This window comes from Microvirga zambiensis WSM3693 (assembly GCF_016735695.1).
GTDB classification, from domain to species: domain Bacteria; phylum Pseudomonadota; class Alphaproteobacteria; order Rhizobiales; family Beijerinckiaceae; genus Microvirga; species Microvirga zambiensis.
This window is the reverse complement of sequence record NZ_JAERQD010000042.1, coordinates 1-55,911: the sequence shown is the minus strand read 5'-3', so window position 1 is coordinate 55,911 and position 55,911 is coordinate 1. Positions and strand designations below refer to the sequence as shown.

56 protein-coding genes and 2 pseudogenes (1 of these 58 only partly in view) are annotated in these 55,911 nt (G+C 62.6%); 37 read left to right on the top strand and 21 right to left on the bottom strand.

What is annotated here, in order from left to right:
• The 3 genes from JKL46_RS24910 to JKL46_RS24900 all read left to right on the top strand — a co-directional run.
• Positions 1-1,033 carry part of the coding region annotated (locus JKL46_RS24910) for a sensor histidine kinase (protein ID WP_246529505.1) on the top strand (this coding region is incomplete at its 5' end). The annotated region extends 232 nt beyond the left edge of the window, so 1,033 of the 1,265 annotated nt are shown.
• A gap of 78 nt (positions 1,034-1,111) precedes the next feature.
• Positions 1,112-2,341, top strand: a complete 1,230-nt coding sequence (locus tag JKL46_RS24905) for a sensor histidine kinase (RefSeq protein ID WP_201838430.1) — start codon at positions 1,112-1,114, stop codon at positions 2,339-2,341.
• 503 nt (positions 2,342-2,844) lie between these two features.
• On the top strand, positions 2,845-3,258 hold the full coding sequence (locus JKL46_RS24900; RefSeq protein WP_246529504.1) for a response regulator: 414 nt from the start codon (positions 2,845-2,847) through the stop codon (positions 3,256-3,258).
• Between the two features lie 7 nt (positions 3,259-3,265).
• Here the strand turns inward: JKL46_RS24900 and JKL46_RS24895 are convergent, their stop codons facing one another.
• The 3 genes from JKL46_RS24895 to JKL46_RS35715 all read right to left on the bottom strand — a co-directional run bounded on the left by JKL46_RS24895 (position 3,266) and on the right by JKL46_RS35715 (position 4,961).
• Positions 3,266-3,481 carry a hypothetical protein gene (locus JKL46_RS24895; protein WP_201838429.1) on the bottom strand — a complete coding sequence of 72 codons (216 nt, stop codon included), beginning with the start codon at positions 3,479-3,481 and terminating at the stop codon, positions 3,266-3,268.
• 164 nt (positions 3,482-3,645) lie between these two features.
• Positions 3,646-4,365, bottom strand: coding sequence for a helix-turn-helix domain-containing protein (locus JKL46_RS24890; RefSeq protein WP_201838428.1), 720 nt, complete (start codon positions 4,363-4,365; stop codon positions 3,646-3,648).
• A gap of 119 nt (positions 4,366-4,484) precedes the next feature.
• Positions 4,485-4,961 carry a DUF6894 family protein gene (locus tag JKL46_RS35715; RefSeq protein ID WP_246529503.1) on the bottom strand — a complete coding sequence of 159 codons (477 nt, stop codon included), beginning with the start codon at positions 4,959-4,961 and terminating at the stop codon, positions 4,485-4,487.
• Between the two features lie 278 nt (positions 4,962-5,239).
• On the opposite strand from JKL46_RS35715, the gene JKL46_RS24880 reads away from it, so the two are divergent.
• Positions 5,240-6,349, top strand: coding sequence for an IS110 family RNA-guided transposase (locus JKL46_RS24880; RefSeq protein ID WP_201838426.1), 1,110 nt, complete (start codon positions 5,240-5,242; stop codon positions 6,347-6,349).
• Between the two features lie 802 nt (positions 6,350-7,151).
• Here the strand turns inward: JKL46_RS24880 and JKL46_RS24875 are convergent.
• Positions 7,152-7,565, bottom strand: a complete 414-nt coding sequence (locus JKL46_RS24875; RefSeq protein WP_201838424.1) for a hypothetical protein — start codon at positions 7,563-7,565, stop codon at positions 7,152-7,154.
• A 106-nt stretch (positions 7,566-7,671) separates the two neighbouring features.
• Here JKL46_RS24875 and JKL46_RS24870 point away from each other — a divergent pair, with 106 nt between their 5' ends.
• Positions 7,672-8,115, top strand: coding sequence for a response regulator (locus tag JKL46_RS24870; protein WP_246529502.1), 444 nt, complete (start codon positions 7,672-7,674; stop codon positions 8,113-8,115).
• A gap of 374 nt (positions 8,116-8,489) precedes the next feature.
• Here JKL46_RS24870 and JKL46_RS24865 read toward each other — a convergent pair whose 3' ends face one another.
• Positions 8,490-8,681, bottom strand: a complete 192-nt coding sequence (locus JKL46_RS24865; protein ID WP_201838423.1) for a hypothetical protein — start codon at positions 8,679-8,681, stop codon at positions 8,490-8,492.
• Positions 8,682-8,821: 140 nt separating this feature from the next.
• Between JKL46_RS24865 and JKL46_RS24860 the strand changes: the two genes are divergently transcribed.
• A complete protein-coding gene (locus JKL46_RS24860) occupies positions 8,822-9,022 on the top strand; it encodes a hypothetical protein (RefSeq protein WP_201838422.1) in 201 nt (66 codons plus the stop codon).
• 218 nt (positions 9,023-9,240) lie between these two features.
• Positions 9,241-9,582: a helix-turn-helix transcriptional regulator gene (locus JKL46_RS24855; protein ID WP_201838421.1), complete on the top strand. Its 342-nt coding sequence runs from the start codon at positions 9,241-9,243 to the stop codon at positions 9,580-9,582.
• Between the two features lie 222 nt (positions 9,583-9,804).
• On the opposite strand, the gene JKL46_RS24850 is transcribed toward JKL46_RS24855, so the two are convergent.
• Positions 9,805-10,845 (bottom strand): AraC family transcriptional regulator, encoded by a 1,041-nt coding sequence (locus JKL46_RS24850; RefSeq protein ID WP_246529501.1) that lies wholly within the window; start codon positions 10,843-10,845, stop codon positions 9,805-9,807.
• A 608-nt stretch (positions 10,846-11,453) separates the two neighbouring features.
• Here JKL46_RS24850 and JKL46_RS24845 point away from each other — a divergent pair.
• Positions 11,454-12,743, top strand: a complete 1,290-nt coding sequence (locus tag JKL46_RS24845) for an epoxide hydrolase family protein (protein WP_201838420.1) — start codon at positions 11,454-11,456, stop codon at positions 12,741-12,743.
• 131 nt (positions 12,744-12,874) lie between these two features.
• Here JKL46_RS24845 and JKL46_RS24840 read toward each other — a convergent pair whose 3' ends face one another.
• Entirely contained in the window at positions 12,875-13,396 is a 522-nt protein-coding gene (locus JKL46_RS24840; protein ID WP_201838419.1) for a MarR family winged helix-turn-helix transcriptional regulator, read from the bottom strand.
• 146 nt (positions 13,397-13,542) lie between these two features.
• Between JKL46_RS24840 and JKL46_RS24835 the strand changes: the two genes are divergently transcribed.
• The 12 genes and pseudogenes from JKL46_RS24835 (at position 13,543) to JKL46_RS24780 (ending at position 24,900) form a co-directional block, all read left to right on the top strand.
• On the top strand, positions 13,543-13,938 hold the full coding sequence (locus JKL46_RS24835) for an Ohr family peroxiredoxin (RefSeq protein WP_201838418.1): 396 nt from the start codon (positions 13,543-13,545) through the stop codon (positions 13,936-13,938).
• A gap of 128 nt (positions 13,939-14,066) precedes the next feature.
• Positions 14,067-15,128 carry a DUF3095 family protein gene (locus JKL46_RS24830; RefSeq protein WP_201838417.1) on the top strand — a complete coding sequence of 354 codons (1,062 nt, stop codon included), beginning with the start codon at positions 14,067-14,069 and terminating at the stop codon, positions 15,126-15,128.
• 257 nt (positions 15,129-15,385) lie between these two features.
• Positions 15,386-15,895, top strand: coding sequence for a DNA-binding transcriptional response regulator (locus tag JKL46_RS24825; RefSeq protein WP_201838416.1), 510 nt, complete (start codon positions 15,386-15,388; stop codon positions 15,893-15,895).
• Positions 15,896-15,963: 68 nt separating this feature from the next.
• Positions 15,964-16,368 (top strand): hypothetical protein, encoded by a 405-nt coding sequence (locus JKL46_RS24820; protein ID WP_201838415.1) that lies wholly within the window; start codon positions 15,964-15,966, stop codon positions 16,366-16,368.
• A gap of 58 nt (positions 16,369-16,426) precedes the next feature.
• On the top strand, positions 16,427-16,879 hold the full coding sequence (gene msrB / locus JKL46_RS24815; protein WP_201838414.1) for a peptide-methionine (R)-S-oxide reductase MsrB: 453 nt from the start codon (positions 16,427-16,429) through the stop codon (positions 16,877-16,879).
• Positions 16,880-16,881: 2 nt separating this feature from the next.
• On the top strand, positions 16,882-17,397 hold the full coding sequence (msrA, locus tag JKL46_RS24810) for a peptide-methionine (S)-S-oxide reductase MsrA (protein WP_201838413.1): 516 nt from the start codon (positions 16,882-16,884) through the stop codon (positions 17,395-17,397).
• A 99-nt stretch (positions 17,398-17,496) separates the two neighbouring features.
• Positions 17,497-18,333 carry an SDR family NAD(P)-dependent oxidoreductase gene (locus JKL46_RS24805; RefSeq protein ID WP_201838411.1) on the top strand — a complete coding sequence of 279 codons (837 nt, stop codon included), beginning with the start codon at positions 17,497-17,499 and terminating at the stop codon, positions 18,331-18,333.
• A 666-nt stretch (positions 18,334-18,999) separates the two neighbouring features.
• On the top strand, positions 19,000-20,112 hold the full coding sequence (locus JKL46_RS24800) for an alpha/beta fold hydrolase (RefSeq protein ID WP_201838409.1): 1,113 nt from the start codon (positions 19,000-19,002) through the stop codon (positions 20,110-20,112).
• A gap of 230 nt (positions 20,113-20,342) precedes the next feature.
• Positions 20,343-21,320: an ABC transporter substrate-binding protein gene (locus JKL46_RS24795; protein WP_201838407.1), complete on the top strand. Its 978-nt coding sequence runs from the start codon at positions 20,343-20,345 to the stop codon at positions 21,318-21,320.
• Between the two features lie 136 nt (positions 21,321-21,456).
• Positions 21,457-21,921: a cupin domain-containing protein gene (locus tag JKL46_RS24790; protein WP_201838406.1), complete on the top strand. Its 465-nt coding sequence runs from the start codon at positions 21,457-21,459 to the stop codon at positions 21,919-21,921.
• Between the two features lie 243 nt (positions 21,922-22,164).
• Positions 22,165-22,338: pseudogene (locus JKL46_RS24785) on the top strand (DUF3597 family protein); the annotation flags it as partial.
• A 261-nt stretch (positions 22,339-22,599) separates the two neighbouring features.
• Complete coding sequence (locus tag JKL46_RS24780) at positions 22,600-24,900, top strand: rhodanese-like domain-containing protein (protein WP_343074113.1); 2,301 nt, start codon at positions 22,600-22,602, stop codon at positions 24,898-24,900.
• Between the two features lie 103 nt (positions 24,901-25,003).
• Here JKL46_RS24780 and JKL46_RS24775 read toward each other — a convergent pair whose 3' ends face one another.
• Positions 25,004-26,011 carry an ABC transporter substrate-binding protein gene (locus JKL46_RS24775; protein ID WP_246529500.1) on the bottom strand — a complete coding sequence of 336 codons (1,008 nt, stop codon included), beginning with the start codon at positions 26,009-26,011 and terminating at the stop codon, positions 25,004-25,006.
• A 465-nt stretch (positions 26,012-26,476) separates the two neighbouring features.
• On the opposite strand from JKL46_RS24775, the gene JKL46_RS24770 reads away from it, so the two are divergent.
• Entirely contained in the window at positions 26,477-27,073 is a 597-nt protein-coding gene (locus JKL46_RS24770) for an ankyrin repeat domain-containing protein (protein ID WP_201838434.1), read from the top strand.
• A gap of 72 nt (positions 27,074-27,145) precedes the next feature.
• On the top strand, positions 27,146-27,616 hold the full coding sequence (locus tag JKL46_RS24765) for a YHS domain-containing (seleno)protein (RefSeq protein WP_201838404.1): 471 nt from the start codon (positions 27,146-27,148) through the stop codon (positions 27,614-27,616).
• Between the two features lie 45 nt (positions 27,617-27,661).
• On the opposite strand, the gene JKL46_RS24760 is transcribed toward JKL46_RS24765, so the two are convergent.
• Complete coding sequence (locus JKL46_RS24760) at positions 27,662-29,875, bottom strand: adenylate/guanylate cyclase domain-containing protein (protein ID WP_343074112.1); 2,214 nt, start codon at positions 29,873-29,875, stop codon at positions 27,662-27,664.
• Between the two features lie 564 nt (positions 29,876-30,439).
• Between JKL46_RS24760 and JKL46_RS24755 the strand changes: the two genes are divergently transcribed.
• Complete coding sequence (locus tag JKL46_RS24755; RefSeq protein WP_201838402.1) at positions 30,440-31,159, top strand: alpha/beta fold hydrolase; 720 nt, start codon at positions 30,440-30,442, stop codon at positions 31,157-31,159.
• Positions 31,160-31,465: 306 nt separating this feature from the next.
• On the opposite strand, the gene JKL46_RS24750 is transcribed toward JKL46_RS24755, so the two are convergent.
• Positions 31,466-31,855: a hypothetical protein gene (locus JKL46_RS24750; RefSeq protein WP_201838401.1), complete on the bottom strand. Its 390-nt coding sequence runs from the start codon at positions 31,853-31,855 to the stop codon at positions 31,466-31,468.
• 97 nt (positions 31,856-31,952) lie between these two features.
• Positions 31,953-32,147: a hypothetical protein gene (locus JKL46_RS24745; protein WP_201838399.1), complete on the bottom strand. Its 195-nt coding sequence runs from the start codon at positions 32,145-32,147 to the stop codon at positions 31,953-31,955.
• Positions 32,148-32,365: 218 nt separating this feature from the next.
• On the opposite strand from JKL46_RS24745, the gene JKL46_RS24740 reads away from it, so the two are divergent.
• The 8 genes and pseudogenes from JKL46_RS24740 to JKL46_RS24710 all read left to right on the top strand — a co-directional run bounded on the left by JKL46_RS24740 (position 32,366) and on the right by JKL46_RS24710 (position 38,754).
• Complete coding sequence (locus JKL46_RS24740; protein ID WP_201838397.1) at positions 32,366-32,752, top strand: PepSY domain-containing protein; 387 nt, start codon at positions 32,366-32,368, stop codon at positions 32,750-32,752.
• Positions 32,749-33,015: pseudogene (locus tag JKL46_RS36630) on the top strand (hypothetical protein); the annotation flags it as partial. The gene JKL46_RS24740 and the pseudogene JKL46_RS36630, both read left to right, overlap by 4 nt.
• Positions 33,016-33,088: 73 nt before the next feature.
• A complete protein-coding gene (locus tag JKL46_RS36625; protein ID WP_343074111.1) occupies positions 33,089-33,415 on the top strand; it encodes a Chromate resistance protein ChrB in 327 nt (108 codons plus the stop codon).
• 55 nt (positions 33,416-33,470) lie between these two features.
• Entirely contained in the window at positions 33,471-33,953 is a 483-nt protein-coding gene (locus JKL46_RS24730; RefSeq protein ID WP_201838395.1) for a DUF6894 family protein, read from the top strand.
• A 312-nt stretch (positions 33,954-34,265) separates the two neighbouring features.
• A complete protein-coding gene (locus JKL46_RS24725; RefSeq protein WP_201838392.1) occupies positions 34,266-34,664 on the top strand; it encodes a HigA family addiction module antitoxin in 399 nt (132 codons plus the stop codon).
• A complete protein-coding gene (locus tag JKL46_RS24720) occupies positions 34,606-36,102 on the top strand; it encodes an ATPase domain-containing protein (protein WP_201838391.1) in 1,497 nt (498 codons plus the stop codon). Before JKL46_RS24725 ends, JKL46_RS24720 begins: the two co-directional genes overlap by 59 nt.
• Positions 36,103-36,104: 2 nt before the next feature.
• A complete protein-coding gene (locus JKL46_RS24715) occupies positions 36,105-37,193 on the top strand; it encodes a sensor histidine kinase (RefSeq protein ID WP_201838390.1) in 1,089 nt (362 codons plus the stop codon).
• Positions 37,194-37,368: 175 nt separating this feature from the next.
• On the top strand, positions 37,369-38,754 hold the full coding sequence (locus tag JKL46_RS24710; RefSeq protein ID WP_201838389.1) for an IS1182 family transposase: 1,386 nt from the start codon (positions 37,369-37,371) through the stop codon (positions 38,752-38,754).
• Positions 38,755-39,019: 265 nt separating this feature from the next.
• On the opposite strand, the gene JKL46_RS36620 is transcribed toward JKL46_RS24710, so the two are convergent.
• The 3 genes from JKL46_RS36620 to JKL46_RS24695 form a co-directional block, all read right to left on the bottom strand.
• Positions 39,020-40,762 carry an adenylate/guanylate cyclase domain-containing protein gene (locus tag JKL46_RS36620; RefSeq protein WP_343074110.1) on the bottom strand — a complete coding sequence of 581 codons (1,743 nt, stop codon included), beginning with the start codon at positions 40,760-40,762 and terminating at the stop codon, positions 39,020-39,022.
• A gap of 142 nt (positions 40,763-40,904) precedes the next feature.
• Positions 40,905-41,426, bottom strand: a complete 522-nt coding sequence (locus tag JKL46_RS24700) for a SixA phosphatase family protein (RefSeq protein WP_201838386.1) — start codon at positions 41,424-41,426, stop codon at positions 40,905-40,907.
• 321 nt (positions 41,427-41,747) lie between these two features.
• Positions 41,748-42,290 (bottom strand): methyltransferase family protein, encoded by a 543-nt coding sequence (locus JKL46_RS24695; RefSeq protein ID WP_201838384.1) that lies wholly within the window; start codon positions 42,288-42,290, stop codon positions 41,748-41,750.
• 612 nt (positions 42,291-42,902) lie between these two features.
• Between JKL46_RS24695 and JKL46_RS24690 the strand changes: the two genes are divergently transcribed.
• Positions 42,903-46,205, top strand: a complete 3,303-nt coding sequence (locus JKL46_RS24690; protein ID WP_201838382.1) for an AAA family ATPase — start codon at positions 42,903-42,905, stop codon at positions 46,203-46,205.
• 25 nt (positions 46,206-46,230) lie between these two features.
• Here JKL46_RS24690 and JKL46_RS24685 read toward each other — a convergent pair whose 3' ends face one another.
• Both JKL46_RS24685 and JKL46_RS24680 read right to left on the bottom strand, forming a co-directional pair.
• The gene (locus tag JKL46_RS24685) at positions 46,231-46,551 is read right to left on the bottom strand and encodes a PRC-barrel domain-containing protein (protein WP_201838372.1); all 321 of its coding nucleotides are present in this window, start codon (positions 46,549-46,551) and stop codon (positions 46,231-46,233) included.
• A 12-nt stretch (positions 46,552-46,563) separates the two neighbouring features.
• Positions 46,564-47,109, bottom strand: coding sequence for a dienelactone hydrolase family protein (locus tag JKL46_RS24680; protein WP_201838368.1), 546 nt, complete (start codon positions 47,107-47,109; stop codon positions 46,564-46,566).
• Positions 47,110-47,247: 138 nt separating this feature from the next.
• Between JKL46_RS24680 and JKL46_RS24675 the strand changes: the two genes are divergently transcribed.
• Positions 47,248-47,481, top strand: coding sequence for a hypothetical protein (locus JKL46_RS24675; protein ID WP_201838367.1), 234 nt, complete (start codon positions 47,248-47,250; stop codon positions 47,479-47,481).
• Between the two features lie 214 nt (positions 47,482-47,695).
• Here the strand turns inward: JKL46_RS24675 and JKL46_RS24670 are convergent, their stop codons facing one another.
• The 3 genes from JKL46_RS24670 to JKL46_RS24660 all read right to left on the bottom strand — a co-directional run bounded on the left by JKL46_RS24670 (position 47,696) and on the right by JKL46_RS24660 (position 50,118).
• Positions 47,696-48,865, bottom strand: a complete 1,170-nt coding sequence (locus JKL46_RS24670) for a sensor histidine kinase (RefSeq protein ID WP_201838366.1) — start codon at positions 48,863-48,865, stop codon at positions 47,696-47,698.
• Positions 48,866-49,419: 554 nt separating this feature from the next.
• Entirely contained in the window at positions 49,420-49,743 is a 324-nt protein-coding gene (locus JKL46_RS24665; protein WP_201838365.1) for a hypothetical protein, read from the bottom strand.
• Between the two features lie 30 nt (positions 49,744-49,773).
• On the bottom strand, positions 49,774-50,118 hold the full coding sequence (locus tag JKL46_RS24660; protein WP_246529499.1) for a response regulator: 345 nt from the start codon (positions 50,116-50,118) through the stop codon (positions 49,774-49,776).
• A gap of 459 nt (positions 50,119-50,577) precedes the next feature.
• Between JKL46_RS24660 and JKL46_RS36925 the strand changes: the two genes are divergently transcribed.
• Both JKL46_RS36925 and JKL46_RS24650 read left to right on the top strand, forming a co-directional pair.
• Positions 50,578-50,655, top strand: coding sequence for a hypothetical protein (locus tag JKL46_RS36925; protein WP_201838432.1), 78 nt, complete (start codon positions 50,578-50,580; stop codon positions 50,653-50,655).
• Complete coding sequence (locus tag JKL46_RS24650) at positions 50,648-51,196, top strand: sigma-70 family RNA polymerase sigma factor (RefSeq protein WP_210381457.1); 549 nt, start codon at positions 50,648-50,650, stop codon at positions 51,194-51,196. Before JKL46_RS36925 ends, JKL46_RS24650 begins: the two co-directional genes overlap by 8 nt.
• A 150-nt stretch (positions 51,197-51,346) precedes the next feature.
• Here JKL46_RS24650 and JKL46_RS24645 read toward each other — a convergent pair whose 3' ends face one another.
• Positions 51,347-51,985, bottom strand: coding sequence for a DUF4142 domain-containing protein (locus tag JKL46_RS24645; protein WP_201838363.1), 639 nt, complete (start codon positions 51,983-51,985; stop codon positions 51,347-51,349).
• A 539-nt stretch (positions 51,986-52,524) separates the two neighbouring features.
• Between JKL46_RS24645 and JKL46_RS24640 the strand changes: the two genes are divergently transcribed.
• Positions 52,525-54,696, top strand: coding sequence for an SDR family oxidoreductase (locus JKL46_RS24640; protein ID WP_201838361.1), 2,172 nt, complete (start codon positions 52,525-52,527; stop codon positions 54,694-54,696).
• Positions 54,697-54,744: 48 nt separating this feature from the next.
• Here the strand turns inward: JKL46_RS24640 and JKL46_RS24635 are convergent, their stop codons facing one another.
• The gene (locus JKL46_RS24635; RefSeq protein WP_201838359.1) at positions 54,745-55,023 is read right to left on the bottom strand and encodes a hypothetical protein; all 279 of its coding nucleotides are present in this window, start codon (positions 55,021-55,023) and stop codon (positions 54,745-54,747) included.
• 369 nt (positions 55,024-55,392) lie between these two features.
• Between JKL46_RS24635 and JKL46_RS24630 the strand changes: the two genes are divergently transcribed.
• Positions 55,393-55,671, top strand: a complete 279-nt coding sequence (locus tag JKL46_RS24630; protein ID WP_201838357.1) for a hypothetical protein — start codon at positions 55,393-55,395, stop codon at positions 55,669-55,671.
• Positions 55,672-55,911 lie beyond the last annotated feature (240 nt).

The following is a 55,911-nucleotide window of genomic DNA, read 5'->3' as shown; positions in this document are numbered from 1 at the left end:
GGACCTGACCGAGCGCAAGCGGGCGGAAGCGGCGCTGCGCGAGAGCGAGGAGTTCACGCGCCGCATCCTCGAGAGCTCGACCGACTGCATCAAGGTGCTCGATGCGGACGCCCGCCTGCGGTTCATGAGCCCGGGCGGCATGGAGGTCATGGAGGTGGACGACTTCGGCGCCATCGAGGGCTGCGACTGGCGCGGCTTCTGGTCAGGGCCTGACCACGACGAAGCCCATGAGGCGGTGCGGACGGCCCTTGCCGGCGGCAACGCCCGCTTCCAGGGCCATGCGCCCACGATGAAGGGGCACCCCCGCTGGTGGGACGTGGCCGTCACCCCGATCCCCGGCCATGACGGCTCGATCGACAAGCTCCTGTCGGTGTCGCGCGACATCACCGAGACCAAGCAGTTGGAGGAGCACCAGCGGTTGCTCATCAACGAGCTGAACCACCGGGTGAAGAACACGCTCGCCACCGTGCAGTCGATCGCGAGCCAGACCCTGCGTAACGCGGCGACGCTGGTCGAGGCACAGGCCGCGTTCGAGGCCCGGCTGTTTGCCCTCTCGCGCGCCCACGACGTGCTCACCCGCGAGAACTGGGAGGGGGCTAGCCTGCGCGAGATCGTGGCTGAGGCGGTCGCGCCCTACAGCAATGCCCGCGAGGATCGCCTTCACCTCAGGGGGCCTGACGTGCGGTTGTCACCCCGGATGGCGCTGGCGCTCGCGATGGCCCTCCAGGAACTGTCCACCAACGCGGTGAAGTACGGAGCGCTCTCGAACGAGACCGGGGAGATCCGGATCTCTTGGGGGCTCGATGCCACCCAGGTCCCGCCGCACCTGCACTTGCGCTGGGAGGAGAGCGACGGTCCTCCGGTGCAGGCACCGAAGCGGCAGGGCTTCGGGACACGGCTGATCGAGCGAAGCCTGGCGATGGACCTGAACGGCGACGTCGAGATCCGGTTTGCCCCCGGCGGGGTTGTCTGCACCGTCGATGCGCCGCTCGAACCCGTCGCCTCGCCATCGCCAGGGCACGCGGGAGGGTAAGGGCTTCCCCGGACTGGATTTCCGCCACCCAAGCTGCTCTAAGTCTTTCAACACAGACAAGAAAGCGGACGCGGGGCCATGAACTCGAACCTGGATGGAGCGCAGCCGATCGCACCCGAGCAGGGCGGCGATGCCGCCGACGAGCTCGCGTATCGTCTGCGCCAGCAGCAGCTCACGGCACGGTTCGGCCTGTTCGCCCTCAAGACGCACGACATCGACGCTCTTCTTCGGGAGGCAGCCCGCACCTGTGCCGAAGGCCTGCGCAGCGAGTTCTGCAAGGTCATGGAGTTCCTGCCCGCCGAGAACGAGTTCGTGGTCCGGGCCGGCGTAGGCTGGAAGCCGGGCGTCGTCGGCGTCGCCCGCACCGGTGCTGACCTGGACAGTCCCGCTGGCTTCGCCCTCAGGACGGGGCAGCCCGTGATCTCTAACCACTTGGCCGAGGAGACCCGCTTCCGCACCCCGAAGCTCCTCGCCGACCATGGCGTTAAGCGGGCGATCAACGTCATCGTCCAGGGAGATGGCGGTGGTCCCTTCGGCGTCCTCGAGGTGGACAGTCCGACCGAGGGTCGGTTCACCGAGCACGACCTCGCCTTCATGCAGGGGTTCGCCAATATGCTGGGTGTCGCCATCGAGCGGCAGCAGGCGGAGGAGGAACTGCGGGCCAACAAGGCTCTTCTCCAGCGGGCGCTGGAGGACCAGGACGTGCTGAACCGGGAGATCAGCCACCGGGTCAAGAACAGCCTCCAACTCGTGGCCGGCCTGCTGAACATGCAGGGGCGGGCATCCGGGAACGACGACCTGCGCCGGGCGCTGGCCGATGCAGAAGCGCGCGTGCACACCATCGCGCAGGTCCACGACCGCCTGTGGCGGCACAACGAGATGCGCTCCGTCAACCTGGCGGAATTCCTGGGCGAGCTGTGCGTGAAGCTGCGGGGATCGGCACCCCACTTCACGGTGGGATGCCACATCGATCCGGTCGTCGTCCCGACCGATCTCGCCGTCCCCTTGGGTCTGCTCGTCAACGAGCTCGTGACCAATGCCTTCAAGTACGCCTACCCCGGAGGCTCCGGGGAGGTCCGGATCGAACTGACGTCGGACAGCCCGGAGCGGCTCCGGCTGGAGGTGTCAGACGCGGGTGTCGGGCTGCCGGCCGACTTCAACCCTTCGCAGTCCAGGAGCCTCGGGATGCGGCTGGTCGCCAGCCTAACCCGGCAACTCGGCGGGCAACTGGAATGGCAGGATGCCCGGCCTGGGACGAGGTTCGTGCTCGAGCTGTCGGCCCAGGACAACGGCCGGACCGTGACATAGAGGGGCTGGATCCTGCTTGATGACCCTGGCTCGTGATCGGCATGGATCCTGCACGCTGGACCTCAAGGCCCGTCCTTCAATCCTGATCATCCTGTTTTGCCGTTGCGCCGACGGACACGTTGGCGCTCGACACGGGCTAAGGCGGCAGCGCCACTTCACCCGACATCGGTCCCGAAGCGGATAGTCGCAGCCTGTAGCGCAGGAGCCTCTCACGCGGCAGTACCACGGACGCCACTCGGCCGAAGGCGGCGAGCGCCCGCTGGTACTTGTGCAGGCGTTTTCGTTCGGGGCGTCGAGTGCCGTTCCTCTCGGGCATCATGTCCCCTGCTCGGATGCCCGTCGGGGCTGTCTTGCTGCAAGGCCGGAAAAGCATGCCGGCTGAGTCTCTCCGGAAGGAAGCATCGGCCAAGTTGTCTCAGCCGATCCCTCCGGGGTCGACCTCGGTCGATCTTTGCCTACTTAGGAGGCATTGTTTGAGATCTTGGCATTAGGAACAAAGACCGTTGCTTCCGCTTTCGTCGGGCATGCCTGGCCCGAACCTCCATACCCGTGCTCTCATTCTGGTCGTCGAGGACGAGGCACTCGTCCGCATGACTCTCGTGGATGTGCTGGAGGATGCGGGGTTCAAGGTGATCGAAGCCGCGCATGCGGACGAGGCGCTGCGGGTTCTCTGTGCCGTCTCGGGCATTCACGCGGTTGTCACTGACGTGGAGATGCCACGGGGCAGCATCAACGGCTTCGAACTGGCCCAGAGGGTCCGTTCGGATCGGCAGGACATCGGGATCCTGATCGCATCGGGACGGGCCGCTCCCAAGGCAGGTGACCTGCCGGAGGGAGCCCTGTTCCTCAGCAAGCCGGTTCATCCCGAGACGCTCGTGCGGCTGCTCACGAGGCTCCTGACCTCCGATCAGATGTGACGGGGGATTACGGCCTGTCCTTTTGGCCACGGGCAAAGCGCTCATGCTCGCTGCTCAGCCTGTCGATTTCCTGCGCTTGGGCATCCTCGGACTGGACCAGGGTCGGCGGGTGCGGCAGGAGCGGGTCCAGTTCAGCCTCGATCCGGGCCATTTCCTGAACCTGGTGTTGGACCTGCTCTTGCGCCTCAAGCAGGCGCTGATGGAGCTGCGCCGCCTCAGTCATAGCTTTCTCGGCACGTTGGATCAGAGGTCGTCTTTGATGCCCATGACAGAGCCTGCGCGCACGATTGACGGGGGCTCAACATCGGACCGCCGCCCGTGTTCCAGGGATGACCCTGTGCGATGGATGGGGACCACGCTGATGAACCGGGGAACGACCTGCCCCTGTCAGCGTGGTTCGCGTTCCAGGTTCAGGAACGTCGGATCGAACTCGGCGACCTCTTGCAGCCGGGGCCAATCCTCGATGGTCACCGTCGCCCCGCGCCAGGCGACCAGTTCCTCGGCCCGAAGCTGCTGGATGATCCGGTTGACGTGAACGGTCGAGAGCCCCAGCACATCCCCAAGCTCCGCCTGGGTCAGAGGCAGCTCGAAGCTCATCTCCTGGGTCAGCCCCACCGTTTGCAGGCGCAGGAACAGCTCACAGAGCAGATGGGCGATCTGGTTGAACGCCGGACGTCGGCCCATCGCCACCAGCCACTCCCGATGGGTCGCGGCATCGATCAGAGTGTGCAGCCACAGCAGCCGACCCAGGTGGAGGTGCTGGTCGGTGATCTTGCGCAGGGTGGCATGGGGAACCAGGCCAATCCGGCAGGGCGTGATGGCCATGACCCCATGATCCATCTTCTTCTGGATATAGCTGTGCAGGTCGACGAAATCGCCCGACATGTGCAGGGGCGTGATCTGGCGCTTGCCGTTCCGCAGCAACTTGTAGCGGGCGGCGAAACCGTCCAGGAGGACGATGCTCTCGGTGGGACGATCGCCCTCCCGCACCATATCCTCGTCTGCAGCAACCTCTTTGACGCGGGCGACGGCACCCGTGAGGACCTGCTTCTCCTCGTCCGAGAGGACATCGTACCGTTCCAGCCTGCGGATCAGACGGGAGATCACGGGACGCTCCTTCCACACTCCTCATCGTCCTCTGTGTAGCAGAGGTGCGGCCAAGGTCACAATCTTGGCGGTAACCCACACAGGTCGTCGGGATCGCGGTTTTCGGAGGGTGCGTGGCCTTACTCTTCGGGATCTGAAGGGTGCTCTGTGGTGAGCGCGAGGGTAACCCGCAGAACCGTTCGTCCTGCCTCATCCCGGACGCTGACCACGAAATCGCGCGGATCGCCATCAGCAAGCCCATCCTTGGCCATGTCGGCCAAAGCGGCTCGAGCCTCGGCTTTGGCCGCTGCGATGTCCGACAACTCCATTCCCACTTCGTCGACGGTCCGGAAATCGCCATCATCGGTGTCGAAGAAGAAGCAGCGCCTCAGCCCCATTGCCCCTGGGTGCAGGGGCCGAGCATCCGACTCGGTGCTCGAACGAGCGCCGGTTCCCTGAGATCGACGCTCTGCTTCCTCTGCCAGTAGCTCCCACTGCTTGGCGGTCTCAAACAGATGCTGGCGGGCGTCGCTGATCGAGATCTGCCGGGCGAGGGTTCGCGCTTCCTCAGCCAGCCGGCGGTACTCGGCTGCCTTGTCATGAGAAGGGATGTACACGGCCTGGACCCCTTGTGTGGAGCATCACTCGGTATCAACCGCCATAAGGTGATGTCGTTCACCGTTCTACAGGGTTTCTCGCACATCGGCCACGCATCGGCAGGACAGGCTGCACTTGTGCGGGCATATCGGGCGACCAAGGACGAAGGTCGGGAGTTGGCACTCCTGAGACGTAAGACCGTATGTCCGCCTGTGTTGAGTGTGTGGCTCGCCCTACTCTGCGCCTCCGAGGGTTGCTCGGGTGGGCTGAGCCGATCCTCACCGCAGGAGGACGAGCCATGGGACAGTCTACGGAGGTTTTTGTCGGAATTGATGTCGCCAAAGCGCGCAATGCTGTTGCAGTTGCTGATGGCGAGCGCGGCGGCGAGGTTCGCTACCTGGGAGAGATCGATGCTTCCGCGGAGAGCATGCGGCGCTTCGTGAAGCGCTTGGCGTCCAAGTATGACTACGTCCACTTCTGCTACGAGGCTGGCCCGACCGGCTATGGCCTGCACCGGCTCATCACCAGTCTCGGCCATCCCTGCGCAGTTGTTGCCCCCTCACTCATTCCGCGCAAGCCCGGCGATCGGGTCAAGACCAATCGGCGCGATGCAATCGCCTTGGCCAAACTTCTGCGAGCGGGCGAGCTCACGGCGGTGTGGGTCCCCGATGAAGGTCACGAAGCCATGCGCGACTTGGTTCGCGCCCGCGCTGCGGCGGTCGAGAGCTTGCGGGTGCATCGCCAGCAGGTCAGTGCCTTCATGCTCAAGCATGGGCGCGTCTACCCACGCAAGAAGGGCTGGACCATGCGCTACCTGCGCTGGCTGCAGGAGCAGACATTCGATTATCCCGCTCATCAGATCGTCCTGCAGGAGATGGTCGAAGCCGTGCGGCTTGCGAAGGAACGGGTGGAGCGGCTCGAGCAGACGATTGCAGAATTCCTGCCTCATTGGTCCCTGGCCCCGCTCGTGCGGGCCCTGCAGGCGCTGCGCGGCATCGATCTGGTTGTCGCCGTGACCTTCGTCACCGAGGTTGGGGATGTCAGCCGCTTCGAGAACCCTCGTCAGCTCATGGCCTATCTGGGCCTCGTCCCCGGCGAGCGTTCGACCGGCGAAACGGTGCGGCGCGGCGGCATCACCAAGGCCGGGAACGGTCGGGTTCGGCACATGCTGGTGGAAAGCGCCTGGACCTATCGGCACCCGCCGCGCATCGGCAAATTCAAACTCTACCGGCTGGAAGCGACGACACCGAAGGTGCGCGAGATCGCCTGGAAGGCTCAGACGCGTTTGAGCGCCCGTTATCGAGCCCTCAGTCGACGGGGCAAGAAGTCAACGGTGGTGTGCACGGCCGTCGCTCGCGAGCTCGCCGGCTTCATGTGGGCGGTCGCCCGGGAGGTTCAACCCGCCTGATCTGCCCCAGAGGCAATAGCTCCTTCTCATGCAGAGGCGGGGGCGGGATCACGGCAGGGGAAAAGCCCGTCAAACGCTTTGTGGCCGACCATCGGTCGACGCCCGCCGTAAGATAGGGCCAGCCCCGGACGCACACTCGGGAATGCAGTAGCCAATCCGCGCATCAGAGCTTGATCACCGACGTCCTTCAGGTCTCGTCCCCACCTCTGCGTGTTCATCGATACAAGCCCGCTCTCCGCAGCGGCGGGACCGTTGCGTCAAAATCGTTGACAGCGAACATCAGAGCGTCTGGTCCGCTTCGCCACTCAAGCGCGGACGTTCGTGAAGCGGCTGGAACGTGAAATTCTGACCGAGGCTGTGTGAAAACGCTGATGAGCCACTCCATGAAGAAACTTTATGTCTCGTAAGGTTTGCTAGGCCGGGGAATCCTCGGTGCAGACGCCAGAACTTGTACAAATATTTTGCCCTGATCGGTCTGGTCCGCGTTTTCACACAGGCTGGACCCAGTGCGGACCATCCGGTGGTTGGGACACATGCCAAACGGAGCGCTTAATCCCATTGACACGAAGAATAGGGCGCATTCTGCGACACCGCTCCCTTCGCCGGGTGGTGGAAGGATTTGCATTCCTTTACGGAGCCGCTTCTGGAGGAGGTGGAATGCTCCGCTCGCATCGGGCGAGGTTCCTGCGGTAGGACGTTTGGAGGCAGGGATGTTCTCTTGGTTTGGGTCTGGAGCATCGCCCCTGACTGCTGCTTGTCGAGGCGGGGAGAGGCTGGAGGAACGTGCTCATCTCAGCCTCTCTCACGCCAAGCAATTGCGGGTATTCGGGCGCCGGATGGGCACTGCTGTGGAGCCGGTTGTATTGGATGGGGCCGGCCGTTCCATGAGTCCGGGCGAAGACTTTCTGAACACCTCGAAACGCATTCCATTCTGGGCGTTATGTGAAATTTGTGGTGCTTTCGCGCGCGAGCGCGCATGCTCCTTCATGCCCAACCCGCAGTTCGAACGCGAACAGCTCGCCTTGGCCGACCGCACATCGCCGAGGGTGAGGCGCGCTTGGCCCATCAGCGTCGTCTTGTCGAGCAGATGATCCAGAGAGGGCAGGACACGGCGGAAGCCAAGAGGATTGTTCGGGGCTTCGAGGCGGTCCTGGAACAGTTTTACCTCCATCGACAGTTGATCCTGGATGCCCTCGCCCGAGGTTGAACCGCTCACCGACGTGCACGTCATGCGAAGTCCGCTGCCGCCTCGTGTCACGCGTGCGTGCAAGGTTGCTGCTGATTGGTAAACCGGGCAGTCTGGATGGAGCGGAGCAGAGCCGATGGAAACACCATTGCAGGTCTTGGCAGGCTGCTGGATTCTCATCGTCGAGGATGAATATTTCCTCGCCGACGAACTCGGGCAGCGCTTGAGTGCCCATGGCGCCACCCTGCTCGGACCCGTGGCGACCCTCGAAAAGGCACTCGCACTGGTGGAGGCTTCAGAGCGGATCGACTGCGCCGTGATCGACCTCAACCTGCGGGGCCAGTCGGCTTCCCCCGTGGCCGACGCCCTCGAGGCCCGCAACGTGCCGTTCGTTTTCGCGACAGGCTACACTGCCTCCATGATGCCAGACCGCTATCGGCACGTGCTGCGGTGGGAAAAGCCCTATCCCTTTGAGGCGCTCGTGCAGTCTCTCCCGGCTCTTATCCAGCAATCCCGAGTTGCTTGCCGAAGTGCGCCTTATGCAAAGTTCGCGGTGCCGCTTGAACAGATCCCGACCTGATCCGTTGCCCCTTATCACCAACCGACTCGAACCCGTGGGCGCTGGTGGCTGAGAGAGACGTGCGCTCCCGCCTGCAAAACTAGGAGCACCTGTCATGACCCAGAAGCCCCCAAATCCCAAGTCTGTCCCATACGATGACCCCCAGGACGTATTCCTCGTCCGCACCGCCAAGGAGGCGATCATGCGGTCGTGCGAGTTGCTGGACGAAACCAAGGCTCTCGTCGAACCCCAGCCGCATTGGCCTATGCCTCACGACAAAGGCAGACAGCCCTCTTAAGTTGGTTAGAGAGTTCCGGACTGACGATTATGCGGCATTGGGCGGCGCAATGAGCCTCAGAACGTGTATCCCACGCCCAGGGAGAGCGTGGCTCGGATCACGCCTTGTCCTGTCTCGTCGCTGATGCCCGAGCCTTGCGCTCTTCTTCCTCGGCTAAGGTCTCGAGATGCTGAGCTGTCGCAAGGAGTTGTCGTTTGGCGTCCAGCAGCGTGATCTGCTTGGCAACGTCTCGAACCTCCTGAGCCTGTCGCCGGTAGCCCTCGGCCTTGTCGAGCTTATGGAAGAACATGGCGCGTCCCGCGGCTGGACCCTCAGCAGGCTTCTTATAGCTAAAAGGAGAAGCGCGCCTTAACGGAGCAAAACGCCATTCTGTCCTGAGCGTTCCGTACTGGGTGTAATGTGAGCGGTTTCCTCGCGTACACGAGGCCGATGGAACTTTATCCAGCGCTCAAGCGTCACAGCGACATGTCGCGTCCCTCCGAACGAGATCAGCAACGCCTCAAGGTCGAAGCAGCCAACGCTCGGCTCACTCGCCATGAGCGGATGAGCCACTTCGCCCTGCTCCTGGTCCTGCTCCTGTGCGGCGGTCTGATGGGTCTGGTGATGATGCAGATTTGGGATCTCCCATAGGCAGCGTCGCACGCGCTTCCAGCCCGACCATACTGCGTGGTGTACGAAATTCGCGGCGGGAACAGCGACGTCCCGAACCGTCAATGGACTGTCCCAATCGATCAAGCACGGCACTCCGGCCGCACTAGGCTAATGCGATGGATACGCCGTTCCCTCGCGGGGTTGACCTGTCCCGACCGCGCCATGGCCGACAATCCCTCACCGAGGAGGTGCGGCGCATGCTCCGGGTCGAGCTTAACAAGGACACCTGTAAGGCTGCCATGATCGCCAGCCTCTTCGCGGTGTCCCGCCGGACCCTCTCGCGGCACCTGAAAGCCGAAGGCCGCACGTTCCGACAGGTGATCAACGAGGTCCGTTGCGAGATTGCCTGCATGCTGATCGCCAAGACGGATTTGCCGTTCAGCCAGATCGCCGAGGCTTTGCATTACACCGCACCAAGTGCCTTCACCCGTGCCTTCCGGCGCTGGACAGGCCAGTCCCCGACGGCCTGGCGCAGCAGGCCTCTCGGGCTGACAGGAGGGTCAGGACGTCGGCCACATGCACGGCTTCGCCGACCCTGATTCTGGCATCGTCGAAAAGTCGGCCATTCCAAAGTGGCCTTCTACGAAATTTCAGCCATGACCCCGGAACGTTTCAAAATACCACCTCTCGGAAGAAGCACGTTGGTCATTGGTGTGGCGGGAAGCAGACCTTCAATTCATCGGCTGTTGGTTGCTCTTTGACCCGGTGCTGACATTCTAACCGGCTTGCACAGCCTCCAGCCTCTTCTGAGAAAACGGATTTCAGCACGAGCGGGCTTCGTCGCGCATCTGGGTCGGTGTCATCCCCGTCCAGCGCCGGAAGGCATGGGTGAAGGCGCTGACCTCCTGAAAGCCGAGCATCCAGGCAATGCGCGAAATTGAAATGCTTGTATCCTTAAGATAGCAAAGGGCCAGATCCTTGCGCATCTCCTCGCGGATTCCGAGGAAGGTCAGGTTCTCTGCCGCCAGCCGGCGCGCCAGGGTCCGTTCGCTCATGCCCAGCGCTCGCGCCACTCCGCCTACCCGGCCCTCGCCATGGGGCAGGAGCGGGGCGAGGGCGTTCTCCACGCTCGCGCGGATCGGGCTGGCTATATTGGCCCGCTGGGCCAGGGCCTCCTCGCCGTAGCGGACAAGGAGCTCGTTCAGGTAAGGATCCGCCTTGACCAGCCGAAGCTGCGAAGCCCCGCGGGCGAAGGTGACGTCGTCAGCGTCCGACGCAAAGGCCACCTCACACCCGAAAAATGCATCGAGCTGACCCGAAGCGCTCCAGCGCGGATGAGCGAAGCTTATCCGGATGGGCCTGAGTTCGGTGCCGGTCAGGGTTTGACAGATCCGGACGAGCGTCCGGGTCCAGAACTCGACCTGATGGCGATCCGTGTGCCGCGGCACCCCGACATAGCTGTAGCGGAGGCTCAGGTTGCTTCCTTCCTGACATCGCAGCCGGACGCCCTCATTGGTGATGGTGCTGAACCGCTCGGCACGGGCCAACGCCTCGCCTAGTGTAGCCGAGGAGGCCAGCACGAAGTAGAGCAGGCCGGTCTCCCGCAGCTCGAAGGCCTCAGCGAGATGAAATCCCAGCAACTCATCGGAAAGGGTGCTCGCCACAAGATTCAGAAAGGTAATCTCGCTCGTCGCATTCACGCGTGCCTGCCGATCCTGGATCTGGGACGCAGTCAGACCGGCCTTGCGCAGAATCGGTCGGGGATCGAGGCCTGCCGCAGTGGCTCTCGCAAGAGCCAGGCGGGCGACAATGCCGATTGAGGTGGGATGCATCAGTAGAGGTGTTGAGGAAAGGTTTCGCATCGGGCACGCTCCTCGCTGCGACGGGTCCCACATTCCAGGCTGGAGGCTGGAGTGGGCAAGCCTCTGGCGGAAGATAGCAAGATCGGTGTGGACCGTCTCCGGTATGAGCAGCCCCTCCCAGCATGACGTATTGGCAGGCGGCAGGAGCCTCTTTCCTCCCGCAAGAAGCCAAGGTTGCGTGCGCCACTGGAGGTTCTCGTGCTAATGGAGAATGGAATGCTGCAATCGATTGACGACCATGGTGCTAGGTCCCAACTGGCGCCGCTTGCTGGGCCAGCCACCGAGGCCTATAATCTGCGTTTAATTAAAGTCCTGCGTTGGACTTGGGCTCCCCCGACGAGCCACTTTTTATCGACAGCTTTGCCGACGTCGCTCCTGAACCGAGTGGTTGCGTGAATCCGAAGGACGAGCAGCTGCTCGCAAGAGCCGCAGCTTCCATTAGTGCGCGGACCTGATCCCAAAACTGAGGCCTTCCTGGAAGTATGCAGGAGATCTAGGGCAATTGCGTTGCCGTGGCTTGTGCACACAAGGTCAGACGTTTTGCGGCCGTCCACTCGCCAACCTCGATAATCGCCACCTGTGACGATCCGAATGAATGGAGAATATCAATGTCGCAACAAACATCACTCCCGAACCAGCCTAGCCCCGCGGCAGCCTCAGCGGCTGCAACCGCGTTGAATGTGCCTCCTGCGGACCTGGCTCAAGCCGCCGGACACGATGCGATCCGCCCCTTCCGCATCAATATTCCGGAAACTGAGGTTACCGAGCTGAAGCGTCGCATCAAGGCAACCAGATGGCCGGAACAAGAAACGGTCGCGGATGAATCGCAAGGTGTCCGACTGAAAACCATTCAAGAACTGGCCCGTTACTGGGCAGACGAGTACGACTGGCGCAAGATCGAATCCAGGTTGAACTCGTATCCCAATTTCATCACCGAGATCGATGGTCTAGATTTCCACTTCATTCACGTCCGCTCCAAGCATGACAGTGCGATGCCGCTGCTTATCGCACACGGCTGGCCGGGCTCGATCGTTGAGCAAGTGAAGCTGATCGAGCCTTTAACTGACCCGACCGCGCACGGCGGTAGTGAAGCGGATGCGTTCCACGTCGTCATTCCGTCGATGCCGGGCTACGGCTTCTCGGGCAAGCCAAGCACGACCGGCTGGAACCCCCAGCGCATTGCGCGCGCCTATGCTGAGCTGATGTCCCGCCTTGGTTATAAAAAATATGTGGCGCAGGGCGGCGACTGGGGTTCGATCGTCGTCAACTACATGGGAACTCAGGAACCCAAAGGACTGCTCGGGATCCACACCAACATGCCTGAGGTGATACCGCCCGACATCGATGCGCTCATCTGGTCCGGTGCCCCTCTGCCCGATAGTCTGTCGGCCGAGGAGAGGAAGGCGTGCGAGCAGGTTCGTGAGAACAAGTTTGGCTACGCAATCGTCATGGGTACGCGACCGCAAACGCTGACTGGTCTGGTGGATTCACCTGTCGGCTTGGCAGCCTTCATGATCGACCACGACTGGAAGAGCCATGCTATGATCGCGAGGTCGTTTGCTGGGGTCAAAGAAGGCCTCTCGCCCGACGACGTCCTCGATAACATTACGCTCTTCTGGTTCACGCGCACCGCGATCTCGGCAGCCCGGCTTTACTGGGAGCAAACGGTCGCTGGAAATTCCTTCTTCGCGACCAAAGGGGTCAAGCTTCCCGTCGCCTGCAGTGTGTTCCCTGACGAAATGTATGTAGCGCCGAGAAGCTGGACAGAGAAGGCGTATCCCAATCTCATCCACTTCAACAAGCTTCCAAAAGGCGGACACTTCGCAGCCTGGGAGCAGCCGGAATCTATGATCTCCGAGATCCGCACGGGGCTCAGGCCACTCCGCAAATCGCCCTGAAGGCCTCGGCGCGCACAACGTGTGCGCCGGTTCCCCTGCGAGCGCAGCGGCTATGGGAGCGTTAGACGCCCTCATGGTCGCGGCTCCGGTATGGAGACTGCGATATCCGTCTGAAGCAGCGCAGAGCGAGACTAGCTGATTGCTTGTTCGCCTGCACCCGGTTCAACTTGCGTGGCACGCAAGAGGTTGTCGCGTATCCTCGCTACGGTCTTTTGCGCCGCGGGAAAGTTCTCTCCCAGGCCGGTAGCTTCAACCAGCATCGCTCCGGGATCCGTCTCAACCAGCTGGCGTCCGGCAGGCGTCAGGCTCACCCGCACCTGCCGTTCGTCGGCGGAGTCGCGTTGCCGATTAAGGTAGCCGATCGACTCGAGCTTCTTAAGCATCGGGGTCAGGGTGTTGGATTCCAGGAACAGCCTTTCGCCGAGTGCCCGGACGGTCTGGTCATCTTCCTCGGACAACGCCACCAGGGCGATGTACTGGGTGTACGTCAGGCCAAGCTTATCCAGGAGCGGCTTGTAGGCACGACCGAAGGCGAGGTTGGCTGAGTAGATTGCGAAGCAGAGATAGTTCGCAAGCTTTTTGCCTTCGCCAGCGGAACGCGGGGAAGCGGACCCGGTCAGGTCTGGAGTCTTGGCTGTTGGTGTCTTGGGCATGGGCTGATCCTGTGTGCTGCGGCTCGGCTTAATATAAATCGCGTCCGATTAAATCGTAAGTGCTTGACACAGCTCGTTCCTGAGCGTATTTGCATCGCATCCGAATTAATCGGATACGATTTAATTAGCCTAGAAAGGATAGTGCCATGCCTGCCAAGGTCCTCTTCACCGGAAAGACCCACAACACCGGCGGCCGCGACGGCGGCACCCACAGCAGCGACGGTCTTCTGGATCTCAAGCTATCCCAGCCGCACCCAGCCGCCGAAAACCTGTTCGGCGCCGCCTGGTCGGCCTGCTACATCGGTGCACTTGAGCTCGCCGCTGCCCAGAGGAAGGTCACCCTTCCGACATTGCCCACGGTCGATGCCGAGATCGATCTGGCCCTGGACAGCGGCTCCTATTTCCTGCAGGCGCGCCTCAACGTCACCCTGCCGGGGATCGACCGCGAGGTCGCGCAGACGCTGGTCGATGCGGCGCACGGGATCTGCCCGTACTCCAAGGCGACGCACGGCAATATCAAAGTCGAGACCAATCTGCTCTGAACTGGAGCGGCCGGGCCAGCCAAAGAAGCTGGCCCGACTCCCTTGGACGAGACGCATCGGACACCTGCACTCGATCGACAAGGCAAGACGCCCCTGTTGCTGATGAACGCCAATCTGGAGGACATGCAATGGTCAACGTTCCAGCACACCTGCCCCAGGCATACAGTGAGTTTGCGCGCGTGCTCGACCCATCCATCTACGAGCCACTGCCGGACGATTGGCTTATCGGGATTACGGATGTCGTCGACTCGACCTGTGCGATCAACGAAGGGCGTTATAAAGACGTCAACTACGCAGGCGCCTCCGTGATTGCCGCTCTTGGCAATGCGTGGGGTACGTTCGACTTCCCGTTTGTGTTTCGGGGCGACGGAGCTGCCTTCGCCTTGCCGCCCCAGGGCCTCATGATCGCAACCTCGGTGTTGCGGCAGGTTGCTGCCTTTGCCACAACCAATCTTGACCTCGATCTTCGCGTAGGACTACTGCCCGTGTGCGAGATCCGGGCTCGCGGACGTGACGTGAGAATTGCCCGCTATGCGGTCTCGGCAAACGCGACCTATGCGATGTTTGCCGGAGGAGGCCTGAAATGGGCGGAGCAGCAAATCAAGAATGGGCAGTATGTGATCAAGCCGGAGAAGCACATGACACGGCCGGACTTGACGGGGCTGACTTGTGACTGGACCCCACTTCCGAGCCAGCAGGGCGAGATCCTATCCCTTCTGGTTGAACCCCGTGATCATATCAGCCCGGAAGTCTTTGCCGGCTTAGCCAAACGTGTGCTTGCCGTTTTCGACGCGGGACCGCGCCGGTCCCACCCCGTTTCGAAGGACATCATCATTCCCGAGAGCAACGGGGCGCATCTCAGTCCGAAGGACTGGGCGGAGGTCGCCTCGAACTCGGATTTTCGTAAGTACGACGATGTCTTGCGTCTGACGCTGGACTGCACGCGCGAGCAAATCGATATGGCGGAGGCCATCCTCGTTGCGGCGAAGGCGAAGGGCGATGTGAACTTTGGGCTGCACCGACAGTCGCACGCCCTCATGACCTGTCTTGTGCCGTCAGGTCGGCCGGATTCGCATTTGCATTTTCTCGATGGCATGGGCGGTGGCTACGCCAAGGCCGCCGAGATGATGGAAGCAGGAGAGCATCGAAGGGCCCTCGGGGCCGGCGACACAACCGCGATGTTGGCTTGAGGCGGTACCCCAAGCTCCCGCCCTGAAGAGTTTGCCCTTCGACAATGATTGAGTGTCGGCGCGCCCATGCTTCCGTGTGGTGTCGTGCCGAGGTTGCGATCGAGCATGCCTCCCAGGTGGAGGGCCTCGGTTGCAGGGGCAGAACGCAAGGCTGCCTAGGATGCATGCTCGGTAGCACGGCCCTGAATAGCGCCCACCTCTGTGCGGGGCTGTGCTGCCCATTTTTAGGTGCCGAGTGCACCAACGGGAAACTCATAATGAGAACAGCACTCCATCATGCGTCCGCGAGCGGGCTGGGTAAGCCGATCGGTCTGTACCGGCCGTACATCGGCAGCTCCAATCTGATGGGAGAGGCCGCACGTCGCCCAGAGCGCATCCTGATCGTCGGGACCGATACGAGCTTTCAAGGCAGCCTCGCTCTGGCGCTCCGTGAGGCCGGCTTTGAGGTGATGACTGCCACCACAGGGGAACGGGCCTTTTGCCTGCTCCGCGACTGGCAACGCCCGATCGACTGGCTCTACACCCAGGCCACCCTTCCAGGCCTGATTGACGGCTGGATCCTTGCGGATCAGTACCGTGACAACCACCCGGGCCGGCCGGCAATCATCGGCACTCGCGAGGTAAGGTCCTCGTTGCAGGGTGACGTGGTCTTGAAGGAACCCACCGTGGAGACCGTATTGGACACGGTCCGCCACCTCACCGTGTCGGCGCGATCCCAGACCTTGGTCGAACCCGCCAGCACCGCTCCGCAGAGCCTCGCCGCATAGGCTGGGGGCACCGACGCAACTGACCCAAGCTGGATCATCGACGCAGGTCAAATTCAGTGGAGGCTCACATGACACCAAGGCAAGCAACGGCGCAGCGCGCCGCATGCGGGGATGAGAACACCCCTCCGTTTGCGTTTAGTATCGAAGAAATCGAGCAATGGATCTTACGTGCCTACATTCGCCTCGAGTTCCAGCCAAGCGGTGCCGACGGCTCGCGATCCATCGTGGTGATGCGATCGCGTGAGCTTGAGGTGCGGCTGAGCGAACTTCCACCGGGCAGTATTGCATCCGGCATTCCACCGTTCTGGCTGGAGGCCTTCTCCGTTGCAGGCCACGAATCCATCGACAGCTGCGGGTGCTTCGAATTCGACGAGTCCGAAATGGCATTAGCGGTCAACCTCGTGCTGGACGCCTTGAAAGCACTGCCATTGCGGCCGAGAGTACAGCCCGAGCTGCCAGTACATCCAATGTAAGTCGTAACCTCTCCCACCCGAAGGACTAGGGCAATTCACGACGAAAGGAACGCTGCCGATGAAAGCCTATAACAAGAACCGTGAGGCCTTGTCCTGTCTAACCCCGGAGCAATATCGGGTGACGCAGCAGGGCGGCACCGAGCGGCCTTTTTCCAATGCGTATTGGGACAACAAGGCGCCCGGGCTCTATGTCGATGTCGTGTCGGGCGAGCCGCTGTTCGCCTCGGTCGACAAGTACGACAGCGGCAGCGGCTGGCCCAGCTTCGTCAAGCCGGTCGATGCCAGCAGCGTCATTGAGCGCCCCGATGCCAGCTACGGCATGGTGCAAACAGAGGTGCGCTCAGCCTACGGCGACAGCCATCTGGGACACGTGTTCTCGGATGGGCCGCAGGAGGCCGGTGGCCTGCGCTACTGCATCAACTCGGCCGCGCTGCGGTTCGTCCACCTGGATGAGTTGGAGAGCGAAGGCTACAGCGAGTTCCGCAAGCTTTTTGCAGAAAAAGGAGAATGAACATGACTGGTGTGACTGAGCGGGCCATCCTGGCCGGCGGCTGCTTCTGGGGCATGCAGGATCTCATCCGACGCTTGCCTGGTGTTGTGTCCACCCGCGTCGGGTACTCCGGCGGGGACGTGCCGAACGCGACCTACCGCAATCACGGCACGCACGCAGAGGCAATCGAGATCATCTTCGATCCGCAGAAGACGAGCTTCCGCGACCTGCTGGAGTTCTTCTTCCAAATTCACGACCCGAGCACGAAGAACCGCCAGGGCAACGACATCGGCTTGAGCTACCGCTCGGCGATCTTCTACACCTCGGACGAGCAGCGCCAGGTGGCCGAGGACACGATTGCCGATGTGGATGCCTCGGGCCTATGGCCGAGCAAAGTCGTCACCGAACTCGCTCCGGCGGGCGACTTTTGGGAGGCGGAGCCGGAGCACCAGGACTACCTTGAGCGGCTTCCAAATGGCTACACCTGCCACTTCATCCGCCCTGGCTGGAAGCTGCCACGCCGCGAAGGCACCCGGTAATACCCGCGTTTAATTCAGTGAGGCAAACCCAGATCGGAAACGCCACTTGCCTTCTGGAGCGAGTGGTCGGGACCATCAAATTCATCGGGAGCTTCAGCAATGAACCACAGACAAGGAACAGCGCTCGTGACTGCCGCATCCGCTGGTATCGGAGCCGTCTATGCAGACCGCCTCGCCCGTCGCGGATACAATCTCGTTCTCGTTGCCCGCGACGAGGGGAAGCTGAATGCTCTTGCAGCTACTCTGCGTGAAAGGTTCGGCCGCAAGGCCGAGGTCCTTCGGGCGGATCTCACCAATGTTGACGACATCCGCAAGGTGGAGGCCCGACTGCAGGCGGACGATATCACCATGCTCGTGAACAATGCCGGTATCGCCGTGACAGGGCCAACTATCGACATGAATCCTGATTGTTTAGAGGCCATGATCCAGCTTAACGTATTGGTGGCCACGCGCCTCGCCCGAGCTGTTGCATTGGGCATGGCGCAAAGGCGGAAGGGCGACATCGTCAACATCGCTTCGGTGGTTGCGCTTCGGGGAGACCAGCCAGCCATCAGCGTCGGCTATGGCGCGAGTAAGGCTTATCTTCTCGCTTTCAGCGAAGGCCTCGACAGCGAACTGTCCTTGTGCGGTGTGCGCGTACAGGCAGTGCTGCCGGGTGCGACACACACGGGTTTATGGGAGAAAAGTGGGATCAAGCTCAGTGCGCTTCCGCAGAGCAATGTGATGCAGGCCGGCGATATTGTAGGCGCTGCGCTCGCAGGCCTTGACCAAGGGGAGCGGGTGACGATCCCAGCCCTGCCAGATGTCGCCGACTGGGATGCCTTCAAGACGGCACGCGCAGCGCTCCTCCCGAACCTATCTCGTCGCCTCCCGGCGAAGCGGTATGGTCGCGGGAGTATTGCTAAGCACCTCGCGGCGGGCCCTTCTGAACGCTGAGTCTGAGTAGGCGCAGATACACTCATCGCGGCAAATCAGGCGTAACTTACGAGACTTTGGAGACGAGCCATCATGAAACAGGGGCGCAACTGGGCCCGGCTGTGACCCTATGCGCTTAGGGGCTGCAAGCCATGCACGGGTCGCACTGAAGAAGAGAAGGCGTCTCGCTTGGCTGGCGAAAGAGAGTATGGCTTCTGCGCCCGTGACATATAGATCGACCTCGGAATGTCTCCTCATGGCACGAGGCAGACGAAAGCCGAACTTCCGCAGTCGTAGGGTCAACTGACTTTCATATGACCACGCTTAATGGCTCAGGTTGACCGAGGCTGTGTGAAAACGCTGATGAGCCACTCCATGAAGAAACTTTATGTCTCGTAAGGTTTGCTAGGCCGGGGAATCCTCGGTGCAGACGCCAGAACTTGTACAAATATTTTGCCCTGATCGGTCTGGTTCGCGTTTTCACACAGGCTGGACCCGTTCCGGACCTTCAGCATCCGGAGAAGACACTGGGGTGGACGCGTGGAACCGCTCCGGCAGCACCCTCTCATCGTAACAAATTGTCGCTTAAGAGCGGCAACCTGTCTTTGTGCAATGCAGCAACCCGACGGGATCCGATGCGTTGTTCGTCCTGGAAACCAGGTCTTGGACCCCGAACGGAGACAAAGCATGCGCAACCTGGCAACAGACGCCGGCCCGAGACTGCCTCCGGCTGTTGGTGCGGCCGGAGCCAATGGTATTGCGCAAGATCATGCGGCCGGCGAGGAGCGTGATTGGAGCCCCGCAAACCTCCGGAGACCTGGAGGAGGGAGCCGTTCTGGTTCGCGCCGATGGCTCGCACCCGTTCTGCTGGGCGCAGCCGCCGCATTGGGTGCGGCAGCCCTGTACAGCCGCAAGCAGACCCAGGATGCTGAGCGCAGGTACCCGCCCATCGGCCAGTTCCTGAGCGTGGATGGGGTGCGTCTGCATTACATCGAACGTGGCCATGGTGATGTCTTGGTGCTGATCCACGGCAACGGCACCATGATCCAGGACTTCACCGTCAGCGATCTCGTGGACAGATTGGCGAAGCGCTACCGTGTGATCGTATTTGACCGCCCTGGATATGGCTACAGTTCGCGGCCGCGCCAGGTCTGGACGCCGCGGGCTCATGCTGGTCTGTTCCGAAGGGCTCTGGAGCAGCTTGGGGTCAAGCAGGCCACGGTCTACGGCCACTCCTGGGGCACCCTGGTGGCCGTGGCCCTCGCCCTGGAGGCTCCATCGCTCGTTCGGGGCCTCGTGCTGGGTTCCGGCTACTACTATCCAACCCTGCGGGCCGACACGTTCCTGCTTTCGCCGCCAGCCATCCCGGTAATCGGCGATGCCATGCGCTACACCGTCTCCCCGCTCGTGGCGCGGGCGATCCTGCCCAGCATGATCAAGCGCGTGTTCCAGCCGGCGCCGGTGCCGGAGCGCTTCGAGCGAGAGTTCCCGAAGGCGCTGATGCTGCGGCCGTTGCAGCTTCGTGCGGCGGCGGAGGATGCGGCACTCATGACGCCGTCAGCGATGGGCCTGGAGGGGCACTACCGCGAGTTGACGATGCCGGTCACCATCATCGCTGGTGCTGACGATCAGATTGTGGATGTGGGCCGGCAGTCCGCGCGGCTACACCGGGAGATGCCGCACAGCGAGTTCATCGTCCTTCCAAGTCTCGGCCATATGATCCATCACCTCGCTCCGGACGCGGTGGCGGACGCGATTGACCGCACCGCGCAGCGATCCAGCCGGGTGTGGGCCTTATGAGCCCGGCGGATCCGTGGGGTCCGCAGGCGCACCCCCAGGAAAGTGATAACACTGAGTCGAAGAATGCCGAACGTCACCTCAAGCCACCAACACCGGACGTTCTCGAAGGGTGCGGGATTTCCTGGTCTGACCCGTTCCTGACCATCAGCTTGAACTGACGTTGGTTAGTGCATTCGAGCGTAAGCCATAATGTGATAGTCTAGCCACCTTCCTCCTCAGGAGGTGGCAGTATGAGGCGGCGCGACATCATCCTGCTCCTTGGCTCACTTTCCCTCCTGCCTCCGTTGACAGGAGCTGCACCGGCTTCCGATCGGGTGCGGCGCATTGGGTGGATCGAAGGTCTCAGAACCCCCCCGTACAACTGGGCGGATGTCGCAGAGCACCTTCAGCCGCTCGGATGGACAAGAGGCGGCAACGTCCGCGCGGACATCCATGTTCCGACGCACCTTGATCAGGTGTCGAGGATCGCCAAGGATGTCGTCACCGCCCGGCCTGATCTCATCGTCACCCACGGAACGCCGGCAACCTTGGCGGTTCTCGCAGAAACCCGCACCCTCCCAATCGTCTTCTTCGGCGTGGCGGATCCCGTGGGAAACGGCATCGTCAGCAACCTCACCCGTCCGGGCGGCAACGTCACCGGCTTTACCACCTTCGAGCCCTCCCTCGCGGGCAAGTGGGTACAGTTCCTGAAGGAACTCGATCCCCAGATCAGGCGTGTCGCAATCTTGCTCAACCCGGAGGCAACGCAGAACCGGTCCTCGCCCTTTGTCCGCGAGTTCGAAGCAGTGGCGGCCTCCCTCCAGATCGTGCCGATCCTGGCCGACGCGCGGGACTTTTCCGGGGTCGAGCCCGTTGTGGCCGCGCTCGCGTCGGAGCCGCATGGGGCCCTTGTGGTGCTGCCGGATGAGTTCAACCTGGGTTACGAAAGCAAGATCATCGATGTGGCCAATCGCCATCGGATCCCGGCGATCTACGGCACCCAGTATGCAACGGCCATAGGAGGCTTGATTGCGTATGGCCCGACCGAAGGCTACTCCCAAGCGCTTGCGGTTTACATCGACCGTATCCTCAGAGGGGCGCAGCCTCGTGATCTCCCGGTTCAGGCGCCGACAAGCTACACCCTTGCGATCAATCTTCTCACCGCCAGGTGGCTTGGCCTGTCCATCCCATCAGCGGTCCTCGCAGCAGCCGACAAGGTCGTCGAGTAAGGAACTGGTGCGGTCAACCGGTAGACCGTACGTCCTAGTTTTATAAAAGGAGTTCTGCGAATTTGGTTTTTGTTCCTGCACACGTGAGGACACGCGCTTTATGGTAGACTTGCGTCTCTCCTTAAGGAGGAGCGCAATGAAGACCCTGCTACTCTCAACAAGTCTCGTGTTGCTGGTCGGCGGTGCTATGGCGCAGGACACAAGACACACGAATGTCATAACGCCCGATGCCGTGAAGTGGACGGAAAATCCGGCCTTTCCTAAGGGTATTCAGACCGCCACGCTGGTCGGCGATCCAACCAAGGCTGGCGAGACAGTTGTCCAACGCATCAAGTTCCCGCCCAACTTCACCATGCCGCCGCACACCCATCCCTTCGCAGAGGTCGTGACCGTCTTCAGCGGCAACATCGGGACGAACAGTGGCGAGAAGCCTGAGAAGGTAGGCGGCCTGCTCCAGCCGGGCGCAATGTGGGTGTACCCGGCAAAGCATGCGCATTATGCGTGGACTGGAGATGGAGAGGCGATCCTGCAAGTTCAGTACACTGGCCCAGGAGGAATCGACTACATCAACCCAGCTGACGATCCGCGCAAGGGTCGGTAGCGCACGGCCTTGGGCTTGCCCGGCGCGCAGCACGAGATGATGCTGTCGCGGCGTCAGCGGCCTGGCGCGGTATTCTCCCGCTGGGCTGCTACCAGCCCGTTCTATAAAGCGTCATATCGGAAATCACGGCCGCGCTTCGCGCACGACAGGGGCTTCACTCGGGAGTAGAATGGCTGGAGTAGCGCTTCCCGACGCTCTGATGAGCGCTGCCTGCCCATCCTCCATGGTGAGCGGCCTATGTGACTCAAGCTTGAGCTTCTTGCAGCTAGCCTCGAGGCCCGCAAGGAACTGGCCAAGGAATTGAAATATACCGGCGACACGTCGGACTCCGCCTCGATGAACGTCTGGCTGCACAAGCAGGTCATGGCCAAGCTCGCGGCGAGCGGTGGCATGGTGCCCGAAGATCTGAGGACATAAGGGCACGCACGAAGCCGCCTCGCGAGGCATCGGGCCATCGGTCCCCCGGCGGGCGGCGGTTCCGGCGCGAGTGCATGACCGGGTTGCCGGGCGCCGGACAGGCTCCTGAATTGGATCGCATGCCAGAGGCAAGAGGTGTAGACTGTCGAACTCGCTGAGTGGTTCGCTCGCAGATCTCCGCAGAGCTATGTGGAGCATTGGCATTGCCATTGGGAAGGCAGCCATGGGGTAGACCAGGTCGAACGCCGGCTGGCGGCAATCGTGGCCGCAGACATCGTCGGCTATTCCCGTCTCGCCGAGATGGACGAGAACGGTACGCTCGCCGCCATCAAAGCCCTGCGGCGCGAAGTGATCGATCCGTTGCTCGCCGAGCATCACGGTCGCATCGTCAAGCTGATGGGCGATGGCGCGATTGCCGAGTTCGGGTCTGTCGTGGACGCTGCAACCTTCGCCGTAACCATGCAGAAGGACGTCGCCGCCTCTCAGGCGCAGGTTCCGACTGACAAACGCATCGTGTTCCGGATCGGCATCAACCTCGGCGATGTCGTCGTCGAGGACGGCGACCTTCTCGGCGACGGCGTGAATGTCGCCGCCCGCCTGGGGCAGTTGTGCGAGCCGGGCGGCATTCTCATTTCCGGTACGGCCTACGACCATCTGCATGGCAAGCTCGACCTCACCTCGGAGTTCACGGGTGAGCAGCACGTCAAGAACATCTCGCGTCCGGTGCGGACCTACCGCATCCGCATGGATGGGCGACCTGCGCGATGGCACCTCAAACGTTCCTGGCTGCGCCAATGGCATCTCCCGGCAGCCGTTGCTGCGGCAGCTTTGGCGGGCGGCGCTTTCATATGGTGGTCGCCATGGGAGCCGCAGGCCGAGTCTGCCATGGTCGAACGCGCAGCCCTGCCGCTGCCGGACAAACCCTCCATCGCCGTGCTGCCGTTCGACAGCTTCAATTCCGATCCCGAGCAGGTCCATTTCGCCGACGGAATCTCGGAGGACTTAATCACCGATCTGTCGAAGCTCTCCGGCATCTTCGTCATCGCCCGCAACTCGAGCTGGACCTACAAGGGCAAGCCCACGAAGGTACAGGAGGTGTCGGCCGAACTCGGTGTCCGCTACGTGCTGGAAGGCAGCGTCCGGCGGCAGGGCGACCAGGTGAGGATCAACGCCCAGCTCATCGATGCGGTCAACGGCCATCACCTGTGGGCGGAACGCTACGACGGCCCGTTCGGCGCCATGTTCGCATTTCAGGACAAGGTCATCGGGCAGATCGTTGCGGCCATGGCGGCGGAGCTCACGGGCGAGGAGCAGGCGCGGATTGCCCAAGCGGAGACGAAGGATCCGCGCGCCTATGATGCGCTGCTCCAGGGGTGGGCACATCTCCGCCGGGAGACGGAGCCGGACACCCTGCAGGCCATCACGCTGTTCGAGAAGGCCGTCGAGCTCGATCCCGAATATCACCGCGCCTACGCGGCGCTCGCGACCGGCCACTGGAGGGTCGCCGTATCCTCATGGAGCGCGGCCAATGTCGGCATGCAGCGCGCCTTCGAGCGGATGAACGTGAACCTCGCCAAGGCCCTGGAAGCCCCGAATGCTCCTGCCTATGCGTTGTCGGCCGAGGTGATGGCGCGGCAGGGGCGCAATGACGAAGCCCTTGCGGCGATCAAGCGGGCACTGGAGCTCGCTCCGAACGACCCGGACAACCACATCGGTCGGGCCAGGATCCTCAATGCCGTCGGGCGCGCCATGGAGGCGGAACAGGATGTGCGCTGGGCGATGCGGCTCAACCCGCAATATCCGCCAGGCTATCTCCGGGTTCTGATCCTCTCGCTCTTCCATCAAGAACGGTATGAAGAGTCGATCGACACGCTGCACCGTCTGATCAGCCTACCGTCGCCCCTTTCAGAGGAGTACGCGACGCTGGTTTCCGCCTATGGTCACGTGGGGCGACGCGAGGGCGTCGGCGCGGCCATCGAGAAGTACAATGCCCTCATGGTTCCGATCGGATTCGATCCGCTGACCGTGCAGGAATCGGGATGGTGGTGGTACGGCGACCTGTTCAACTTCCATCGTCCCTATCGAGAACAGTATCTCGACGGACTCCGCAAGGCAGGCGTGCCTGAGGGAGGCGGCACAGACCTAAGCTACGACGAGTACACCAGCATCGTGAGCAAGCGGAACGGCGAGTATTTCGTCGAGGGCGCTCCCAAGATCGACGCTATCGCCGCCAAGGAACTCCATGACCGAGGTGTCCGCTTCGTCGACGTGCGGTCTGCGGTCGCCTATGGCCGTGGGCACATTCCAGGGGCCCATCTGCGGGATGTGGTGACAAGCCTGTCCAAGGAAACTCTGTCCGAGATCGCTGCTCCAGATACGGAAGTAGTCTTCTACTGCTATGGGCGATACTGCCCGATGTCGACCTTCGCGTCTGCCAAGGCCCTGAAGTGGGGCTTTTCCAAGGTGTACTACTTCGCCGGCGGGTACCCTTCCTGGGTGGACAACGGCTATCCGGTGGAAGTCGCAGCGACCCAGCCGCAGGAAGCCGACAATCGACCCTGACACCCGCAACCCCCGAACATGCTCTTGCCACCAATGCAGTGCGTTACAATCTTCCATGGTCGAAACGGGAGAATAGTTCGTCAGTCCCAGCGCTTAAATAATATCAAGGGGAGCGGCCTCGTTCGAGCATGTCGTCGGCGAAAGCCCTAAGCGAGTCAGGGAACGTCAGACCAAGATCATCGGCTGTTTGGAGATTGAGCACGAGTTCGTAACGGCTTGGTTGCTCGAAGGGGAGTTCGCTTGGCTTGGCCCCGCCGAGCACGCGCGCGGTGTAGACCGCAAGACCTCGATCTACCGCGTTCCAGTCAATGCCGTATGACATGAGGGCGCCTGCCTCCGTCATCCGACGGAACGGGCTCATGAGCGGCAGCCGGTGGCGTCTCGCCAAACGTGCAATCCGATTGGCGTGAGGGACATGGTTGGCATCCGCGAGGACGAGAACTGCCGTTGCTCCTTCCCGCACCATGGAATCGAAGCGGGCTTCGTAGTCGCTGGAGTAGGGAAATTCCTGGATGCCGACACCGCGCTGCTTGGCTTCGCGCCAAAGCTGTCGCATGCCCCCATAGGTTCGTTCTGCGCTGAGCAATCCGACATAGGATATCATTGGCGCCGCCTCCAAAAGGAGATCGAGCTCTTTGTTGTAGAAGTCAGGTCCCAGGTCGATTGCGATGCCTGTGATGCTGCCGGATGCTCGCGTAAGGCTCGATATGACTCCCTGTTCGATCGGGCTCAGAGCTGAGACGACAATCGGGATCGTGCCGATCACGGAATTCAACAAACGCGCCCAGCCATGCGAGGTGGTTACGATGACATCCGGCGCAAGCCGACGAATGTCGTCCATCACCTCGGTCCACTCGTCCCGCGGACCGCCCCAATCCTCCACACCCTCACGCCAGCTCACGACAAGATTCACACCGGCTTCATAGCCATGACGTCGGAGTTCTTTCAGGAAGACGGCCCAACGCGGTGAGGCCGGGTCCGAGGTCACTTGATCGGACCACGAGTTCCCTATCAGCAAGAGCTGCCGGACACGATTCCTTGGTTGCGCCGAGGCTCGCCGCGCGAAGCTCACGGCGAGCAATCCACCGACTATGAGATCGCGCCGCCTCATCCGATTACCTCGTGATGGTGTCGTCGCGCGCTATTCGATAACGTGCCTCGTTCTCATGTTACTCCTAACGTCAGGCGGACGCCAGCAGGACGAGCGGCGATGTCATTCGCGCAGGATCCGTTTATGAAATTGGATTCATTGGCAACTGGCTTCCGGTACCGGAGGGAAAGCCGATTTCGCGTTCGTTCTTGGCCTATGTTCCCAGGGACGTGGGCATGCCGGCGGTACCCGACGACCCGATCCATCGACGGTCCTTCCGACCAGCTCCGGCAACGACCGGGAAGTCCGGACCCACCGGGCAAGCGGTTGCTTGCCTTCCTGGGGATCGGGCGTAAAATTCCCCATTGATGGAGCCCCAGGGTTCGGTCGCTTGCCGAGCAAACTCCGGCTCCGCCATGCCACGGCGGTGCCAGTCGCTGACCCATCGTGGCGATCTGGATCGGACGCACGTTGGAGATGGGCGTGATGCGGTCTCTATGGCTTGCTGTCCTGACCTTCGTCGTCTGCCTTGGCGCCGGCGGCCACGGGAATGCCGCGCCGCTCCATGACGCGGCCCGCACAGGCAACGTCGACCAGATCAAGCAACTCCTTGCCACCGGCAGCGACGTGAACAGCCGCGACCGGGAGCGCGAGACGCCCCTGATCGAGGCCGCACTCGCGGACCAGCCTGAAGCCGTTGCTGCGCTGATCGAGGCCGGAGCCGATCTCGAGGCGCGCAATGACCGCGGGTTCACCGCACTCCATGCCGCGGCCTACGCGGGGAGCCCACGCATCGCGATCTTGCTGTTGGACCATGGCGCCATGGTCGATGCCAGAAGCCTGCACGCCATCAGGCCGCTGCATGTCGCCGCCGAGCAGAACCAGGCCGCGGTGGCCGAGCTGCTGATCGCACGAGGAGCTGACGTCGAGGCGGTCCAGGGCGACGGCTACACGCCGTTGACCCGGGCGACCTTCTACAAGAGTGCCGCGGTGATGGCGCTGCTGAAGCGGCACGGCGCCCGATGCCAGCCGAAGGAAAAGATCGGCGCCTCGGAGGCCGCGTGTCTTGCAGCCGCGAATTGACCGCATCAGAGAAGAGGAGTGCCCGCCATGGTCTTGCGCTGCTTCCCAACCCCCGGATGGTTGCCACGTGCGGTGAAACCCCTCCCGCTGCTCCTCTGCCTGGGCATCGGCACGGCCGCTGGGGCCGACGGCGTGAACACCGGATACTTCGGCAACGTTGCCATCAAGGGCTATGACCCGGTCGCCTACTTTACCGAGGGCCGTCCGACCAAGGGCGCTCCCGAGTTCAGCTACGACTGGCTTGGCGCCACGTGGCAGTTTTCGAACGCCTGGAACCGGGGCGCCTTTGCGGCCGAGCCCATTCGTTACGCGCCGCAGTACGGCGGCTTCTGCGCCCTGGGAACGGCAAACGAGGAAGCCTCCGCCAACATCGATCCGGAAGCCTGGCGGATCGTTGACGGAAAACTCTACCTGTTCGGCGGACGCGAAGGCCTGGAGGAGGACTTCGACGCCCACGTTGGCGATGTGGTCGCGAAGGCCGACGTCAAGTGGCCGGAGATCCGGCAGAAGGAATTCCAGGCCCGGCAGGCGAGGGGTAACTGAGCGTCGGTCTCCACTCCCACTTGGGCCGCGACCCTTCGTAGGGCGTCATTGGGCGACCGAAAAATACCGGACGGTGGTGGAGTCGGGATAAACGTACTCGTCCCGGGTCTCGGCACTTCCGCCGGGATTGCGATAGACCGGACTACAGAATTTCCGGCCGAGCAAGACTCCCGCGGATTGCGTGCAGAAGAGGTCCTGTTCGGGGGTGAACCGGCCCACGGCCATCCTCGTTTGCGTACGCACCGCGAAATCCCCGTTCGAGCCGAGCTGCATGACGAATGGCGCGCCGTTCTGAAGATATCCGTTCCACGTCTTGCCCGAAGCGAGGGAGCGGATCGCCGACGCATCCAGCCGATCCTCCAGGCGGCCACTGAAACCAAAACACCACTCCGGCAGGCCTGCCTTGAGGAGGGCCGACATCCGGTGGTCCAGGTCTTCCGGTCGCCGATGGTGCCCGTACATGACGCGGAGACTAGCAACACTTTGACTGGGGATCCTCTTGAGAACGACCTCCACGGCCCCATGCGCATCCTCCATGCGGCCCAGTTGGGCGCTCGCCATGGCCAGGGTCTCGATGCCGACATCGCCCAACCCGTCAGGGCCAACGGAGCGGAGAACCTTGAGCGCCTCCTCATACCGGCGGTTCATGTACAGCACCAGGCCGTAGTAGCCGTAGACCTGCGCCTTCGGCTTCGGATCGAGTTGCAGCACCCCTTCGATGGCCGCCAAGGCCTCCGGATGCCGCCCCGCGTAGGTGAGCACGATGGCGAGGTTGAGCTTAGCGTCCGCGCCGTTCGGGTCGAGCGCGACCGCCCGTTGCACCGACTCAATCGCCCGGTCGATCTCGCCGTCGAGCATTTGCAGGATGCCGAGGACGGCATAGGACCGCGGCAGTCCTGGATTGAGCTCCAGGGACCGACCCGCCGACGCATAGGCCTGCTGGCGGGCGACCGCGCTCAGCATCAGGGGCTGAAAATCAAAGGCGAGAACATCGACGATCGCCCTCGCATGGCCCGCATAGGCTTCGGCAAACCCGGGATCGAGGGAGATCGCCTTCTCGTACATCGAGAGGGCTTCTCCCAGGGACCGCTGCCCGATCGAATAGACCTTCTGTTCGGCCCGCATGTAGAAATCATAGGCCTCAAGGTTGCGGGTGGGCAGGCGAGTGATGGCGGAGGTTTCGCTCTCAGTCAGCCGGACCGACAGGGCCTCGACGACGCGCTTAATCAACTGGTCCTGCAACTCGAAGATCCTGGTGGCGCTGCCGTCGTAGCGCTCCGCCCAGACGGTGCTTGCGGTGGCGGCATCGGCGAGCTGCACATTAACCCGGATGGTGTCGCCTGCACGACGCACGTTGCCCCCGAGCACGTACCGGACTCCCAACTGGCGGGCGATCGTCCCGATATCCTTGGGCTGGTCCTTGAACGCGAACGCCGAGTGGCGGGCGATCACCGTCAGCCCTGAGATCTTGGACAGGTCGGTGATGAGATCGTCGGTGAGTCCGTCGGCGAAATAGTCCTGCTGGGCGCTGTCGCCGGGACCGTCGAACGGGAGGACGACGAGCGAGGGCTTGCCGGCCCCCAGCCCGGCCGAGCGCAGGAGGTCCGACACCAGGGTGGCTGATCGGGGCCAAAGCGCGACACCGATCGCGGTCACAATGGCCAGCAGGACCAGCGCCGCGGTCAGGGTGAACCAGCGCGGATGCGGTCCCGGGCCTCGCGCATGCTGTTTCAGCAGGACGCGATAGACCCGGACCGGCTCGGGGATGTTCTTCAGGTGTCGGTTGCCGAGCGACTGGAACTCGACGTCAAGCTTGTTCTTGGCTTGGTCATAAGCCGGTCCGGAGATGGCGATCCCGTCAGGCTCACAGATGGCTTCCAGCCGAGCCGCGACATTGACGCCATCACCATAGACGTCGTCGCCATCGACGATGACGTCACCGAGATTGATGCCGATCCGGAGCGAGATCCGCGCATGCTCGGGAAGGGTCCCGCGCTGGGTGGCGATCGCACGCTGGATCTCCACGGCGCACGCCACGGCATCGACCACGCTGGCGAACTCGACCAGCGCGCCGTCGCCCATGAGCTTCACGATGCGGCCGTGATGGCTCGCGATCACCGGATCGACGACATCGTGGCGTAGCGCCTTGAGCCGAGTCAGGGTGCCCGTCTCGTCGAGGCTCATGAGGCGGCTATACCCCACCACGTCGGCGGCGAGGATCGCGACCAGCTTGCGTTCGACCTGCGGTGTCTCGTCCACGACCTCCATGATAGAGAAATCGGTCGGCGAGGCTACGGAAAAGGCCGCCCGCGGGGACGCCCAGGCGCGAAGCCCTCCCGGTACTATTGGTGCGACGCAACGTTGCCGACGGAGTCTTCCGAAGACGCTCGAACGCAACGCTTTCCTGATTCATCGAGCGCTTTGGTCTGCCCATAAGGCGGTGAGCGGACCTTCATTTCATTTGCTGTTCGTTACTCTTTGACCCACTCCGGACCTTGGAACCGGCGACGCGAAAGGAGGATCCCTCACTGGTTGGAGACGGCGTCCTGGCGGGGTGGTATGATCGTCAATCCGCCAGACGGTCGTGCTTGTAGATCGGCCTCCGTCCGGAAAGTCAACCGCATCAGCCGTGATACAGAGAACGTGCGTAGCGGATTTCGAGGGCTTTGAGGAACGGCCTGTTGCGGCATCCTGACATCGATCGCCGGAGCGGATGGTCCTTTTCGAGATCAATGAAATGGCTCAGGACCGGTTCTTGCCGTCGGGGCGATCCCTCGGGTCAACCAGCGCCGTATTGTTGTCATAGCCATACAGGAGCGCCCCATGTCCACGCAAACCAAACCGAGTATCGTCTTTGCTCACGGAATCTGGGCCGATGGCTCATGTTTTCAAAAGCTCATCCCGGCGCTGCGGGCGGAGGGGCACGCGGTGATGGCTGCGCAGTACGGCCTGGACACGCTGAAAGGCGATGTCGATGCAACCATCCGCACGTTCGGGCGGGTCAGTGGTCCGATCGTTCTTGTCGGCCACTCCTACGGCGGGACCGTCATCACGCACGCCGGCGTGGACCCCCGTGTCGCCGCTCTTGTCTACATGGCGGCCTTGGGTCCGGATGAGACCGAGACGTCGCAGGGCCAGCAGGACAAGTTCCCCAAGACAGACGTCTTCAAGTACGTCGAAGTCGCGGACGGCCGCGTCTGGATGCGTCCCGATGGCGTCGCATGCTTCGCCGGCGACCTGTCGCCCGAAGAGCAGGAGATCGTCTATGCGACCCACTTCGCGCCGGCCTCGGATCTGTTCAACCAACAGCACGATGGCATCGCGTGGCGGTCGAAGCCGAGTTGGTCCATTGTGGCTACCGAGGATCGCACCGTCCATCCCGACCTGGAACGCTCAGCCGCAAAGCGTATGGGCGCCACAACTGTCGAACTGAAGAGCAGCCACGTCCCGATGCTCTCCCAGCCGCGCGACGTGCTCGACGTGATCCGCAATGCCGCTGCCGCTGTAATATCATGGCAACCCAACTTCGCCGCAGCGCGATAAAGCGGCTCCTGGCAGGCGATCAGGTGCCGACGATTCCTGGGCGCGGGGAGGGAGAATGTTGCCTTCTGGCACTTCCTAGATGAAATGCTTTAGTCAGTTCATGAGGCGGTAAGCGGACTTTCAGTGAGGTGCGATTCGCAACTTTCGGGCATCGGCAGGCTCTGGTTGTGAGGGCTGAATGGCCCACAGGTGGGATGAGCCTAAACGGATTACAACACGTCACTCACGGTCAGGTCTTTGATCCGGCGGCGGCGACGAGCCGGTGTTGTCCGTCGCCATTGGGCGTCGTCTTGGAGTACCTGGACTTCAGGTCCGGCGTTTTCGGTCTCTCACAGGCACTTCGGAGCTGGTTAGCGAGGCTGGCAGGATCGCCTTGGCGGCGTCGGTGATCACGCCGGCGGTCGCACTGGCGGCGTCCTGCACCAGGTCCCGCGCAGCTGAGCCCGCTTCTTCGCTGGCCCCGAGAGCGGCCTCGCCGGCGTCGGCGACCTGCCGCATGCTTGGCCGCTCGTTCACCTGGGCTGTTGCGGCCGCTCCGGCTGCGGCGATCAGTGCGTCGGCCAGGATCTCCCGCAGCTGCGGATCGGCCAGCAGCGGATCGAGCCATCCGGACTTGCGCAGGGCCTTCGGCACCTTCACGCCAGCAACTGTCTTGGGGACCTTGGTTTTGCTTTTCGCCATGGGCAGTTCTTTCATCTGCTGCTCAACGGGGGTCGCGCCATGAGCGGCAAGCGTGCGACAAGCGTGCGACAGGACTGCGTTCGACCTGATGGCGGACGTGTGACTGGACATCCTATCCGCCGCCGATTTCCTCGATGACCACGCCGGTGCCGCCGCAGATCGGGCAGTCCTTCTCTCCGAGCTTTCCGCTGCCCTGGCATTCTCGGCAGATGTTCTCGCCTGCTCCGGGTGTGCCAGGCTCGGCTTGATCACCAGGATTGAGCTTCGGCTTGTCGGGATGAACGGTGACGGGCTTTTCGTTGGCCATGATCTTCCTCCCTAGCAAGTCTGGAGTAGAACGCGTCGGTCAGCACCCCGGTTGCCCTGGCGTATCCTTCCTGGGCTGCTACAGCTGATCTCCTCACTGGTAGCCATCGCTACAGCGGAGCCAAGCTTGGCCACGGATGTTTCACCCAGCTCATCTGGTCTGCCTCCAAGCTGGCGCCCAGACCAACGCTGAATTAACATCACACCCGGATCACCCGCATGGGGCAGGCCAGTGTGGGGTATCGGGTCCGCATCGTGACCGAGGACCATTTCGCCAATGCGTCAGTGGATCCCGCGCAGCCGGGAAGCGTGACAATCGACCAGCAAGGCATGATCGAGCGCCTGATGCAGGCATCCGAGGTGACCCGCTACTGGCGGGCGCTACGCTTCAGCCTGCCGCTGGGCGCGGCCGTGACCGAGGCGGAGAGGGAAACCGACGGCACCGCGGCTTCGGTCCGCACCGATCTCTTCGACGACGGCGAACGTCCTCGCTTCACCGTGCAGGTCATGGATGACAACGTGTCCCGCACCGTCACCATCGACGGCTGGACGGGGAGCGTGCTCGACGTGATTCCCCCCGATCCCGGCGGAAGGCGAGGGCGATGACGGGTCCCCAGGGCCGACGTCGGCCGAAACCCGGCACCCGCCGCAACGGGGCCGTGGCAGCGCAGGATCCGGCGCGCGTCGCGGCGCGAGCCGCCAGCGATCGCTCCTGGCTCCTCCTGACCTACAAGGTGCCACCCGAGCCGGCGAAACACCGGATCGCGCTCTGGCGCAAGCTCAAGGCGCTCGGAGCCGTCTATCTCCAGGGCGGCGTCTGTCTGTTGCCGCGGACCGACGAGCACGTGCGCCGCCTGAAGGTGCTTGAGAACGACATCGCCGCCATGGACGGCGAGGCCTTGCTCCTGGTAGCCGTTGGCCTCGATCATGGCCAGGAGGGTGGTGGCGCGGTCCTCGGCCGACCGCAACGAGGCCTATGCCGAGTTCATCAGCCGCTGCGACGACTTCGAGGCCGAGATCGCGCGCGAGCGCGGCAAGGGCAAGTTCACCTATGCCGAGGTCGAGGAGAACGAGGAGGATCTCGCCAAGCTGCGGGCCTGGCTCGACAAGATCGTCCGCCTCGACTTCTTCGATGCCCGCTTGCGGGCCGAGGCCGGGCAGCGCCTGGAGCGGTGCGCCGAACTGCTCGAGGACTACGCGCGCGAGGTCTTCGAGGCTCAGGAGGAAAATCACCTGGATATCCCCGCCGCCAGGCCGGGCAAGTCCTGAGATCGTCTCGGGCAGAGTTCTGTCCGTTGTCCACCAGTCAACTGTGAGAGATGCCATGCCACGCTTCTACCTTCACATTCGCTGCAAAGACGGACGTATCGGTTACGACGAGTCCGGCCTCGACTACCCGGATGCGGAGACCGCCTGGAGCGCGGTGGTAAGGTCTGCTCAAACCCTCAAACTTGTATTCGAGTCCCACGGCTACGATGCTCGGAACTATGCCATCGAGGTCGAGGACGAGCTGGGTGAGATCGTTTTCCGCCTGCCGTTCTCCGAACTGCTTGCACCATCCTGGCCGCAAACTCACGCCACCTACAAGATCGTAGGCGGCCATCTCGGCTGGCTGATTTATCGTGACGATGAGTTTGTCGGCGGCTTCGCGAAACGCTCCTCGGCCGAGACGCTGGTCTGGGAGATGGTGGAGACCCGCTGCGCCGAGCGAAAGGCGTCGCAGGTCCTGATTGAAGACGAGTTCGGCTGCGAGAAGCACCTTTGCCGCTGTTTCAAGGAAGCGTCTCCAGGAACACCGCTGTCATAGGGGTTCTGATGCTCCCGCGCCGCTTGTTCGCCGCTCTACCGCCTGGCTGCCCGCGGCAATGACAATGATCAAGGTCTGCCTCCCTGTCAGCAGCCGTGGATCGGCGTGTGGGCTGCCGTGAGCCCGGAATGTCTCCCTATGGCACACCGCGGGAGTAGGCCGAAGGTCAGGTCATGGTTGGAAACGAAGCATTCCCGATGGCAGGACCCCTCCAGAAGGTTGATCAGGGCAAATCGCTTGTTTGGTTCATCCTCTTGCTTTCAGAAGAGTGTCACCCATAACGCTACAATCAGCCACACCGAGAGCAGGATCATGGCTACAACCCGCGACACCTGCTCGCAGACCCCACTCCATCCAGGTGGCATGCTGCGGGATCAGGTTCTGCCCGGCCTCGGACTCTCCGTGAGCCAGGCGGCCCGGGAGCTTCACGTCGCCCGTCAGACCCTCCACCGCGTTCTTGCCGGTACGGCCGCGGTCAGCCCCGAGATGGCCACCCGCCTGGCTCGACTGTCGGGAACCGCTCCGCGGTTCTGGCTCGATCTCCAGCAACGCTATGATCTCTGGCATGCCGAGCAGGCCCTGGCCGGTGTATTGATGCTGATCCCAACTCACGCCCTGCCTCCGGCCATTCGGGCCGAGATCGGACTTCCGCATGACCGTTCAATCCAAGTCCCTGCCCAAAGCGCAGATCGGGGTAGAAGGGCTCGATGACATTCTCGCCGGTGGCCTCTCTCCGGGCCACGTTTATCTCCTGGAGGGCAGCCCCGGAACCGGCAAGACCACCATCGCGCTCCAGTTCCTGCTCGAAGGCGCGAAAGCGGGCGAGACGGGACTCTACATCACCCTGTCCGAGACCGAGCAGGAATTGCGCGAGGGCGCTGCCTCGCATGGGTGGGTGTTGGACGATGCCATCCACGTGTTCGAGCTCGTGCCGCCCGAAAGCCTGCTCGACGACGAGCACCAGCAGAGCCTGCTCTACTCGTCTGATCTCGAACTCGGCGAGACCACCAAGGCGGTGTTCGAGGCCATCGACCGGGCCAAGCCAGTGCGGATCGTGCTCGACAGCCTGTCCGAGATCCGGCTGCTGGCCCAAAGTTCGCTACGTTATCGCCGCCAGATCCTGGCGATGAAGCACTACTTCGCCAAGCAGGGCGCCACCGTCCTGATGCTGGACGATCTGACCACCGACACCAATGACAAGACTGTCCACAGCCTCGCCCATGGGGTCATTCGGCTCGAGGAGATGACGCCTGTCTATGGCGCCGAACGCCGCCGCCTACGGGTGATCAAGTACCGGGGCCAGCGCTTCCGCGGTGGTTTCCATGACTTCACCATCATCGAGGGTGGGGTTCAGGTGTTTCCGCGCTTGATCTCGGGCGAACACAAGACAGGCTTTGCCCGCAACGTGCTGACCAGCGGTATTGCGGAACTCGACAACCTGCTCGGCGGCGGTATTGAGCAGGGCTCCAGCACTCTGGTGATGGGACCTGCCGGCACCGGCAAGTCGCTTCTCGCACTCCAGTTCGCCGTCTCTGCCGTCGAGAGGGGCGAGAAGGCGGCGTTGTTCCTCTTCGACGAGGAACTCGGCCTCCTGCTCGACCGCACCAAACTGATGGGCCTCGACCTGGAGGCGATGTGTGCTGCCGGCAATCTGTTCATCGAGCAGGTCGATGCCGCCGAGCTCTCGCCGGGCGAGTTCACGCACCGGGTGCGGACGCGGGTCGATCGACATGGCGTCAAGACGATCGTGATCGACAGCCTCAACGGCTACCAGGCCGCCATGCGGGAAGAGGAGTTCCTGGTGCTGCACATGCATGAACTGCTGCAATACCTGAACCGGCAGGGCGCCTCGACCTTCCTGCTCGTGGCCCAGCATGGGCTCGTCGGCGACATGAAGTCTCCGGTCGATGTCACCTATCTCGCCGACACGGTGATCCTGCTTCGCTACTTCGAGGCCTTCGGTCAGGTGCGGCGGGCCTTGTCCATCGTCAAGAAGCGCTTCGGCTCGCATGAGAGCACCATCCGCGAGATCCGGATCGACAGCCGAGGCATTGCCGTCGGCGAGCCGCTCAAGGGCTTCCAGGGCGTGTTGCGCGGTGTGCCGGTGATGGCAAACGAGGAGCGCGCCTCCCTGCTCGAAGACCGCTGAGCATGAGCCCGTTGTTTCAACCGTATGCGACGCGGGCTCTGATCCTGGCACCCCGTGGGCGGGATGCCGCGGTCGCCGCTGACATTCTGCACTCCGTCGGGATCATGGCTGAAATCTGCCCGACCCTGCCGGCCCTGGCTCAGGAGCTTGAACGGGGGGCGGGCTTCGCGCTGATTACCGACGAGACTTTCCGCACCGCCGACCTGACGGATCTGTCCCGCTGGCTGGCGGACCAACCCGCCTGGTCCGACTTTGCCTTCGTGCTGCTGACCCACCGTGGGGGCGGGGTCGAGCGCAATCCCGCCTTGGCGCGTCTCACCGAGATCCTCGGTAACGTGACCTTCCTGGAGCGTCCCTTCCATGCCGGCACTCTGGTCAGCGTGGCCCGCACCGCCCTGCGTGGGCGGGAGCGGCAATACGAGGCTCGCGCCCGCCTGGCGGAAATGCATACGGCGGAGAAGCGCCTGACGGCCGCGCTCGACCAGAGCAGGCGTGCCGCCGAGCATCAGCAGTTACTCATTGGCGAACTGAACCACCGCGTGAAGAACACGCTTGCCACAGTGCAGTCGATCGTGATGCAGACCCTGCGCACGAACGTCACACCGGAGGATGCGAAAGAGGCAGTCCAGATGCGGTTGCTCGCCCTGTCACGGGCGCACGATGTGCTCACGCGCGAGAGCTGGGAGGGAGCTGACCTCATCGAGGTCGTCACCAAAGCCCTTGAGCCGTACCAGACTTCGAACGAGAACCGACTCCACATTGCTGGCCCCCATGTGCGGCTTACCCCGCGCATGTCGTTGGCGCTGGCCATGGCATTGCATGAACTGGCCACCAACGCGGTCAAGTACGGGGCATTGTCGAACAAGGTCGGCATCGTTGAGGTCTCGTGGACGGTGCAGAACGGGGCTGCGCCACCCCGGCTGAGCCTGCGCTGGACGGAAAGTGGCGGTCCGCCAGTGAAGGCGCCGCATCGGCGCGGCTTCGGCTCGCGTCTGATCGAGCGCAGCCTGGCGCAGGATCTCGATGGTCAGGTCGAGATCGCCTTTGTGCCGACAGGAGTTGTGTGTACGGTCGATGCCCCTGTGGCGTAGCGCGTAGCTCCGTTGTTATCAACAGCGTTCAGCGACATTGCATCTCTGCTGCGATGATTGTTCAGCATGTACTCGGAAGGTCGCTTATTGGCAGATATTGTTGATTTAGTCGGGCATTGATTGAGCCATGGTGGCGTGATTCCATCCTCTTGTCGGTTTTGCGGAGGGCAGGACGATGATGGGCATGCAAGTGGCTCCGGCGCGGCTCTTCTACGACTTCTGCCTCGACGACCATGTCCCAGCCGATCATTTGCTGCGCCGCATCGACCGCTTTCTTGACCTGGAGAGCGTCCGCACGGCCCTGAAGCCCTTCTACAGCTCCATCGGACTCCCGTCTGTTGATCCCGAGCTCATGATGCGCATGCTCATTGTTGGTTATTGCATGGGCCTGCGCTCTGAGCGGCGCCTGTGCGAGGAGGTCCACCTCAACCTGGCCTACCGCTGGTTCTGCCGCCTGGGCCTCGATGGCAAGGTGCCCGATCACTCCACCTTCTCACGCAATCGCCACGGCCGCTTCCGCCAAAGCGATATCCTGCGCCATCTGTTCGAGACGGTGGTCGAGCGCTGCCTGGCGGAGGGGCTAGTGGGTGGCGAAGGCTTTGCGGTGGACGCCAGCCTGATTGCGGCTGACGCCAACAAGCAACGCTCGATCCCGGGCGACGAGTGGAGGGCTCAGGACCATAGTGCCGATGCTCATCGAGCGGTCAAAGAGTATCTCGCCACCCTCGACGAAGCCGCCTGGGGTGCAGCCACCGACGTTGAGCCGAAGTTCGTCTCGCCCTCTGATCCGGCGGCGCAATGGACTGGCGCCATGCGGGGCCCGGCCTTCTTTGCCTATGCCACGAACTACCTCATCGATACCCGGCACGCGGTAATTCTCGACGTGGAGGCGACGCGTGCCATCCGGCAGGCGGAGGTCGGAGCTGCCCGCACGATGCTCGAGCGCACGGCTGAGCGCTTCGGCCTCAAGCCGCAGCATCTGGCAGCCGACAGCGCCTATGGCTCGGCTGACACCCTTGCCTGGCTGGTCAAGGAAAAGAAGATCGCGCCCCACATCCCGGTCATCGACAAGGCAGAGCGTAGTGACGGCACGTTCTCACGCGCCGACTTCGTGTTTGATCCTGACGAGGATCACTACACCTGTCCGGACGGCAAGCAGCTCGTACAGTACCGGCGCAGCTTCGCCGTTCCCCGCACTGGGATCACCAAGGCTGGTGTTCGGTTCTACCGGGCCAAGCAATCCGACTGTCAGAGCTGTGATCTGAAGGTGCGCTGCTGCCCCAACACACTCCGCCGTCGGATCCCGCGCAACCAGAATGAAGACGCCCGCGATGTGGCTCGTGCTTTGGCCGGCACGCCCGCCTTCGAGCGCTCTCGTCATGAGCGCAAGAAGATCGAGATGCTGTTTGCTCACCTCAAGCGGATCTTGAAGCTGGCACGTCTGAGGCTACGCGGCCCAAGTGGAGCCAGCGACGAGTTCCTGCTCGCAGCCACGGCTCAGAACCTGAGACGGCTCGCCAAGTTGCGGCCCATGCCCATCTTCGCCAGGGCAGGAGCATGATGATGCGCCTCCAACCAGTCCAAACCTGGCTCCAGAGCCGGAGCGACAAGGCGAGCACAGCCATCCCGCAGCTCTGAAAAGCTCGGTGCAGACCGTCATCGCTCCATCTGCCCGACTAAATCAACAAAATCGGCACTCCCGCGACATAAGCCCGAGGGCAGCAATCCTCGCCGATCCAGACCTTCCTCAACGTCCGGGGACGTCGCTGGCTGTCCCATGCGGACATTCACTACGAAAAGTGCATCCTCTCTCAAGCCATATTCCGTCAGAGCAGGCGGACGACGGTCGTCGCGTCTCGGCGGCCGCGCAAGGTGTAACGGTGCACCGCCTGTGCCACGACGGATCCACTTGCGGCCCCAAGTGCGGCCTCGCTCGCAAGCACGATCACCTCATCGTCCTCAGCCATAAGCTCCTTAGCGACATCTTCGATGCGCTGCGCCATGTTCACGGCATCCCCGACGATCGTGTAGTTGATGCGTCCAAGTGCGCCGATGTTACCGACGATGGCAACGCCTGTATGGAGGCCGATGCGGATCCGGACCGGCTCCAAGCCTCGCTCCCGCCGATGGTGATTGTCGGCCGTGATTGCTGCTGCCATCGCTCGCGCCGCCTGGCAGGCTCGTTCAGCTTGGTCCGGTTGATCATCCGGTGCTCCCCAGAAAGCCATCAGGGAGTCGCCGATGAACTTGTCGATGGTCCCATGCTCGGCTTCCACACAGACAGCCAAGAGGCTGAAATGCCTATTGAGGAACGCTGCCGTTTCGGGAGCCGTCAGACGCTCAGCAAGGCCCGTGAACCCGACGACATCCGTAAAGAGGACTGTGACAACGCGTTCCTCTGGAGCCAGCTTCTCATCTGCCTGTGCCATCAAGCGCTTCACCAAGTTCTGCGGAACGTACCTTTCGAACCAATGCAGGGTTACGAGAAGAGCATTGTAAGCACCGATGGCCTCGTCGACCTCCCGCAACCTGCTCCTGCCGAGTGGGCGCGCGGCTTCGAGGTCGAGATCTCGGATCGCGGCAGTTGCTTGTGCCAGGCGCAGGATCGGACGGGCGACGGCATGCCCCATGAACCAAGCACCGCCGACTGCGGCCAGTACAGCCAGGAAACCAAGCCAGGCAGCTCGCTCGAGCCGAACGACCTCGCCCGTGAGATCGGCCAGTGGCATGTAGCGACCGATCAGCCAAGGCTGTTCGCTATACCCGGTGAGCTCGCGGTAGAGGAACACATAGGCGGTCCCGTTTACATCGACGGCATGGCCGCCGCGCGATCCGAGGACAGAAGTGACCACTTCCTCGTCGTGATGTTGACCCCAGATCGATGCAAGAATTTGGTCTCCGAGCTCGGCAAGCCGCGGGAGAGGGTGATCCGGCTTGAACAGTGAAGGAGTGTGAGCGAGTGCAGAGTGGGCAAGGACAAGCTCATGTCCGTGCAGGATGAAAGTGGCAGCGCCCGGACTAGGTGGCTCATCGATCACAAAGGTCGACAGCTCCGCGACCGTGACGCCACTCAGCAGGATCCCGACGAAGTCGTCCCCATGCCAAAGAGGAGTACGAATGTTCACCAGGGGCTGGTTCAGCCGTTCACTCCACAGCAGTTCACCCCACAGCGGCTGTCCGGCGCGTCGAGCCTCATCGAACGCATCGCGCAATCCCGGAACGGTCCGCATGCTGATCGAGCGTGTGACGACGGTGTCACCTTGTCGCTCGACCCGTACCTGCCGGAGATCGGTTCGGATGATGGCGAGGGTTGCAACCTGCGGGGTTCCTGCCAAAGCTGCCGACAGATGACCAACGGAGCTGGGCTCGTCGCGCGGGTTCAACGTCCCGTCTGCAACCATGTGAGCCAAGAAGCGGGATTGGTCGCGAGCAGGCTCAAGATGCATGCGGATACGCTCGACCACGGCAGCGAGGATGCGTTCGCTGCGATTCCTAACCAACGCCGAGGTATTCTGGCGCCCGCTTTCGAGCACAAGGATGAGGGCCGCGGCGGTGACGGCGATGGCCACGGCGGAGATGCCTGCCAGCGCTAAGCGGATCGGCAGACGGTGCGGCAAGGAATTTGGCTCGTGAGGACGAGGCGTATTCAATTCTCTCGCGAGCGATGGCCGCATGCGGCGATCCTCTCGATGGTGCCGGATTTAGCAGGTATCAATAGTGCAGACGCACTACCGTGGGCGGAGCCTGCTCCCCTTGCGGCACGACGATGAAAAGGTTGTCGTAGGCGCTCCGCTCGATGGCAACATCCTGCGGATGGCCGAGGGCCTTCAGGATTGCTGGGATTGTGCTCCAGTGTCCGACGACGAGAACTCTCTTGCCCTGGTTGTCGGAGTGGAGTCGCTTGACCAACCCCTCGACATCGTCACCCAGATGAACCTGGCTCTGAAGGCCGAGCAACTGGGCCAAAGGTTCGGCGGTCTGGGCCGTTCGCAAAGCCTCACTGACGTAGATTGCGGAGATGCCACTGTCCTTCAGGCGTCCGGCCAGCATCATGGCGCGCTGTCGACCGGACTCGGAGAGCGGCGTGTCATCGCGGATCTCGTCGATGCGCAATACCGGAGGCGGGTCGCTGTGTCGGGCGATGATGATTGCTTCCTGGGAGAAGCCCGTGAGTGGGAAGATCGATCCACCTGCTGTTAGCAGGACGGCCAATCCCTTTGACGATCTTCTCATGGCCACGACCTCCATGAGTTCTAGGAACACATTCTGTTCACGCCACCTCGGGCCTGCCGACAGGCGCTTTGGCCGGTTAAGCCAAACCGCAGGGTGGCGAGCGCCAGCATGGGCAAAGCCATGCTGAGGTTAGAATATCATGGTTTCGGACTTGTCCCCAAACTCCTGTCGGCCACCAGGAACACGGCCGTTAGCACAATCACTTTAGGTCGGCAGCGGCACTTCCCGGACTGGCGATTGAGGGTCCGCATTGGCCGCATTGGCATCCATGAGTGGCTTGGAGGCGAGTGACTAGAAGGTGAAGGTTTCACCCAAGTGTCCTTAAGCCGGCGGAGTAGGGCGCGAAGAGACTGCACCCCGCCACGGCGTCAGTCGCGGCAGCCAGCGGCGCACCTCGGCGGCATAGGCCTCGTACTGCGCGCCGAAGGCGCTGCGCAATGTCGGTTCCTCGTAGACCAGCACGAAGAGGTGGGTGACGACGCCAAACGCCAGGGCGTAGATCAGCACTGGCAGGATGCCAAGCAGCAGCCCCTGGCCGGCGATCAGCGCCATGACTGCGAGGTACATCGGATTGCGCACGTAGCGGTAAGCGCCCGAGACCACCAGCGTCGTGGTGGGATAGATCGGCGCCGGCGTGCCGCGGCCCTGCCACGCGAAGCGGGCAAAGGAATCGAGCAGGACCGTGGCGCCGACGAGGATCAGAGCGCCGCCGAGCCAGCGCGCCGGCTCAAACCCGAGCAGCGGCGCCTCCATGCGCCACCCGGTGGTGTACCATGGGATGAAGACGCCAAGCAGACCCGGCGCGGCGAAGAGAAACGCGATCGAGCCGACGATGGGCAGGATGCCGCGAGAAGGCTGGTCCATGACAGGGCTCCGTTATCCCCGACTGCTATTGAAGCACCGGACGGTGGCAGTACAAGCCCTATGAGATCCGAGAATATCAGGGGCGCACTGGCGGTCCGGACGATCACGGGCTTGAGGCAGAGGAAATCAGGCCGAGGAGGAGCCGATAGAGACCGCACGAGATCGCTCTGAGGCGGCAATCGAGGGGCCCCTCCTTTTGAGGCTCTGGTAACTCTCTAAGCCGCCAGCGACAGCCCTGCCAAAAGCAACCGCTCACCGAAGGGATGGTCGCAGCCTCTGATGCTCTCAAGCGTCCACACAGGGCCTTCGGCGAACTTCCTCTAAAAACCGAGAATGTCTCTTCCTGGCACATTTGCGAAGTAGACTGAATGTCGGCTCGACAAAGGTACAGCATACTTTCCTGGAAGATCTGTAATTTCCCTGGATGACCCTAAAGAGACGTTCCGTAGTGGGCTTATGTAAAGGAAGTCGGGCATCGCCCGCCCAGCCCCACCTCCAACCGCTTCAGCGTAACGCCCTATCATCTGATGACCTCCTATGATGGCGCTCGCTGCATGAGCGGCCTCGGTGTATCCTCGCGGCAAGCTGCGGCCTCTCGGCGGGAGACAGGACGTGGATGTTGCGCAGTGGCTACGGAGCCTCGGGCTGGCGCAGTACGAGCAGGCGTTCCGCGACAATGCCGTGGATGCAGACATCCTGCCGCGGCTCACTGGTGAAGACCTGAAGGAGCTCGGCGTCCATGCGGTCGGGCATCGCCGGAAACTCCTCGACGCCATTTCACACCTCGATCGCTCGCTGGCGAACCCTGCCAACATGGGTGTGGAAGCGGAGCGGCGGCAACTGACGGTGATGTTCTGCGACCTTGTCGAGTCGACCACCCTCGCAACCACTCTGGACCCCGAGGAATACCGCGCCGTCCTCAGCACTTATCATGAAGCCTGCTCTGGAACCGTTACCGAGTGCGAGGGCTTTGTGGCGAAGTACATGGGCGACGGGGTGCTCGCGTATTTCGGCTATCCGCAGGCTCACGAGGATGATGCCGTCAGGGCCGTCCGCGCTGGTCTGGCCCTGGCCAAGGAGGTGGCCCGTGTCCCGGTTCCGCCCGGCGTGAATCCGTTGCGCGTCCGGGTCGGTATCGCCACGGGCCTGGTGGTGGTGGGCGACCTCATCGGTGCCGGTCCGTCTCAGGAACGGAGTGTGGTCGGCGAGACCCCCAATCTTGCCGCGCGGCTCCAGACCTTTGCGGCGCCGGGCGCGGTGGTCATCGCGCCGGCGACCCGGCGCCTGCTCGGCAGCGGCTTTTACCTCGACGATCTCGGCCCCCAACATCTGAAGGGCTTTGCTGCCCCTGTCGGGCTCTGGCAGGTGCTCGGCCCTCGCGCCGTCGAGAGCCGCTTTGAAGCCCAGAGGATCGCGGACACGCCCTTGATCGGGCGAACGGACGAGCTTCGGGTGCTCGCACAGAGGTGGGAGCGGGTCAGGGGTGGAGACGGGCGGGTGGCGTTGCTGTCCGGTGAGGCCGGGATTGGCAAATCGCGGGTCGCGCGCGAGTTCCGCGACCAGGTGCGGCCAGAGCCCCACAACGACGTGCAGTGCCAGTGCTCGCCCTTTTTCAGTAATTCTCCCCTGCATCCGTTCGTCGAGCGGATCGAACGGGATGCCGGGTTCCGGCAGGACGATACGCCCGGCGAGCGGCTGGTGAAGCTGGAGACCCTCCTGGCTCAGGCGACGGACGACGTCCTGACGGTTGCGCCTGTGTTCGCCGCGATGCTCTTGCTCCCCACAGATGATCGTTACGGGCCGTCGCCATACGATCCAGGACAGCAGCGGGAGCTGACGATGGAGGCGTTGATCGGATATCTGCTTGGTCTCGCCCGGCGGCAGTCACTCCTCCTGTTGGTCGAGGACGTCCACTGGGCCGATCCGACGACCCTTGAGGTGTTGGACCGACTGGTCGGCCGCGCGGCTTCCGAGCGTGTCCTGTTGCTGATCACCGCCCGGCCGGAGTTCTCGCCCGGCTGGCGCGCGCGATCGAACGTCACGGTGATCCCACTTGCCGGCCTGTCGCAGCGCCACACCACCGAACTCGCGGAAGCGGTTGCAGGGAGCGCGGAACTGCCGACGGACGTGCTCTTCCAGATCCTCGAGCGAACCGACGGCGTGCCGCTCTTTGTCGAGGAGCTAACCCAGGCCGTGCTCGAGCGCGAATCCGGCGCTGTCCCGGCCACGTTGCACGATAGCCTCATGGCGCGCTTGGACAGGGTCCCGGCCGCGAAGTCCGTGGCCCAGCAGGCCTCCGTGATTGGTCGCGAGTTCGCCTACGATATACTGGCCGACATCAACCCGCAGGGCGAACCCAGGCTGCGTGCCGCGCTCCGGCAGCTCATCTCGGCCGGGCTGGTCTCCATGCGTGGCACACCCCCCGGAGCAGCCTACACGTTCAAGCACGCGCTGGTGCGCGACGCCGCTTACGAGAGCCTGCTCAAGAGTCGCCGGCAGGAGCTGCATGCACGAGTGGCGGAGGTTCTCGGGCGAGGCTACCCCGATGTGGTTGCCCGCCAGCCCGAACTCGTCGCCCACCACCTGAGCGAGGCGCGCCTGCCGGACCGGGCGGTCGTCTACTGGCAGCGTGCCGCGGATGCCGCCGCCCGCCGGCAGGCTCACCAGGAGGCGATCGCGCACTGCATTCGGGGTCTCGAGATGGTCAGCCTCATCGCCGACCCGGCGCTGCGTGACCGGCACGAACTGCGGTTGCAGGTGCGCCTGGGAAACTCGGCCATTAGCGCCAGAGGCTATTCGGCGCCCGAGGTCGGAAAGGCGCTGTACCGGGCACGCGACCTCTGCATGGCGTTGGGCGATGAGGGGCTGATGCACCCCATCCTGGTCGGGCTCTTCTTCTTCCATGTGAACAAGGCGGAGCTGCGCACGGCCGAGCGGCTCGGTGTCGAACTCCTAGCGCTGGGGGATGCCCGGAAGGATCGCATTCTCCAAGTCGATGGCCACAAGACGCTGCTGAACGCCCGCTACAAGCTCGGGAAGTTCGTGGAGGCGCAGGAGCACTTCGAGCGAGGGATGCGCCTGTACAAGGAGGATCCCTGGCCTGCGGCCCTGATCGAGCAATTTGACGATCCCGGACCGCACCTGCTGGTGATCGGCGGATGCGTGCTCTGGGTCCGTGGGTACCCAGACCGGGCCCGTCGGGCGGCGGCTGATGCCGTCGCTCTCGGCTATCGCGGCGGGCATCACCTGAGCACCGCTCACGCGGTTCACCTGTCGGGTCACTTGGCAGAGCTCATGGATGATTGGGACGGCGTTCGAAAGGCTAATGAGGCGACCATGGCGCTTGCCACGGAGTGGGGCCTGTCCGGGCTGCGGCATCAGGTGGCCCTGCGTGAGCGCCTCGTGGCAGTGGCCCTGCACGATGACCCGGAGCAGATGGAGTACAAGCGCCGGCACCCACAGCCCGGCTTCGCACGGCCGCTGCACGACGGCGTGCTGGCGCGGGCCTACGGCCGCCGGGGGGTGCCTGAGGAGGGTTTGCAGGTCATTGGCGAGTCCTTAGCTTGGTCTGAGGAAACGGGCAGTCAGTTCTTCGACGCCGAACTGCACCGCATCCGCGCCGGATTGCTCCTGCGCATGCAGCGCACGGACCAGGCCGAACATAGCTACCGCAAGGCCCTGGAGGTCGCGCAGGAGCAGGGGGCAGGGATGTGGGCGCTCCGGGCCGCCTGCGATCTGGCCCAGATGCTGCGCGATCACGGGCGGCAGATGGAAGCTCGTGACCTCCTGGCGCCCATCCATGGCTGGTTCACCGAGGGGTCCGACGTCGACGATCTGCAAAGAGCGAGGGCGCTATTGGAGAGCCTGTCACGCCGTGCGCCGTCCACAGATGAAAGCCATCGGCAGCATCCTTGAATGCCGTATCTAGCGAAACTGATACCTACCATCTGCCGTGAAGGAGTCGTTTGGGCGAAACATAGGGTTTGTCGATGCGGGCGATCTGGTCCATTTCGGCCTGGCTGACGCGATACCCATGCAGCACAGGATCAAAGGCTAGGTTCTCCCACGGAAACACGTAGCAGCGCGTCCCGAAACCGAGGAAGCCACCCACGGCAACGTCGGCATAGCTGAGGTGTCCGCCCTCCGCCTCCCGGTACAGCCGCTCGAGCACGCCGATCCGCCGGCCCTGAGGGTCAAAGATGGCTGTGCCATTGATCTGGTCATCCCCGACAAGGATGTTCAATAGGTTGGCCTGGTTCATCCTTGATCCCGTTCAATGACTACGGCTTGAAATGCTGAGCGAGGAATTCCTCACCTGAGCCGCCGCCATCTCGGCATTCTGGGGTTCTGACCTGAGCCAGTCCGAGAACGTCGTTTTGTCCGGCATGGGTGAGTTGGGCTCGAAATTCTTGAACAGGTTGGGGGCCATCCTCTCTTCCGCGGGCGCTCCACCTGCGGACTGCTGCGCGGTGACACGAGGGCATCTCTCAGCGGCATCGGGAGCAGAGATCCCATTGATGACGAGGGTTGGAGCCGCCATGCGGGACTTCATGCCGCAAAGTGGGGAATAGACAAAGGCGACCGCAGCCTTGAACCGCTCAGGCCCGACGATGAAGGCAGTGGTGTCCGCAGGCGCAGGAATCCGCCAGACATCGCCTGTCTGGAACCCCAGCAGGCCGACACGCTGCGGGTCCGCCCAGGATTGCTTGGCGACATAAGCGAGAGCTCCATAGGTATAGGCAACGCGAGTGGCGTCGAAGGTCGGGTCGGTACAGGTGTCCTTGGTGCCGCGGGAGCCGTAGCTATCCACCAGCAGCACCGCATAGCCCTAGGACGTAAGGCGCTTGGTCCAGAATGCCTCGCGTGAGGTTTCAGCTAGGCTCCCTTGAGGGCCGAATTCGCTTGTCTTCACCTCGGGCGGCAAGCCACCGCAGTCATGGAGATAGATAACAGCCGGATGCGGACCGTTGCCGGGAGGCTTGACGACGTATGCTCGGACCTCGTCGCCACGAGGGGGCTGGAGGACCTCGCCTTTCGCCTGTGCCCGCCTCTGTTGGAATTCGCTCAGTGGAACAGCGGCGCTCTCGAAATTCACCAGTTCAGCAGCATAGCTCAAGGGCATGCAGGAGAGGCAACTTACAGCGAGAAGGAAGACATGCCTGAGAAGCATGATAGCCTCTCGAAGTTCTGAATGTCGTTCGCCTTTGTAAGCCCGGCCAGTATATCAAAGACCTAGCAGAAAGTCCTGCAATCGAAGGTCCGCCTCTGGCACGAGGCCGACGGAAGCCGAACTTCTGCAATGAGAGCGTGAAGCCGACCGTCACATGGCAGTGCTTAATGGCCGAGTTTGACCCGTTGTATGGACCAACCACTGTCTTCACATGGTCAGCCAACTCAGTGGATCATCATAGCGGCAGAGGAAACCTGACACAGGTACGCGTACCCTTCTCCACTGGCTCCCGCTCCACCTGCCCATCAAGCTGGTTGGCGAAGGCGTCGATGAGCTGAAGACCGAGCCCGCCCTTGCGAGGTGGTCCCATTCCGCGTCCGTTGTCCTCAACCGCAAGGCTGGCCTCTCCGAGCTCGGACCGTGTCGTGAAACTGACCCGGATAAGGCCCCCGTCTTCATCGAAGGCGTACTTGAGAGAGTTGGTGACCAGCTCATTGACGATCAGGCCCGCCGCCACGGCTCGATCCAGGGGGAGCAGTGCTCCTCGCTCGGCCTCAACCTCGATGCGCACCGTCTCCCGCTGCGGGTCGATGTTGGCGCACAGGGCCCGCAGGTAATCGCCGAACTCCACGTTGCTGATGCCTGCCTCGAACGAGAGCTGATCCTGAGCCAGGGCAATCGCATGCACCCGGTCCATGACGCTCACGAAGCGGTCCCGGTCCTCCTGCGTTGAGGCGTGCCGCCGTTGCAGGGCCAGAAACGAGATGATGGTCTGGAGGTTGTTCTTCACCCGGTGCTGGAACTCGCGCAGGACCACCTCGGCAAACGACTTCTCCCGCGCATATCCTGCGGCCGCCTCGGCCGCCTTGGTCTCGGTGTCCAGCCGCAGCAGGGCTACGCCCAGGATGTTGGCCATGGTGGTCAGGAAGGTCACGTCGCCCTCGTCGAAGGTGCGCGAGTCCTCCGCATCCACCTCCAGCACGCCCCAGGTGCGCCCGTCGATCCGCACCGGCACATTCAGGAGCGAGACAATGCCATGGTCGCGCAGGCTCGGGTGCATGCGGAACTCGGGATCGTTCGGGAGGTCCTCGACAATCACCGGAGCGGCAGTCTGCATCGTCCGCCCGGGAGGTGAGGCATTATCGAGGGCGAAGGTCGTCTGTCCCACCATGCCGGGCTTCCAGCCCACCCCTGCCACCATCAGCAGATCGCCGTGATCTGGCCGGTAGCACAGCACCTTCACGTGCTTGATGTGGGTGACACGGGAGACCTGGCCGGTCACGTAGTGCAACAGCCTCTCACGCGGCAGAACCTCGGAGGCCGTCCGGCCGAAGGCGGCGAGCGCACGCTGGTACTCATGCATGCGCTTCAGTTCAGGGCTCGGGCCGTCGCTCCTCCTGGGCATCGTGCCTCCTGCTCAAAGGCCCATCCAGGCTGTCTTACTGCAAGGCTGGAAAAGCCCGGCGGCTGGGTCTGGTTCCAGGACGTCTCGGCCCGGCGTAATGGCTGCCGGCCTCCGCTTCCCGGAAAAGGCGATGGCGAGGCTGCTCTGGCATGAAGGTCCAGCGGGGCGACCCCGGTTAACCAAGGCCTACTTAAGAGACGTAGCTTTTGATCCTGACCTTAGGGACAAAGACCATTGCTCCCTCATTCATCGGGCATGCTTGGCCCGGATCCCACGCGCGTGCTCTCGTTCTGGTTGTCGAAGACGAGGTGCTCGTTTGGATGACCTTCGTTGATGTGCTGGATGATGGCAGCTTCAAGGTGATCAAAGCTGCGCATTCGGACGAGACGCTGCGGGTCCTGAGTGCGGTCTCGGGCGTTCACGTCGTGATCCCCGACGTCGAGATGCCGCGGGGCAGCTTCAACGGCTTCGAGGAGGGCAGCTTGGATCGGGGCCCACGGAGAAATCCTTGCCAGCAGATACTGAGGCGATACAGCGTCAAAAGGAGCTATCCATCAGCTCTGAAGCTCTGGCGGGATGGCCGCCATCTCCTCGTGGTTATGGTCAACCGGCACAAGGAAGGCCACGAAGACGCTGTCGTCTTCCGTCTCATCGTCAAACTCATTTTCGTCCAGGCCGGGATCATTAAATAGTTCGGCTTCATGCCGGAGGGCGGGCCGGACAGTCAAAGGCGCCTTCCCATCCCACAACGGCGTGCCCCCGCTGGTCATCGCCATCAGGTCATGCCTGAACTCCGCACTTGCAAAGACATCCTGTGCCTGGGCTTCGTCAGCGTTCGTCGTGGCAATCGGGATGCCGCCGATTTCAACGGTAAACATCGATCCTCCTGCACCGGTGACGTCGCCAATTCAAGCTTCGGTTCGGTGGAGGCGGCTCAGCGTCCGGGCGAGTTCTTCCCGTGAAACGGGTTTCTCCAGCCACGGCACGCTTTTGAGTTCCTCCGGCAGGCCAGCGGTGAACGGAAGGCCCGAATAGACGGCAAAGGGTGTGTTGCGCCTCTTCAAGGCCTGGGCAATCGGCAGGACAGTGCCGTCCCGCAGCGACACATCCAACACGGCAATCTGCGGTGTGTTGTGTTCCAGCCACCGGAGGGCATCGGTACAGGACGGGAATGGGCCGGCCACGGAAAATCCAGCATCCTCCAGATACGCTTCGAGCGACATACCGATGAGCGCCTGGTCTTCAACGATCATGCAACAAGGGTTACTCATAATCACTCACCATCTCAGGTCTCGGGCAATCCAATAGAACGAAGAGAGCCCTGTCGCCGGGATATCCAACGGGGGCTCTCGCCAACACGGTGGACGCGCGAACACTATCAAACGTAACCGTGTGCCTGATTAGGTGTCCGCTCATTCACCCACGTGAATCGTGGCTGGAGTTTCTGCTTCGGATCCAGCCAGCGGCCAACCGTGCTCTCAAGCTGATCATAGGTTAATTGCGGATCTGCACCGCTCCTCTAGGAATGGATTATCGCTCTCAAGACCAGAGGAGTGCCCGTGCTGCTGACTGTACCCCGTCGCCCATCGGAGACGCCCGGAGAACTCCAGGAACCTCATGCGGCCACAAGCAAGGAACTCCGTGAGCCAAGCTTTCCGCCGAGGGTCGCCCTCTGCCTTGGTGAACGGCTGCGAGCCCATTACTCTCAACTGATGGCCGAGCCCATCCCGGAGGCCTTCCTCCAGATCTTGGACGAACTGGATCAAAAGGGGAGGGTAGATCATGGTTGACCCCGCATTACGCCAACAGATGCTGGTCGCCGTCCCGCATTTGAGGGCTTTTGCCATCTCGCTTTCCGGTGATGTCGGCTATGCGGACGATCTCGTCCAGTCGGCTCTGATGCGTGGGCTCGAATATATCGACAAGTTTCAACCCGGCACGAGCATGCAGGCCTGGCTGTTCACCATTCTGCGCAACAACTACTACAGCGAATTACGAAAATACCGTCGCGAGGTCGAGGACCCGGATGGCATCATGGCCGGGAGCCTGGCGGTCTTGCCGGAGCAGGACGCATGCCTGGATCTCAACGACATGCTAGCCGCCTTGGCCCAACTCAGTGTCGAGCAACGCGAGGTTCTGCTGCTCGTCGGTGCGGAGGGTGTGTCATACGAGGAGGCGGCAAACATTTGCGGCACGACCTTGGGAACGATCAAGAGCCGCGTGAACCGGGCCCGCACTCGGCTGGCGGAACTGCTGGACCTTGTCCCCGAGGAAGACCTCGCCCCCAACCGCGTGATCCAGGCAACCCTGGCCATGCATGTCTCATTTTAAGGTCCGGCGCCGCGGAAACCTGTTTCGGATCCGCCGCTGCCGAGGTCGCGCTAAGGCTCGCCGAACTGGCACGACGCCCAATAGAGTAACTTGCCTAGCGCCCGAATGCGTGCGGCAAGCCAAGCTGTCTTGCCGCGCGCTTCAGAAGGCTCACTTCATCTTGCGTTGAATATCCTCCAGCAAGGCAATGTGCTCGGTGATCATGCCACGTGCTAACTTCGCGACGTTCACATGTTCGCGGTTCTGAGGATTGCTTTGCAGATATTGCGTCTGCACCTGCAACAGACCTTTGTGCCCTTCTACCTGTCCCTGCAGATACTGGCGATCGAAGGCCTCACCGGATTGCGTGTTCTGAAGCTTCTGGATCATCTCCCTGCTTTGAGCATCGATCTGCATGGCTGGAGCGGCGGTTCCTGATCCAGCACTTGGTTGAGCAGCCGATCCCGTTGCCGAGGTCGCGGCAGGCTCCATCATGGAGTGAAGAACCTCGGCAAGAGTGGTCTGCTCCTGCACCTCGAAGGTAGCAAATCTCTTCAGATCGGCATCCTGCGTCTTCTGCTGCGCGATCCGGCTGGTTTCGAGAGCGACCATGCCCAGTTGCATCGTCTGCTGCATGTGCTGCATGTCGGCCTGACTCATCTGCTGCCCGCTCGTACGGCCCGCGCCGGAGGTACCGCTGGCGGAGCCAGCGGTACCCGGCTGTCTGGTAGCTGCGGGTCCGCTGGTCTGCGCCAGCGCAGGGGCGGTGATTGCGGCAGCCAAACCTGCCAAGACAAGGCGGCGATCCATGACGTCTCTCCTGCTGTGGTGACGGCACTCGACACGGCAATGGTCTGAGTGCGGCGGGATAACAACGCAGCAGAAGCGGTTTTGTTAGGAGCGCACCGCACGATTGTCTTTATGAGCGCGCCAGCATTGATGTTCCCTTGAAGGGAAGCCGCTGCATCGAATCCTCACGCATTTCTTGCCAATCGATAATGCGGCCTGGATTCAGCAGGCGCGTGAAGGCCGGGATCCTCTGTCATACTGGTTTGGATCCGCAGCAATCTGGGGGGCTGTGGATCGGGCATCGTAAAGCATGGCCGGCCTTCGTGGAGTCGATCAGTGTGAGCGCGAAGAGAGCGGCGCATCTGTACATTCCTCTGGGGCGTACTGATCAAAATAACAAATGTTAATTACTTAGCGTTATTCAGCAAAAGTGTTATCGCCTTCACACACTTAATTTCAGCTAAAGTTCCTCTGCGTGGGAACTTAGCCATTGCACTACTTGTTCACAATGCCTCTGTTCAATGGCGTCCATCGTGGCCTGCCTGAGGGGGAGAGACATTATGGCAGACTGCGCTCCGCTGGCCCTCTGGGGTGGCCTTGAATGTTCCGTCGTCCGGGTCGGCGACGAGTTTCGCAACCAGATCGAGGAGACCGGTCACTCTCAGCGCCTGACCGACCTCGATGCCATCGCAGCCCTTGGCATCCGGACCCTTCGCTATCCCGTCATATGGGAGTCCATCGCACCGGATCGTTCGGATATTTGTGATTGGAAGTGGACCGACGAGCGCTTCGCCCGTCTGCGAGACCTCGGTATTCGGCCTATTGCCGGGCTTGTCCATCATGGCAGCGGACCTGGCTACACCAGCCTGATCGATCCTGCATTCCCCACTCTTCTCGCCCGCCACGCCGAGCGTGTCGCCATGCGCTATCCCTGGGTGGATATGTTCACGCCTGTGAATGAGCCACTCACCACCGCCCGCTTCAGCGGACTGTACGGTCATTGGTATCCGCACGGACGCGACTATCAGACCTTTCTGCGGTGCCTCGTCACAGAATGCCGCGCGACGGTTCTCGCCATGCGTGCCATCCGTCGGATCACGCCGCACGCGCAGCTGGTTCAGACCGAGGATATGGGCAAGACCTTCAGCACGCCGCTGCTGCGCGAGCAAGTGGATCATGAGAACGAGCGCCGCTGGCTCAGCCTCGACCTGCTGTTCGGGCGCGTGGACCGCACGCATCCGTGGTACGAGATCTGCCTCCGCAACGGCATCGATGAAAAGGAGCTGGATTTCTTCCGCGATGGACACGGTGCGCCCGACATCATCGGCATCAACCACTACCCGACGAGCGAACGCTACCTCGACGAGGCGCTAGACCACTATCCCGAGCATTTCCATGGCGGCAATGGGCGGCAGGCCTATGCCGATGTTGAAGCCGTGCGGATGGATTTGCCGCCTGAGGAACTTGGCGTCAAGGCCCGCTTGGCGGAGGTCTGGGAGCGCTATCGCAGCCCGATGGCGGTGACGGAGGCCCATCACGGCTGCACGCGCGAGGAGCAGGTGCGCTGGCTGATGGAGGTCTGGAAGGACGTTCAGGATCTCAGGGACGCGGGCCACGACATCCGGGCAGTGACTACATGGTCCCTATTCGGGGCCGTCGACTGGAACTCCCTCCTGGTGGCGCGCAGTGGCGCCTACGAGCCCGGCGCCTTCGACGTCCGTGGTCACGAGCCCCGCCGGACGGCCATCAGCCAAGTGGCCGAATCCTTAGCGAGAACGGGCACATTCGAGCATCCCGTGCTTGACCAGCCGGGCTGGTGGCGGCGCGATGGCCGCCACTACCAGCCGCCTGCTCGAAAAGCGGGTTCTGCGACGCGGGCACGCCGTCCCATCCTGATTGCGGGGGCAACCGGAACCCTAGGGCGCGCCTTTGCGCGCCTGTGCGAGTGGCGCGGCCTTGATCACGTGCTCCTGACGCGTGGCGAGATGGACATCGCCGATCCCGCGTCGGTCGAGACCGCGCTCGCGCGGCATCGTCCGTGGGCCGTGATCAACGCGGCAGGCTACGTTCGTGTCGAGGATGCTGCCCGCGAGCGGGATCTCTGCTTCCGGGCCAATGCTCTTGGAGCCGAAGCCATTGCGCAGGCTTGCGCCCATCTCGGATTGCCGGTGGTCGCCTTCTCGTCGGACCGGGTCTTCGATGGGCGACTTGGGCGTCCCTACCGGGAGATCGATCCCGTCTGCCCGGCCTGCGTGTACGGGCAGAGCAAGTCGGAAGCCGAGCAGCGCATCGCCAGCGCTCATCCCGAGGCTCTGGTCATCCGCACCAGCGCCTTTTTCGGTCCGTGGGACCGGGCCAACTTCGTTTACCGGGTGCTGAGCGCCCTTCATGCTGGGCAGGGTGTCAATCCAGCCGAAGGCATTGTCTCGCCCACCTATGTTCCTGATCTCGTCCATGCCACCCTTGATCTCCTTGTCGACGGCGAGCGGGGCCTCTGGCACTTGGCAAACCAGGGCATGACCTCATGGGCCGAACTGGCCGAGCGCGCCGCAGCCGAGGCCAAGCTGTCCTGGCGGGCAGGACCGCGACTGGTAGAGGAGGCTGCACCGCTGACGGCACTGACGAGTGAACGCGGTCTGATCCTGCCAACCTTCGAGAGCGCCATCTCGCGCTATTTCCGGGACTGCGAGGTTGACTGGACAGCGCCCTCGATCCTTGAGGCGGCCGAATGAACGCAGGCGGCACCACGGGTTTGAGCGTGATGTCGCTTGCCGAAGACGCTACTCGGATGTGGATGCGGCGTCGCGAAACATTTCCCTGAGTGCGCTCATCAGCATCGGTTGAGCCGGCCGACCCTCGGCCAGCGTGAGAAAGTCATTGATCCCAAAGCGCTGCATATCACACGCTGCCGGGCGATCCTGATGGGGGCTCGCATGGATCCATGTGTGCTCCACATACAGCCCCGGAGCGTCGGTATCGAGAACCAGGTGCCACCAGTCGCCCGCATTCTCCGTCGGGCCATCCGCGGCAAAGGCCAACTCACGCTTGAAGATAGGCATCCGTTTCCTCCAGTGAACGATCTCCACGACTCCGGGCCATCAGTGGGACAACGATGCAGAAGCGTTTGTGGATCAGAAGCGGTCGGAATTCGTGTTCCCGGCGGTTAGACTGGCCTAGGCGAGCTTGCGGGGGCGTCCGTGTCAACGCCGGTTCGGTTTCTTGTCGCTCTCACCGCTCTCGTCGAAACAGGAATGCCAAGTCCGCGGGAACATGGGCGGAGCGCGGTTGTTTGTTGGCATTGCGAGAGAACGAAGGGCGGTGCCGGCAGGAGGTTGTGCTCGTAGTCGAGGATGAAGTGCTCGTGGCAGAGGACCTCGGCGATTTCTTCATCGTGGCCTCAGGCCTGCCGTCTAGTCGACAGGTGATAAATGGAACCAGCCAGCCAACGTACCCGGACCTGTTCATGGCATGTGATCACCCGCTTTTTGCTCAAGCTCGCTATTTTCTCGCTCATCTGCAGCATTCAGATCGCGTCAGGAGGACCAAATTTGTTCTTCGACATCGCAGTTCTTGCGGCGGGAGCTTGCATTGTCCTTGCTCTACACTCTCGTGAGCTTCCGCTCGGCCGGTCGCTCAATTACTGGGATGAAGCGCTTGTCTTCGGGCTGATCTCACATCTCGGCAAAGGTCTTCCGGGGCTCGCCTGAGGGCGGGCCACTGACCTGGCAGACTGACTGCTCTGCCCCGGGCTCTCGCCATAGGACACCGGGACTCGATCTGGAGCATGAGGCTAACAGCGATGACCCATGTTGTTCTTCTTGGCGACAGCATCTTCGACAATGGATCCTATGTCCGGCGCGGCGAGCCCGACTGTGTTTCGGCATGCAATGTTGACCCTCTGAGGTGGGGGATCGGCGTCCAAAATTGCCCCCTGCGGCTGTCACGCG

What these genes read in the sequence shown, in the direction of transcription:
- JKL46_RS24880 (WP_201838426.1), top strand. Translation starts at nt 5,240, where the DNA reads ATGGGACAGTCTACGGAGGTTTTTGTCGGAATTGATGTCGCCAAAGCG.
- JKL46_RS24685 (WP_201838372.1), bottom strand. Translation starts at nt 46,551, where the DNA reads ATGAACCAGGCCAACCTATTGAACATCCTTGTCGGGGATGACCAGATC.
- JKL46_RS36925 (WP_201838432.1), top strand. Translation starts at nt 50,578, where the DNA reads ATGGCCGAGCCCATCCCGGAGGCCTTCCTCCAGATCTTGGACGAACTG.
- JKL46_RS24660 (WP_246529499.1), bottom strand. Translation starts at nt 50,118, where the DNA reads ATGATCGTTGAAGACCAGGCGCTCATCGGTATGTCGCTCGAAGCGTAT.
- JKL46_RS24840 (WP_201838419.1), bottom strand. Translation starts at nt 13,396, where the DNA reads ATGCCCAAGACACCAACAGCCAAGACTCCAGACCTGACCGGGTCCGCT.
- JKL46_RS24670 (WP_201838366.1), bottom strand. Translation starts at nt 48,865, where the DNA reads ATGCCCAGGAGGAGCGACGGCCCGAGCCCTGAACTGAAGCGCATGCAT.
- JKL46_RS24640 (WP_201838361.1), top strand. Translation starts at nt 52,525, where the DNA reads ATGGCAGACTGCGCTCCGCTGGCCCTCTGGGGTGGCCTTGAATGTTCC.
- JKL46_RS24865 (WP_201838423.1), bottom strand. Translation starts at nt 8,681, where the DNA reads ATGTTCTTCCATAAGCTCGACAAGGCCGAGGGCTACCGGCGACAGGCT.
- JKL46_RS24755 (WP_201838402.1), top strand. Translation starts at nt 30,440, where the DNA reads ATGTCCACGCAAACCAAACCGAGTATCGTCTTTGCTCACGGAATCTGG.
- JKL46_RS24805 (WP_201838411.1), top strand. Translation starts at nt 17,497, where the DNA reads ATGAACCACAGACAAGGAACAGCGCTCGTGACTGCCGCATCCGCTGGT.
- JKL46_RS24855 (WP_201838421.1), top strand. Translation starts at nt 9,241, where the DNA reads ATGCTCCGGGTCGAGCTTAACAAGGACACCTGTAAGGCTGCCATGATC.
- JKL46_RS24905 (WP_201838430.1), top strand. Translation starts at nt 1,112, where the DNA reads ATGAACTCGAACCTGGATGGAGCGCAGCCGATCGCACCCGAGCAGGGC.
- JKL46_RS24725 (WP_201838392.1), top strand. Translation starts at nt 34,266, where the DNA reads ATGGCTACAACCCGCGACACCTGCTCGCAGACCCCACTCCATCCAGGT.
- JKL46_RS24650 (WP_210381457.1), top strand. Translation starts at nt 50,648, where the DNA reads ATGGTTGACCCCGCATTACGCCAACAGATGCTGGTCGCCGTCCCGCAT.
- JKL46_RS24835 (WP_201838418.1), top strand. Translation starts at nt 13,543, where the DNA reads ATGCCTGCCAAGGTCCTCTTCACCGGAAAGACCCACAACACCGGCGGC.
- JKL46_RS24720 (WP_201838391.1), top strand. Translation starts at nt 34,606, where the DNA reads ATGACCGTTCAATCCAAGTCCCTGCCCAAAGCGCAGATCGGGGTAGAA.
- JKL46_RS24845 (WP_201838420.1), top strand. Translation starts at nt 11,454, where the DNA reads ATGTCGCAACAAACATCACTCCCGAACCAGCCTAGCCCCGCGGCAGCC.
- JKL46_RS24630 (WP_201838357.1), top strand. Translation starts at nt 55,393, where the DNA reads ATGGAACCAGCCAGCCAACGTACCCGGACCTGTTCATGGCATGTGATC.
- JKL46_RS24695 (WP_201838384.1), bottom strand. Translation starts at nt 42,290, where the DNA reads ATGGACCAGCCTTCTCGCGGCATCCTGCCCATCGTCGGCTCGATCGCG.
- JKL46_RS24800 (WP_201838409.1), top strand. Translation starts at nt 19,000, where the DNA reads ATGCGCAACCTGGCAACAGACGCCGGCCCGAGACTGCCTCCGGCTGTT.
- JKL46_RS24790 (WP_201838406.1), top strand. Translation starts at nt 21,457, where the DNA reads ATGAAGACCCTGCTACTCTCAACAAGTCTCGTGTTGCTGGTCGGCGGT.
- JKL46_RS24715 (WP_201838390.1), top strand. Translation starts at nt 36,105, where the DNA reads ATGAGCCCGTTGTTTCAACCGTATGCGACGCGGGCTCTGATCCTGGCA.
- JKL46_RS24850 (WP_246529501.1), bottom strand. Translation starts at nt 10,845, where the DNA reads ATGCGAAACCTTTCCTCAACACCTCTACTGATGCATCCCACCTCAATC.
- msrA (WP_201838413.1), top strand. Translation starts at nt 16,882, where the DNA reads ATGACTGGTGTGACTGAGCGGGCCATCCTGGCCGGCGGCTGCTTCTGG.
- JKL46_RS24795 (WP_201838407.1), top strand. Translation starts at nt 20,343, where the DNA reads ATGAGGCGGCGCGACATCATCCTGCTCCTTGGCTCACTTTCCCTCCTG.
- JKL46_RS24775 (WP_246529500.1), bottom strand. Translation starts at nt 26,011, where the DNA reads ATGAGGCGGCGCGATCTCATAGTCGGTGGATTGCTCGCCGTGAGCTTC.
- JKL46_RS24770 (WP_201838434.1), top strand. Translation starts at nt 26,477, where the DNA reads ATGCGGTCTCTATGGCTTGCTGTCCTGACCTTCGTCGTCTGCCTTGGC.
- JKL46_RS24895 (WP_201838429.1), bottom strand. Translation starts at nt 3,481, where the DNA reads ATGACTGAGGCGGCGCAGCTCCATCAGCGCCTGCTTGAGGCGCAAGAG.
- JKL46_RS24870 (WP_246529502.1), top strand. Translation starts at nt 7,672, where the DNA reads ATGGAAACACCATTGCAGGTCTTGGCAGGCTGCTGGATTCTCATCGTC.
- JKL46_RS24635 (WP_201838359.1), bottom strand. Translation starts at nt 55,023, where the DNA reads ATGCCTATCTTCAAGCGTGAGTTGGCCTTTGCCGCGGATGGCCCGACG.
- JKL46_RS24645 (WP_201838363.1), bottom strand. Translation starts at nt 51,985, where the DNA reads ATGGATCGCCGCCTTGTCTTGGCAGGTTTGGCTGCCGCAATCACCGCC.
- JKL46_RS24665 (WP_201838365.1), bottom strand. Translation starts at nt 49,743, where the DNA reads ATGTTTACCGTTGAAATCGGCGGCATCCCGATTGCCACGACGAACGCT.
- JKL46_RS24820 (WP_201838415.1), top strand. Translation starts at nt 15,964, where the DNA reads ATGACACCAAGGCAAGCAACGGCGCAGCGCGCCGCATGCGGGGATGAG.
- JKL46_RS24745 (WP_201838399.1), bottom strand. Translation starts at nt 32,147, where the DNA reads ATGGCCAACGAAAAGCCCGTCACCGTTCATCCCGACAAGCCGAAGCTC.
- JKL46_RS24710 (WP_201838389.1), top strand. Translation starts at nt 37,369, where the DNA reads ATGATGGGCATGCAAGTGGCTCCGGCGCGGCTCTTCTACGACTTCTGC.
- JKL46_RS24830 (WP_201838417.1), top strand. Translation starts at nt 14,067, where the DNA reads ATGGTCAACGTTCCAGCACACCTGCCCCAGGCATACAGTGAGTTTGCG.
- JKL46_RS24825 (WP_201838416.1), top strand. Translation starts at nt 15,386, where the DNA reads ATGAGAACAGCACTCCATCATGCGTCCGCGAGCGGGCTGGGTAAGCCG.
- JKL46_RS24730 (WP_201838395.1), top strand. Translation starts at nt 33,471, where the DNA reads ATGCCACGCTTCTACCTTCACATTCGCTGCAAAGACGGACGTATCGGT.
- JKL46_RS24700 (WP_201838386.1), bottom strand. Translation starts at nt 41,426, where the DNA reads ATGAGAAGATCGTCAAAGGGATTGGCCGTCCTGCTAACAGCAGGTGGA.
- JKL46_RS24860 (WP_201838422.1), top strand. Translation starts at nt 8,822, where the DNA reads ATGGAACTTTATCCAGCGCTCAAGCGTCACAGCGACATGTCGCGTCCC.
- JKL46_RS24750 (WP_201838401.1), bottom strand. Translation starts at nt 31,855, where the DNA reads ATGAAAGAACTGCCCATGGCGAAAAGCAAAACCAAGGTCCCCAAGACA.
- JKL46_RS24675 (WP_201838367.1), top strand. Translation starts at nt 47,248, where the DNA reads ATGCGGACCGTTGCCGGGAGGCTTGACGACGTATGCTCGGACCTCGTC.
- JKL46_RS24740 (WP_201838397.1), top strand. Translation starts at nt 32,366, where the DNA reads ATGGGGCAGGCCAGTGTGGGGTATCGGGTCCGCATCGTGACCGAGGAC.
- msrB (WP_201838414.1), top strand. Translation starts at nt 16,427, where the DNA reads ATGAAAGCCTATAACAAGAACCGTGAGGCCTTGTCCTGTCTAACCCCG.